A 50794-nucleotide genomic window follows, 5' to 3' on the forward strand; every position below is an offset into this window, starting at 1 on the left:
TGAATATTTAGACATAGAAAAACCCAATAACTTTCTGGACATTTTTTTATTTTGTCCAAGTTATTGGGTTCACTTCATGTGCCAAAGTTAGCAAAGCTTGTTAAGAAAATTGTCAGTACGGCACGAGCATGTTCATTAGCGAAAACGCCTTTCCCTGCCATGATTGACTTTGAAACTTCACCCATAACAACAAATTCATTCGTTACTAATTTAGTACCCATGAAGCGTGCCAAACGGAAAGCATCTTCAGCGCTGAAACCAAGCAACCATGCAAAAGGAAACATGATAACACCAAAAATATTTTCAAGTGTCACCCAGTGGAATCCAGTCAAACTAAACAATTGGTTGATTAAGGCTGCCAGAGAAACAAAGGCAATCACAGTAGCAGTAATAATCAAAATCAACTTACCAGCACCTAAAATTGAATCACCTAAGAATGAGAAGAAAGGTTCTTTCTTTTCACCTTTTTCAGTAATATTAACAATTACATCTTCTTCCGCAGTTACCTTAGTTGGATTTAGAATAGCAGCGACAATAATAGCACCAAGAATGTTCAATGGAATCGCAGTTAGTACATACTTTCCCGGCACCATTTGTGTGTAAGCACCAATGACAGCAGAAGTGACACAACTCATTGACATCATAGCCAACGTAAAATTACGACGGGCTGACATGCTATCTAGTTGTGACTTTGAAACGGCCAACACTTCAGTGTTACCCAAAAACATCATTTCAATTGAGAAAAATGCTTCAAATTTTGGCTGCCCAGTGATAAAAGCCAGACCTTTACCAATCCATTTGATGAGCCAAGGTAAAAATCCAATATAAGTCAAAATATCGAACAAAGGTACAACTAACAAAATTGGCAACAATGCCGAAGTCACAAAGTTTGGTCCGCCATTGTTAGCTGTCAACCAATCTGGCAATGCAAAAGCGATTCCCTGTGATGCAACTGAAACTAACCAATTAAAGCCATCAGCTGCACTTTGAACCGCAACTTGACCAGCTTTAAATTGTGTGAAAAATCCGGCAAGTGCAATTTCAAGAATTAACACAATGCCAACGGACCGCCACTGAATATTCTTTCTGTCATTAGACAGAAGCGCTGCAATGGCAATGAAAACAAAAATGCCAAGTAAATTAACAATTAAAAACATAACCTATTCCTCTCTTGCAAAACAATAATTTTTAAGTAAAACGTTTAACCGAAAACAGTGTAACATATTTATTTTGAAATTGGAAGCGTTTTCAAAAAAATTACTGGTACAATAGATACTAAGTATGAGAACAAGGAATGAAAAGATGCATAAGATATCCATTAAGGACGTGGCAAAAAAGGCCAATGTCTCAATTACAGCTGTTTCACAAATTTTGAATAATAAGGGAGAACGCTTTTCAGAAGAAACTATCAAAAAAGTGTTACAAGCTCGTGATGAGCTGGGATATGTGCCAAACAGTGCCGCTCGTAATTTAAAGGTACGGCATAGTCGTTTGATTGGCATTATCGTCCCCTCATTTAGAATGCCCTTTTTTGCTGATATCATTCAAAGTATGCAGGACAACGCACCTGAAGACGTTAACCTTGTGTTCATCGGATCTACTGCTGATAACTTGCAAAGTTCAATTTATTCATTAGTGGAACGTGGCGTTCAGGCTTTGATTTTTGGCCGTCCAATACCTAATCGCGATGTTGTGAATGCTTTTTTAAAAAAGCGCCATATTCCTTATCTTGTATTAGATCAGAATGCCGATATCAACGCACAAGACATGGTACAAACCAATGAATTTACCGGTGGTAGCTTAGCAGCAAGCCATCTACTTTCTTTGGGCCACCGAGATATTGCCCTCATATTACCCAATGAATTAACCGATAATATGCGCCAGCGTCGCGCCGGATTTTTAGATACACTGTCAGCTGCTAACGTGACGCCTGTGTCAGTTATTTCATCAGCGCTCTCTAAACACGGCGGGTTGGCTGTCGTCCACCAATTAATACAAAGTCAGGCAACAGCTGCTTTTGTATTAAATGATGAAATGGCAATTGGTGTCTTGCGTGGTTTAACATGGCAAAATGTTAAAGTACCTGAAAATATGTCAATTGTTGGTTATGATGATACTGACTACGCTGAATTTATGGTGCCATCATTAACCACTATCGCGCAACCAGTTGCCGAAATTGGGCAATCAGCACTGAATATGATTTTGCAACGTCTCGCCCATCCTAATCTTCCTTACCAAACCGCGTTTTTCGACGTTAAATTAGTCATCCGAGAATCCACGGCCAAACTATTATTGGACTAATCAAAACAAAAACATGTTATGTTTCCCCGAAATCTAAAGTAGTTTTCGGGGATTTTTATTTGCTTGACTTAAACATTTTTTTAATTTATAATAAAGTCCTAACTCAGGTAAAACGTTTAACCTCATTTTATCTTAAGGAGTAAACTATCATGACAAATAAAGTTCTGATCATTGGTAGTCTCAATATCGACACCATTCAAATGATTGAACGCATGCCACAACAAGGCGAAACAATTGCGGTTCAAAATCAAGCTAGTACCTTTGGTGGTAAAGGCGCAAATCAAGCTGTGGCAGCTGCACGTCAAGGGGCAGATGTTACTTTCATCGGCGCAGTCGGTGATGACGAACGTGGCCGTGCCTTTAAGCAATTATTAGATGACGAAGATATCAGCACAAAGTATATTTTTACTAAAAAGCAACCAACTGGTTCAGCAACTATTATGCTGGAAAATGATGGTCATAACACAATCATGGTATACGGCGGTGCCAACATGGCCCTTAGCGTAGCTGATATTCAGCAAGCCAAAGAAGCTATCGCCGAAGCTGATGTTGTTGTCGCGCAATTAGAAGTCCCCACTGCTGTTGTGGCTGAAGGGTTTGCCATTGCGAGAAAACATGGCGCACTGACTATTTTAAATCCAGCCCCAATTACGTCACATTTAGATGATACAATAATTCTAAACACTGATTTAATCATCCCTAATGAAACGGAGGCAGCAGCACTTGCGGGCACTGAACCAACAACCGCCCCTGAAAAATTACCTGCACTCGTTGACCAACTGAAAGCAAAGGGATTACACAACACCATCATCACGCTTGGGGGCGATGGCGTGTACTATAACGTCCATAATCAACACAATCAATTACCCATTTTCAAAGTCAAAGCTGTTGACACCACGGCAGCCGGAGATACTTTTATTGGTACGGTTGCCGCCAATATTTCTGCAAATATGACTGATTTAGATATGATTGTTACACGCAGTTGCTTCGCAAGTTCGTTGACAGTCAGTCGGTCAGGCGCAATTGTATCCATTCCCAACAAACAAGAAGTTGACGCAGGACTTGCTAACCAAGCAAAAGTGACGACTAGAGGCTAATAATGACTGATAAAAACTTACAAAAAAAGCAAGCTGCTGAAGCGGCCTTACAATATATTAAACCAAACATGATTGTCGGATTAGGCACAGGCTCGACTGTGTCATATTTCCTAGAAGCATTGGCAAAAGCAGATATCAATATTGTCGGCGTCACAACTTCACAAGTCACTAGCCAGCACTGTGCTGAGCTCAACATTCCCATTGTGGATATTGACGAAGTCGATCATATTGATGTGACTGTCGATGGCGCTGATGAAGTTGATACATATTTGAATGGTATCAAAGGTGGCGGTGCTGCCCTCTTAATGGAAAAAATTGTCGCTAAAAACTCTAACGAAAATATTTGGATAGTTGACGAAAGTAAAGTTCACGCAACTTTAGGTAGTTTTCCGCTACCTATTGAAGTGATTCCTTACGGTAATGGCCAATTATTCCGTCAATTTACCGACCTAGGATTCTTTCCTAAATTAAGACGCCAAGCAAATGGTGACCCTTTAGTTACTGATGCGGGTCACTACATTATTGATTGCCATTTAAATAACATTAACAATCCTTATGCATTAGCGGAATATTTAGAAGGTCAAGTAGGCGTTGTCGAGCATGGCCTGTTCCTTAATATTTGTGATCGTGTCATTATTGGTGGTGAAACTGTGACAATCAAAGAACGTCAAAAGACGAATACGGAGCAAGTTTAATGTTATTTTTAATCATTGCTCTGGGCGCCGGATTAATTTTAGCCGCACAAAACGCTATCAATGCGGAGTTAAGCGCCTGCCTTAAATCCCCAATAGCCGCCAGTTTTCTAGGCTACATCGTTGGTACACTATTTCTATTCGTATTAACAATTATAATTGGTGACTTTGCTAAAATTGCTGATCTCTTTTCAGCACCATTGTGGTTACTCAGCGGTGGCTTGTTTGGCTTAGTCTTTGTCACAAGTTGTATCATACTTTTTCCAAAAATTGGTGCGGTTGAAACCGTCATGTTACCCACACTAGGTCAAATTGTCGCTGGTATGTTATTTGAAACAGTTGGCTGGTTCAACGTTGATATTATTCCCATGACGTTACTGCGTATTGTTGGTCTGATCGTGTTATTATTGGGAACTTACATTGTCGTTGTATTAGCCACTCAAAGGAAAACACTCGCCAGCCGTACGCAAAACAATCAAACATCCTCACGCTTGGTCTTGCGTTTATGGGCGTTTGGTGCTGGTGTCTTATGTACTGTGCAATCAACTTTCAACGGACAACTCGGCAGCCTAATTGACAACCCAACAGTAAGTGCACTCTGGGCGTTTGTGATTGGTCTCATTGTACTCGTTTTCCTCAAACCCAACACATGGCAAGTCTTCATTCGTGGCGTTAAAATGCCACAATCTTGGTCAGCCGGTGTTGCTGGTAGTACATTTGTGACCCTAATGTCACTCCTAATTCCTAAATTAGGTCCCGGTTTAACCGTCAGCATTTCAACACTAGGTGTTATGGTTGGTGCAATGTTAGTGCAACAATTCGGCTTGTTCAAATCATCACGTCAAAATGTCTCAGTGACTCAGGTTATCGGCATTTTGATTATGTTGAGCGGCATTATTTTAATAAAAATGTTCTAAAAAACTGTTCAATTCTAACGTGACATTAACGTTAAAATTGAACAGTTTTTATTATTTAACACCACTTGCTACATCTGCATGATAAATATAAGAACGTGTCATTGGTAAATTAGTGCTTGAGGCACCTTTCGTCAACAAATACTGAACAACGTCAATATTGCCTGATTCAAATGACGCAGCACAAGCTTGCAAATATAGATCCCACATACGATAGAAACGCTCACCGTATCGAGATATCACACTTTCACTGACATCGTGAAAGTTGTCGGTCCAAATTTCAAGCGTTTTTTGATAATGTCGGCGCAGCGGCTCCAAATCATCAACCTGCAAATGGGCGTCCATAATATGGTCAATATTCTCTGCCAAATTAGGAATATAACCGCCCGGGAAAATGTACTTATTGATCCATGCATCGACACCAGCACCTTTATGTTGGCCAGTGATACCATGAATCAAAGCAGTACCATTTTCAACAAGTAATTGGTCAATTTTTGAAAAATAGGCCGCTAGGTTTTCTTTACCAACATGTTCAAACATGCCAACTGAGGTAACATGATCGTATTGCTCTTTTAGCTCGCGATAATCTTCTAGATACACATTTACTTGACCCGTCAAACCTTCTGCTTTAATTTTGTCTGAGACAAAGTCATACTGTTGCTGACTTAGTGTCACACCAGTAGCCTTTAGACCGTACTCTTTGGCAGCTGTGAATAACAAAGTTCCCCAACCGCAGCCAATGTCTAGTAGTGTTTCACCCTCTTGGGCGTGCAACTTGTTGAGAATGTGACGTACCTTATTCATCTGTGCAGCTTCCAAAGTGTCACTTTCACTGGCAAAATAAGCACAAGAATACGTCATGGTTTTATCCAACCACATCTCATAAAAATCATTACCAATGTCGTAGTGACTTTGCACATCATTTTTGCTGACTTTTTCAGAATGTGAGTGCTTAGGTATTAATTTAGAAAACTTGCTGTTATTGAAAAAGCTATCCTGTGAGCGGTAAGCCAACGTAACTAGTTCTTGCAAGTCACCTTGAATCTCGATTTTGCCATCCATGTAGGCTTCACCAAAAGTAAGTGAAGCATGGGCGACAATTTCCTTGATGGGAATGAGTTCATGCATAATGATTTTGGCAATTGATTCGCCTTCCCCAAAATGCACTGTTTCACCATCCCAAAATTCAACGTCGATTGGGGCGTCAAAACTGGACTTTAAAATTTGCTTGTAAATCGCTTTGTCAATCATAAATTCCCCTTTTCTAACATAAAGCTATTTTAGAAAAGCATGAATTAAAAGTCAAATCAAAACAATATCACAATACCAATTCTTAAAAATTAAGATATCAATAAATAATACAAAATTCGGAATTTTTCTGGCGCCCAGTCAGTCAAACACGGTTCATTACGATAAAAAATTCATTTTTTGTCAATAAATTAACAATGAGATTACGATGTTAACTGTCGTAAACTAAATTGAGATTCATGAAAGCAAATTTATGGCGTAATTCTGTCAGGATTTGTTGTTTCTGCTGTGCTAATTTTTTCAGGTTAATGCTGTCGTGAGATGAACCGTTAATCAATACTCGTACCCTAAAAGCCATTCCTGTTTTGTAAATAACACATGACTTAACTAAAATATCATCCGTAAGATTTGTTCGAACAACATGCTCAACTTTTTGCTGAACTTGTTTATTTTGAAGCACGCCGCCACTAATTTCAATAAAAGCTAGCTTAATCACTTGGAAAGGCATTTTGATAGTAAAAGCAATTAAGGTTACCGTGACAAAAAAATCGCCAGTATACAACAAAAAATGTAATGGTGAATTGACTGGAATAAAGAAAATCAGCAAGGCTGCTAAGCCAATACCGGAAGACATAATGCCATCAATTAGTGTTCCTTTTGTTTCAGTCAATAACATCGTACTACTATTGTTGATTTTCTTATTTTGTCGCGCATAAAACCATGATAAAGTGAAAGATAAACATACCATTACCATTTCGTATGGTAATACAGGTCCCACATTCATCATTTGCCCTTCCCCAAAGGCAAAATAACGATAGGCTTTAACGCTGACAGTAATCACTGATAAAGACAATAGAATGATTGTCAATAGCGACTGACATAAAGAAAATATCGGTTCTAAAACAAATAAACCATCCGGAAATCGTTGACTCTTTTTGCTACTAACTTTTGAAATAATAATGGATACTATTCCTGAAACCAGTGTAATAACAGTAAAGTAAGCATCTACAAATAGTGCTTCAATATCGGTAATTAAAAAAACCGTAATACCTGACACAGCCATAATGCTATTAATCAGAATGCCCAGCCACAAGCCACGTTGTTCAATTCGTTTTTGATTCATTTGAACTTCCTTTACAAATTACGATCAACTTTAAGCATTAGTTGTTGCAACTGCTGTTGCTCTGATTCGTCTAAAATTGATATCGCATCTAAGAATACCTGATCAAAGAGGCGATAATTCTGTTGACAATGTTGTGACATTTCTGGACTTAACGTCAGAAAAATCACTCTTTTATCATGTTTAGACGGCTTTTTAACCAAGTAACCAGCGGCGACAAATCTTTTGACAATACGTGTCGCCGCAGGTTTTGAAATACCCGCTTGATCTGCAAATTGAGTTGCTGTTGTTTCTAATTGACTATACAAAATATCTAAATAATATTCATCATTAGCCGACAACTCCGGAAAAAGCTGACTTCTTGTCGGACTATTTTGATAATTAATAGCCACTTTGTCATACAGTTTTGAAAACAGTTGACTAATTTGTTCCATTACACCACCCCTAAGTAGTTAACATAAGTAGTTACTTTTGTTAACTACTTATGTTAACTATACCACTGAAACTTCATTTGTCAACAAAAAAGATATTTCTATTCTTTTGTTGTATGAACCGTTAACACTTCTTGAATTAACTGATCATGAGCTTCGATGGGTATATTTTGTTTAATCTGTGGACTTAGCGCTAACGCAATTGTCTTTCCAGTATAATTTACCAAAAATCGGTCATAGTATCCTGCACCAAATCCAAGACGAGCGCCACTTCTTGTAAATGCTAAACCTGGAACGATTACCATATCAATTTTGTTGGCTGATACAGCTACTTCGGTCACAGGTTCTCGAATTGACAACTGACCTGTCTGCAAGCTAGAACCATCATCAAATGGCACAAATATCATTTGATGATTAACAATCTTAGGGACAACAGTTTTTTTGTTTGCTGACCAAGCAGCTTCAATAATCGGCGCTGTATCTAGTTCTATTGGCATACTCAATGTCACAGCAATCGTCCCTGTCTCCTGCCAAGCAGCTGTCTCAAAAAGCAGCTGATAGAGTCGATTTGATTCAGTCTGCTTTTGATGTATTGATAATGTTTTTAATGCTTCTTTTTGCAGTTGCCGTTGTTCGTTTTTATTGATCATAATTTCACCAAAAAAGCTGGCTAAGCCAGCTTCCATTTTATTCAAACAAATGTGACATTGCCAACACTTCTGCGTCACGCTTGACTTGCTTTAACACTTTCTCATCATCATGATGATGAATAGCTGTTACAATCAGTTCTGCAACTCGACGTGCGTCATCTTCACTAAAGCCACGCGTCGTAATTGCTGGAGTACCAATTCGAATACCAGAGGTCACGAAAGGACTGAGTTGTTCATTAGGTAATGCTTCTTTATTGGTCGTAATTGATACTGAATCAAGTAGCTCTTGCGTTTGCTTACCGTTTAAACCGGTTTGGGTCAAATCCAAGTTAAACAAGTGATTATCTGTGCCACCTGTAACAACACGAATATCGGTTGTATCATTGAATACTTCAGTCATTGCCTGCGCGTTGAGGATGACTTGTTTTGCATACGCTTTAAATTCTGGTCGTAATGCCTCACCAAATGCAATAGCCTTACCAGCAATAACATGTTCCAGTGGGCCGCCTTGTGATCCAGGAAAAATAGCTGAATTAATTTGCTTTGCATACTTTTCCTGTGACAAGATGACACCACCACGTGGTCCACGTAGCGTCTTGTGTGTCGTTGAAGTGACAACATCAGCAACGCCAACTGGGTTAGGATGCAATCCTGCCGCCACGAGCCCTGCGATATGTGCCATATCAACCATCAAATATGCACCGACTTCATCGGCAATATCACGGAACTTTTGAAAATCAATAATACGTGAATACGCAGAAGCACCAGCAACAATCATTTGTGGCTTCACCTCACGTGCTTGCTTGGCAATTGCCTCATAGTCTAGTCGCTCAGTTTCAGCATCAAGACCATAAGTATAAGACTGATACATTTTACCAGAAAAACTAACCTTGGCGCCGTGTGTTAAATGACCACCAGCATCCAAATCCATCCCAAGAATCTTATCGCCTGGCTTCAAGAATGCCATATAGGCAGCTGCGTTAGCTTGAGATCCTGAATGAGGTTGTACGTTTGCATATTCAGCACCAAATAGTTCCTTAAGGCGATCAATAGCGAGTTGTTCCACTACATCAACATACTCAGTACCACCGTAATAACGTTTGTAAGGATAACCTTCAGCATATTTGTTCGTTAACACAGAGCCTTGTGCTGCACGAACAGCTTTTGAAGCAAAATTTTCGGAAGCAATTAACTCAATTGTCCGGTTTTGACGGGCACCTTCTTGTTGAATGGCGCTCCACACTTCAGAATCTAATTCACGATATGACATTACGTTCTCCTTGCATTTAATATAATTATATTATACACGCAAACGTTCATTATTTTGTCCTAATATCGTACATTTTACCGAAATATTGTGTCTTATTTATCAAAGAGTTCGGTTTTTAAAGATTTTAAAATATCATTTGGTGTAATTACTTTTTGATGCAAGATTGGTTTATCAAATAAAGTTAGCACCTGACTTGGAATGTCTGTATTTGTCTTACTTGACAAATTTGTCAATGCTTCAGCGCCTTCAATTGGCTTATCACCAAGCGCTGATAACATAGTCTGTGGGAATTTATATGGGCTCGCAGTAGCCGCTAACAGAGTTGGCGTTGCTTGATTACTGATTGACTGATATACATAGCGCCCAACAGCAGTATGAGGATCAATCAAATAATTGGTTTGATTAAATACCGACAAGATAGTGTCGCTCACTTGTGCTTGTGTTGCAAAGCTCGATTTGAACTGTTTCAAATTGCGCCGTGTGCGTTCAGACAATTTGTATTGACCTTCATTAGCTAATGCTGTCATATATGATTGAACTTCTGAAGCATCACGATCACTGGCAAAGTATAACAGTCGCTCTAAATTGCTCGATACTAAAATGTCCATCGCTGGCGCATTTGTGACTTTAAAAGGTCGCTTGCTATCATAAACACCGGTAGTAAAAAAGTCTGTCAAAACATTGTTTTCATTTGAAGCAACCACAAACTCATTAACTGGCAGCCCAATCTGGCTAGCATAGTAAGCCGCCAAAACATTACCAAAATTACCGGTTGGCACAACAATATTAATTTTATCCCCAACCTTGATATTCTTTTGTTTAATTAGTTGAGCGTAACTATAAAAATAATAAACAATTTGTGGCACTAGTCGACCAATGTTAATTGAGTTTGCCGACGAAAAACGCATGTGATGATCAGCTAGTTCTTGAATGAGTTTTTGATTGCTCAATAATGTCTTAACTGCTTTTTGTGCATCATCAAAATTACCCGTGATTGCTGTGACATGAGCGTTTTTACCAGTTTCACTTACCATTTGTTGACGTTGAATATCACTGACACCAACTTCTGGATAAAACACCACAATTTCCGTGTTCGGTACATCAGCAAATCCGCTCATAGCCGCTGTCCCAGTATCACCAGAAGTCGCGGTCAAAATGACGACCTTATCACTAATGGCTTGCTTTTTGGCTGCAGTTGTTAGCAGATGAGGCAAAGCCTGCAGTGCAACATCTTTAAATGCTAATGTCGGGCCATGAAATAGCTCGATATAATGTAAGTTATTTTCTTGATGTAAAGTGATAATTTTCTCATTATCCCATTGACGACCATATGCCTTACAAATAATATGATCGATCTCAGATACGCTGAAATCGTCAAAAAAAGCATCAAAAATTTGTGTTGCAATTTCTGTATACGTTTGATGGCTAAGTGTGTCCCAATCTACTGATATTTCCGGCCACGCTTCTGGTACATAAAGGCCACCATCTGGTGCAATACCATTCAATATAGCCTGACTAGCAGAAACTGCTGGTGCTCCCCCGCGCGTTGATATATACTGCATTTAATTAAGTTCCTTTATTGTTATTTTAATTTATTATAACAAATCTATTTATTTGTTGCTTTAAAAATGATAAAATTATAAGACATTAAATATAAAAGGAAAAAAATATGGAACTTGGAATTGGTCTTTTTGGGCTTGGAACAGTCGGCACTGGTGTCGTTAAAATTTTACAACAAAATGCACCTCAAATTACAGAACGGACTGGCGCTAATTTGGTAGTCCGTCATGCTGTTGTACACAATTTAAATAAAAAGCGAACCGGATTTGTCCAAGATTTTCCAATTACTGACCAACCTGCTGACATTTTAAACAATCCTGATATTCAGATTGTTGTGGAAGTCATGGGTGGTGTTTCAGGGGCCTACGATATCATTAAACAAGCGATTACTGCCAAGAAGCACGTCGTGACTGCTAACAAAGATCTTATCGCTAGTCATGGTCAAGAACTTGCCAATTTAGCTAACGAAAATGGCGTTGACCTTTATTATGAGGCTGCCGTAGCCGGTGGTATCCCAATTTTGCGAACGCTTGCGACTAGCTTTACTGCAGATGAAATCACTCGTGTAGCAGGTATTATTAATGGTACAAGTAATTTTATTTTGACACAAATGGCATCAAATGGTTTGACATACGATAATGCTTTGGCTTTGGCACAAGAAAAAGGATTTGCTGAAGCTGATCCTACTAATGATGTAGCTGGTTTCGACGCCGCTTATAAACTCATTATTCTTTCAAATTTTGCTTTCGGTGTACAACCCGTTTTGGGAGATGTTAGTATCAGTGGCATCACGAACTTAACGGATTTAGATATCGAAGATGCCCAAAGTTTTGGCTATGGTATCAAATTACTTGGTGTTGCGCAACGTGTTGGGGATTCAAATAACGCCATTAGTATTGAAGTGGCCCCTCACCTAGTACCTTTTGATCATCCATTAGCGACAGTTCATAATGAAAACAATGCTGTCTTGGTTAATGGTGAGTCCGTTGGCGAAGTCATGCTTTATGGTCCCGGTGCGGGTGAAATGCCAACTGCCAACTCCGTTTTAAGTGATTTGACAAATGTTGCCACAAACTACACGCCAGGTAAACCATTCAACACATTTAATCAAAATCTTGATTTAGCCAAACCTTCTCAACGTGTGGCACGTCGATTTGTGGTCGTTGATGTCGCTGATACACCCGGTGCTATGTACTCAGTGACAGGTATGTTTACTTCGGCAAAAATTAGTTTCACCGATTTAAAACAAACACCGGCCAAAAATGGCTATGCACGCCTTGTTGCACTCACATATCCTGCCTCAGACGCACAATTAAACGTCATTAAAACAACTATTCGTAATGCAGACGGCATCAACTTAGTCTCGGAGTACAAAATTTTCTCATGATTACAATAAAAGTACCAGCCACAAGCGCTAACATTGGTCCGGGATTTGACTCTTTGGGCGTGGCTTTAAATCTATACTTAACACTTGAAATTCACGAACCCACGGACACTTGGGAAATCATTCATGATTACGGCGATAGCATGCCTTCTGATCAAAATAATTTTATTGTTGCAACGGCGTTGCGTATTTCTCCTCTGCTAAAACCACATCGACTAGTCGTGAAATCAGATATTCCACTTGCACGTGGCCTCGGGTCTTCTTCATCAGCTTTAATTGCTGCCTTGTCAATGGTTAATATTCTGGACAATAAGCACTATACTCAAGATGATTTACTTCAAATTGCAACAAAATTGGAAGGCCATCCAGACAATGTTGCGCCTGCCATATTTGGCGGTGCTGTCGCTGCATTTTATGATGGCACAACAGTCTTTCATGCCCCATTGCATTTTCCCGAGTCATTAAGTTTTGTTACTTTTATACCAGATTACCAACTCTTAACGGAAAAAGCACGTGCTGCTCTACCAGAAACCTTAGAATTCAAACAATCAGTTGCTGCAAGCGCAATTAGTAATACACTTGTAGCTGCTCTGGCTGCCAATAGTATCGAAACTGCACGGCAACTAATTGAACAAGATCAATTTCATGAAAAGGCGCGAGCACATCTGGCCCCAGAACTAGCCATCATTCGGCGTATCGCTCATCAGCAAAATATTATTGGTACTTATTTATCGGGTGCTGGCCCAACTATTATTTCTGTTGTTGATGAAACGGAAGCTCAGCAATTAATGACGGCGATTGATTTGGCCCAATTACCCGGAAAAACATATCATCTACATACTGATTTTACCGGTAGTATAGTTCAAACAAATGATTAGGAGGATGCGTGTCAATTAGCGCGCAATATCATTATGAAAGTTACAAAATTCGGCGGTTCATCTTTGGCTGACGGTCAACAACTTAAAAGAGTTTTTGATATTATCCGAGATGATTCAGAACGCAAAGTTGTTGTTGTTTCCGCACCGGGGAAACGTTTTAAAGATGACACTAAAGTAACTGACTTACTTCTCAGTTACGCTAAAGCAACAATCGAAGACACAGATGCAACAGATATCATTGAAGCCATCAAACATCGCTATCATGCAATTGGCGACTTTTTTAACCTGCCAGACTACGATCTAGCTGATTTAGATGAACAAATTGATCACCTATCAACGAAGCATTATCGCTCTTTTGATTACTTATACGCCGCATTCGCAGCTCATGGTGAATATCTGAATGCACAATTAGTAGCTAAAGTTTTTACTCACTTGGGTGTTTCAGCAAGATTTATTGATCCAAAAGAAATTGGTTTATTGGTTGATGATAACGCGCGCCAAGCAACTTTTGACACGAAATCATACGATACTATTGCTGAACTCGATTTATCAACATCAGAGCGTTTAATCGTGCCCGGATTCTTTGGTTATACTAAAAACGGTGATATGGCAACCTTTTCCCGAGGCGGATCAGATATTACCGGTGCCATTATGGCACGTGGCCTACGGGCTGACTTATATGAAAACTTCACTGATGTCAGTGCAATCTATGCTGTTAACCCCAATATTATTGACAAACCCGCTGCAATTGATCAAATGACTTACGATGAAATGCGTGAATTGTCGTATGCTGGCTTTGCCGTATTTCATGATGAAGCAATTATCCCAGCTATTCAAGGTGGCATACGTATTAACATCAAAAATACCAATGAACCAGATGCTCCAGGGACATTTATTGTCCCCCCAACTGAAGTTCAGCAATCGCGTCCCGTAACGGGTATTGCCAATTCTAACCGTTTTGCCGCACTATATCTCCATCGTTATTTATTAAACAAGGAAGTCGGCTTCACACTCAGAATTCTTGAAATCCTAAAACGTCATCAAATATCTTATGAACACATGCCATCAGGTATTGATGACTTAACAATCATTTTTGACAAGACGCTCTTAACACAAGAAAAAATAGATGGTATGCTAGCTGACATTGCATCGGAAATTAAACCTGATACGCTCAAATGGCTCCCCAGCTACGGTATTATAATGGTAGTTGGTGAAGGTATGCGAAATCGTATTGGTGCATTGACTGAAATTGTATCACCCTTAAAAGAACACCATATTAGTTTACAAATGGTCAACCAAGGAGCCAGTGAAATATCAATCATGCTTGGTATTCAGCCAGACCTGTCAGACCGTGCTGTCAAAGCAATCTATGAAAACATATTTAAATAGTTAAAAGGGCTCAAAATTTGAGCCCTTTTTATAATGTATTAATAATTTTCTATTAAACGCTTCGTAAATAATGACGCAAATCATCAGGGGATAATTGGTTATCAAGACCAATCAACAGCTTCAAACGTGCTTTAGGACCATTAATACTGCTGGCAAAAATGACACCTGCTCGTTCTAATTGGACGCCACCACCTAAATAATCATATACAGGCTCGGCTACACCGTTAAAACTTCGTGAAACTATCACAACAGGAATGCCCTTTTCTAGCACAACACTTACCCCCATTGCGGCTTCACGGGACAAATTACCGGCGCCCAATGCCTCAATAATCAGACCGTTAACATTAGCGTCAGCCAATAATTGGAATAATTGACCATCCATTCCAGCATAAGCCTTTAAAACTGGTATATTCTGGTTAACCTGCTGAATTGGTAAAACGTGACGTCGCGGCAAATCATAAAAATAGATTACTTGTCTTTTAGTGAGTAGGCCCATCGCGCCACTAATTGGTGAAGCAAAAGTTGCCACGTTAGTTGTATGGGTTTTAGTCACAAATCGAGCCGCGTGAATTTCGTCGTTCATGACAACCATCACACCACGCTTTCGTGAAGCTTCTGAAGTTGCAACACGCAAAGCTGATTGATAATTATATAAACCATCAGAACCTAACTCATTAGAAGACCGCATTGCACCAGTCATCACAATTGGAAAATCAACTTTAAGGGTACTATCCAAGAAAAAAGCAGTTTCTTCTAATGTATCCGTACCATGTGTAATAACCACACCATCAAATTGGTTGCCTGCCGCTAAGATTCGCTGCTGCAACTGCAACATATGCTTTGGTCCGATATGTTCACTTGGCAGGTTAAAAATACTTTCAACCTGTAACACAACATCTGCTATCTCTACCTGATCTTCAGTTAATGGATTGACAACACCGGTCTCAACATCACCATCTTCGTCTTCATGCATTGAAATTGTACCGCCAGTGTGCAAAACTAGTATTTTTATCATATATCTGTCTTCTTCCTAAAGTTTATGAGTTGATTTTGCCATGAGTGCATTTGTTCAATAAATACTTTTGCTCGTGGTTTCAGACCAACTTGATTTTCATAAATATAATCAATAACCTTTTGTAAGCCACGTTTCGTTTTAGTAGACATTTTGATTTCATGGACTTGCCGCATATCAATAATACTAAATTGTCTTAAGTAAAAAACCGTTTTCTGATCCAACATAAGTCGATGTTCGTCTAAATCAAAATGTTCTTCAGAAATGATGCCATTATACTTTTCCGAGTAATCAAATCGACCGTCAGTTTGACCACTAATGGGATCAGCCCGCCAATTGGGGGCAATACCGAGCGGTACTAGTAGTTGAATTTCAAAAATATTTGCGATTACTTGCGGATCTAATTGCTCATCTAATTTCTCTAAGGCAATTGCTAACTGATTATACCAGCGCGTGATAATTTGATTTTCTTCAAAAGTTGCATCAATCAAACTCACAATCAAGGCAGCATAGGCATTAACCTCAATATCATCAACTAATCGAGAAAACATTTTCGCCGATTGAACATCGTTAATATAACCTAGACCACTTTCTTTTTTTGGCCAAGCCCCTTCAAAGGTTACCAATGTGTAAGGCTGAACACCGCCAGCTAATTTTGATTTAGGCCGCTTGGCTCCCCGCGCCAAAAAAGTCCGCAAACCAGCCGTTTCAGTTAGTATGCGAACTAATAAATCATTATCCTTATACTGTTTTGTGTTTAACACAATGCCATTAATTATTGCCATAACACGAAGCCATCAAATTTTCCTTGATGAAATTTATTTTGCAAGATGATTTGTTAAAATTAATAATCGTCTTCACTGTAACCCAATGTTTGTAAGGCTTGTGGCCGATCACGCCATCTCGGCTCAACTTTCACCCATGTTTCTAAGTAAACTTTGTCACCCATCAAACGCTCAATATCTTTTCGGGCACGAGTGCCAATTTGCTTAATCATTGCACCTTGTTTACCAATGATTATGTGTTTTTGCGTTGGTCTCTCAACAATGATTGATGCTTGAATATGAATTTTTTCTTCATCTTCACGAGCAATTTTGTCAATGACAACCGCAACAGAATGCGGCACTTCTTGGCGAGTTAATTGTAGCACCTTTTCACGGATCAATTCTCCGATAACAAATCGTTCAGGGTGATCAGTCAATTGATCTGAATCAAAATATTGTGGTCCTTCATCCAAATTTGCCACAATATTATCTAATAATTCAGGAACATTGTCACCTTCAGTCGCAGAAATTGGAAACACTTCTGTCCATTCTGGTGCATTTTCTTGGTAACTAGCAATAACATTTAACAAATCATTTGGTGCTAATAGATCAATTTTATTAATTAAAAGGTAAATAGGTGTGTTTTTCACTTCTTTTAAGCGATCAATAATAAAATCATCCCCTCGCCCTCTCGGCATTGAGGCATCAGCCACAAACCAAATTGCATCAGCTTCATGCAAGGCTGAAAAAGCAGACTTAACCATAAAATCTCCCAAAGAGTTTTGCGGTTTATGCACACCTGGCGTATCAATAAAAACAACTTGCGCATTGTCGGTTGTGTAAATACCTTGAATTTTATTTCTAGTCGTTTGTGCCTTATCTGACATAATGGCAATCTTTTCACCCACAATACGGTTAAGTAATGTAGATTTTCCAACATTAGGTCGACCAATAATGGCCACAAATCCTGATTTAAATACATTCTCTGTCATAATATATTACGGCGCCTAGGCCTATTTTCTCCTAAAAATCTATCTACTAAAATTATGAATAAACTGCGAAAAGTTCGTCACAATACCAAACTGACGCCAAACATAGGGCTGAAAAACAATCAATAAAATAATAATTTCAAAAGCGACCGCAGCTAAAACACCACCAGCAGCAACATCTTTTGCTAAACCGGCCAAAGGATGGTAACGTTTCTCAACAACTAAATCAACTAATGCTTCAATAATGGTATTCAAAAATTCACTCGAAATGACTGTAAAGACGGCAACTGTCACCCACAACCAATCAGAACGAACCAAACCATAATGCAAACCAGCGATTAATATTAAAAAGCCTAAAAATATATGAATCCTTAAGTTACGTTCACGAACTAGAATCATCCAGATGCCATGCAATGAATTTTTTAAAGCACGAAAAAAGGAACTATTCCTTTGTACTTTCTTATTATAATCTTTTGGTGCACCCTCTAATTGTTTATCGTCTAAGGCCATAATCGTCTAAAATCTTTCGCTGTAAATCAAACATTTCTTTCTCTTCGGCATCCCCTAGCATATGATCATACCCATTCAAATGTAAGAAACCATGAACAACAAGGAAACCGAGTTCACGTTCATAACTGTGACCCAAATACTCAGCCTGTGACGCGATAATATCAACTGAAACTAAAATATCACCGATGTTCTTTGCTAATTCTTCATCCATTTCCTCATCGGGCAAGACAGGAAAATCATCACCATCTTCTTCAATGGCAAAACTAATGACATCAGTAGGTTTGTCAATGCCACGGTAAGTTTTGTTGTAGCGATGGATTTCGTCATTATTCATGAATGTTACTGACATTTCAGTGTTGTCAGGCAGTTTCAAATAGCGGCCCGCATAATCTAACACTGCACGGACTAAATCTTGATGATACTGACTAACACCATCTTTTGTTTGATCAATAATGGCTAAATCCATTAGTTTTTTTGCTCCTTTTTTAATGCTGCTAGCTTTGCATCAGCTGCTTCGTAGGCGTTGACAATCAACCCAACTACTGGGTGTCTGACAACATCAGCACTACTGAAATGAATAAACGAAATACGGTTCACATCTTTTAAAATGTGTTGCGCTGCAATCAATCCAGATTTTGCACCACGTGGTAAGTCAATTTGTGATACATCACCATTAATAATCATTTTGGACCCAAAACCTAATCGCGTCAAAAACATTTTCATTTGTTGATTTGTTGTATTTTGTGCTTCGTCTAAAATAATAAACGCATCATCAAGTGTTCTCCCACGCATGTAGGCCAATGGTGCAATTTCAATCACACCACGATCCATCAATCTTTGCGTTTGCTCAGCACCAACCAAGGTATTCATTGCATCATATATTGGTCGCATGTAAGGGTCGACCTTTTCTTTTAAGTCCCCCGGCAGAAAGCCAAGCGACTCGCCAGCTTCAACAGCTGGTCGCGTAATAATTATTTTCTCGACTTCCCCACGTTTTAGCGAAGCAATTGCCATAACCACAGCTAAAAAGGTTTTTCCAGTTCCAGCTGGACCAATACCAAAAGTGACGTCATTTTTCCGAATTGACTGAATATATTGGCGTTGTCCAAAGTTTTTAACGCGAACTGAGCGTCCTTTATTATCACGAATCAGTACTTCCGAGTATAAATCTCCAAAGTATTCAAGTGTGCCACGCTGCGCCATCGTTGTAGCGCTGACAACATCAGTCGCCGAAATACTAATTTGATGCTTAATTAAATCAGTCAGTTCTCGTAAAACTGCCTTGGCGAGCGCAACCTTGTCCTCGTCACCAGATATAGCAACTTGATCCCCACGGGCATGAAGCTGTACATTCAAGCTCTCTTCAATCAATCTCAGAAAACTATCATTAACACCGACCAATTTTGTTTGTTGTTCGGAATTTTCAAATGTAAAAAATTGCTGAATTTGCGTTGTCAAAAAGCAATTCCCCTTAAATGTATTTCCTTCATTTTACCATATTAGCAAGGTTGATGGTAGTTAATGTCCTAGTTTATGAATAAAAAAAGAGCCAATGGCTCTTATGATTCTACTGTTAAATCATGCATCAATGTATCGTAACCTTTTGATTCCTCTTCGGGTGTTAAGCGTAATGGTGCTGCAATAATCTCAGTTATTTTGGCTAGTAAAAATGTTCCGATTGCTGCAAAAGCAACTGTAAACAATACTGCAACAAGCTGTTTCCAGACTAGTGAGGCATCACCGTTAATCAAACCCGCAACAGCTCCGACTTGTTTGTCAGCGAATACACCAGTTAGAATAGCACCAACTGTGCCACCAATGCCGTGAATACCAAATGCATCCAAGGTGTCATCATAACCAAAACTGTTTTTTACAAAAGTAATGCCAAAGAATCCAACAAATCCTGCAAGGAGACCCATAATTACTGCTGCCCACGGATCCACAAACCCTGCAGCTGGTGTAATCGCCACCAATCCCGCAACACCACCACTCGTGATACCGGACAAAGTCGCGCGTTTGTGCCATTGATATTCAGCTAATCCCCAAGTTAATACCGCAACTGCAGACGCCAACCATGTGTTTACCAGTGCTAAAACAGCCGTTCCATTGGCCGCTAATGCTGATCCTGAGTTGAAGCCAAACCAACCAACCCAAAGTAAAGCGCCACCGATTAAAACATAAGAAGGTCGAACGGGTACATGTTGATCATTATGACGGTGCCCAATCATTAATGCCAATACCAGACCAGTAACACCACTGGAAATATGAACAACTGTACCACCAGCAAAATCAATTGCACCCAATTGTGCAAGTAATCCGCCGCCCCAAACCATATGAGCTAGTGGCGAATAAATAAAAATCAACCACAAAGTGATGAACACAAGCATTGCCTTGATACGAACACGACCAATAACAGAGCCGGTAATGATTGCAGCTGTAATTATTGGAAACATACCTTGAAATAGTGCAAAAGCACCATCAGGAATCGTTAAACTCTTAGTGGAGTGTGTGAAGGAAACATTTGTCATAAACAAGTGCTTAAAATTACCAATGACACTACCAGAACCACCAAAAGCAAGAGAATATCCAATGACAAACCACACCAATGTTGCAATACCAATAATCATAATTGGCACAAACATTGTATGTAACAAATTACGTCTTTCACCTAATCCACCATAAAACAACGCAAGTCCAGGCGTCATAACCCAAACAAGTGCTGCTGAAATTAATACCCACGCCAAATCTCCACTATTCATACACCTACTCCTAATTTCTAATTACTATCAATATTAACAGGTATACCAATTTCAGGAATTAATTATGGCAGGTTAGCTTACACGAACTTTCTGAAAATTTTTCAAAAAACTACTGCTAAGCACATTCGCTTAACAGTAGTTTAAAGTGGATTAAAAAGTAATATTAAACAGTTTGAACAGTTAACATATTAGTCGTACCAGATTGTGACATTGGTACACCAGCTGCAATAACAATTGTATCACCAGTGTTAGCTAATCCTTGTTCTTTAACAGCCTTCTTAGCCAAATCAACCATTTCATCAATGGTCTGTGGCGCATCATAAACAACAGGCACCACACCATAATTCAAAGTCAAACCACGTTGCACGCGTTCTGAATAAGTAACGGCCAAGATGTTAACATCTGGACGGTGCTTTGAAACCATACGAGCTGTGTAACCAGAGTTAGTTGAAACAACAACGGCTTTAGCACCAACGTTACGTGCAATACGGGCAACAGATGCAGCCACGGCCTCAGTTGAGTCTGTTTCATCAAAGATGATGTCTTCATGACGGCCGTTTTCACGTAATGATGTTTCAGCTTTTTCATCGATAGCAGCCATTGTAGCAACTGCTTCAACTGGATAGTCACCATTTGCTGACTCACCTGATAGCATTGTTGCATCAGTACCATCAAACACAGCATTGGCGACATCGGAAGCTTCGGCACGTGTTGGACGTGGATTTTCTTCCATTGAGTCAAGCATTTGTGTTGCAGTAATAACTGGCAAACCAGCTTTGTTCATCTTACGAATCATGTCTTTTTGAACCAAAGGCACGTTTTCGGCAGGAATTTCAACACCCATGTCACCACGTGGTACCATCAAAGCATCTGAAACTTCCAAGATAGCATCAAGATTGTCAATACCTTCTTGTGATTCAATCTTAGGAATGATTTGAACATGTTCCATGTTCTTTTCCTTTAACAATGCACGAATTTCAAGCACGTCTTCAGGCTTACGAACAAATGAAGCTGCAATATAATTAATTTCGTGATCTAAACCAAAACGAATGTCATCGGCATCTTTTTCAGTGATACCTGGCAAATTAATTGAAACACCTGGTGCGTTAACACCCTTACGTGATCCCAAAATACCATCGTTATCAACACGAACAACCAACTCACGGTTAGCAGAGTCTTTTTCAATGACAGTTGTACCAAGCAAACCGTCGTCAAACAAAACTTGACCACCCTCTTTAACATCATCAAACAAGCCCGCATATGTAACAGCAATCTTGTCTTTTGTGCCTTCAAGGTTTTCATCCATTGCAATGCGCAAAGTATCACCAGTATGGAATTCAATTTTTCCATCGGCTTGCTTTGTTGTACGGATTTCGGCACCCTTAGTATCCAACAATAGACCTACTGTCTTACCAGTAATCTTTTCGGCTTCGTGAACTGCATTCATGCGACCCAAATGTTCTTCGTGGTCACCGTGTGAAAAGTTGAAACGGAACACATTGGCTCCAGCTTGGATCAACTTGACAATTGTTTCGACATCAGATGATGACGGACCAAGTGTTGAGACGATTTTCGTCTTTTTCATGGTTAAATAGCTCCTTAATTATCTTGGTTGTTGCTTGTGCAACTTTACCCAAACTCTATTTTATACATTCTTAAGCATTTGTACAAGTCATAATATCAACGAGTTTTTCTGAATATAACGTTTTCTTCGCCTATGATTGGCGCTACTTCAAGTATGATAACGGTTTCATCAGTCATCCAAAAAGATTCATCTAATTGTTGATTCTTACCCTCTTGTTGCCAGTGAATGATGACTGGATTATTACCATGATGTTTCGCTAATACCTTGATCAACTTTTCTCGATTATCTGGTGTGTCGTGCGCAACATCAAACTGCAAGTACCACGTTCCTTTTGAGTGTGGCTTTGTTATTGTTTGAATTTGATTTGCAACAATTGCTAATTCACCACGAGAATCTAGCTCGGATTTGCCAATAATTTGAAGAACTGTACCAACACTTAAGATATTTTGAATGTTTTTAAACAAATTTGGAAAAATCGTGACACTAATAGCGCCTGTTAAGTCTGATATGGTAGCAAATGCCATATCATCACCTTTTTTTGTACGAATTTGTCGTATTTTATCCACAATTCCTAAAAAACGGACCGATTTATCTGGCACTGTTAAATCACCAATCAGATTGTAATTTTCATTGAGAATTAACTCTCGGTAGGCGTCAAGCGGATGACCAGATAAATTGACACCGATGGCTTGCTTTTCGCGTTCTAATCTTTCTTGTAATGGTAATTCAGGGAATTTTTTAATTTTTGTTTCTTGTAAGATGAGGTCACCAAATGCCGCACCTTCAATCAAACTATTACTATTTTCAATCAATTCATTACGATTGTAACCAAATCCATCTAACGCCCCTGAATAAGCGAGTTGCGCTAATGTTTCTGTTTTCCGCATCTTTTCAGGCATTCTTCGTACAAACGACTGAATGGTTTGGAAGTTTCCTTGTTGTCGCTCATCTAGAACAGCCTTGACAAAATCGCTGCGAATACCACGAATGTTGTTTAATCCCATTTGCAGTTGACCATCATTGGATGTCCAAAATCGCTGCGATAAATTAATGTTCGGGGCTAAAACAACTATCCCTCGTGATTTAGCCTCAGACACATACTGCTGTACCTTGCGTTGATCACCGATATTAGCATTTAAAAGTGCCGTATAAAATGCAACAGGATAATGCGCTTTCATGTAGGCAAGTTGAAATGCTAATTTACTATATGCAACAGCATGAGAGCGATTAAAGCCATAATTAGCAAACTCATCAACATAGGAAAAAATTTTCTCAGCTTGAGCTTCAGTATGACCGTTTTTCGTTGCACCATCAATAAATTGCTCATGCAAAGCCTGCATTTTGTCTAGTTTCTTTTTGGACATAGCGCTACGTAAAACATCAGCTTCACCTAGCGTAAAACCAGCATAGGCTTCAGCAACCAACATTACCTGTTCTTGATAAACAATAATACCAAATGTCGGTGCCAAAATTGTTTTTAGCGTTGGATCAGGAATAGTGACCGGTTCACGACCATGGCGACGCGCCACAAACTGGTGAATGTTCTGCGAAGGACCAGGACGATATAAAGCATTAACGGCAACAATATGCTCAAACATCACCGGCTTTAAATCACGTAGGACGTGCTTAATACCAGAAGATTCAAATTGAAAGACGCCGTTTGTATCACCTTTAGCAAACAACGCAATTGTTTGCTCGTCATCTAATGGAATTTGACTAATATCGAAGTTTTGTGGCAGGTGTTGCCGAGCGTGATATAACGCTTGACTCAAGATAGTTAAATTTTGCAATCCCAAAATATCAATTTTCAGTAGGCCGAGTTGCTCAACAGTATCTTTTTCAAACTGTGTTAATAATCGCCCCTCAGTTCCTGACTGAACTGGTAATGTATTTACTAGTGGCCGAGCACTCAACACAACGCCTGCGGCGTGGGTAGAATAATTTTTGGGCAGTCCTTCAATTTGACGGGCCGTTTTGAGTAGCAAGTCACCATGATCAATCGTTTGAATGGTTGCTAATAATTTGGGCTCTTTTAAGGCTGACGCAATTGAAACTTTGCGACCGTTTTTACCATCCGGTATGCTAGAGCTCAATTTGCTCAATGTCGGTACCGGCAAACCAAAGACACGCCCAACATCTCGCAACGCTTGCTTAGCTGCCAACGTACCAAATGTGATAATCTGACCAAAATTACGTTTGCCATACTTTTGATGAAGATACTCAAAAACTGCCTCACGTTGGCTAGGTGGCCAATCAATATCAATATCAGGCATTTGAACACGTTCAGCATTTAAAAATCGCTCAAACAATAAATTGAATTGGATTGGATCTACATCCGTAATTTTTAAACTATAAGCAACCAAAGAACCGGCAGCAGACCCTCGCCCCGGTCCAGTTTGAATATGATTATTTGAAGCAAAATTGACAATATCCCAAACAATCAAAAAGTAATCACTGAAACCAAGCTGATCAATAACATCTAATTCATGCGACAACCGTTTTTCATACTGTGCAACAGATACATCACGCTTTTGTAAACGCTTTTTGAGGCCGTCAAACGCAGTTTGTCTCAAAAATTGTGAACTACTTAACCCTTGTGGCGTTTGGAATGGTGGCAAAGCTGTCTCGGAAAACGAAATGGATACTTGGCTCTTTTGAACTAATTGTTCATTGGCTTGATAAGCTTTCTGCAAATCAGCGTTCGCTGCATAGGCCGACTGAATTGCTGAAATATCTTGTAAAATATGAGTACCACGTTGATGCGACATTGACACAATGTCCGTTAATTTGGAATTAGAGTCAATCGCCTTGAGTACTTGTGATGTAAAATCATCGTCAGGATTTAAATAATCAACGTCATCAGCCGCAATAATTTGCGTATTGTTTTGCTTACTGAATGCAATTAATTGTTCTTGCGTCTTTGGTGCCATTTGTGTATTAATGCCAAGGTATAAATGACTTGAATCAATTAACTGAATCAGTTGTTGCCAGTAATCACCAGTTGCTTCATACTCAGCACTAATCAATTGGCTAAGCTCACTTGTACTTGGCAAAATGACGTTGATGCCTGATAAATGATCGACTAAAGTTGAAAATAACATTTCAGAATCATTTGTCATGCGTGCTGAAGACAACCACATCAGATTCTGATACCCAGTTTGATTTTCGGCAATCAATACCAAAGGGAAAGTAGTGGCAGTATTGACTAAGCCATTCACCATTAATGTCAGTCCAAATAAAGGTTTAATCTGATATTTCTGAGCACTGCGATACCACGCAACTGCCCCATACATGACATTAACATCTGTCAACGCAACTGCCTCATAACCACGTGACTTAGCTGTCTGTAAAATTTGTTCAATTGTATTTGGATTTTTTAGTAAGCTATAACTGCTCAAAATCTGAAGCGGTGCGTACATTTTTCCTCCCTAATACGAACATCTGTTTTATTTACTTAATTATACAGGATTTTGTAGTAAATGGGTTGCACTTAATCAAATCTAAGTGTATTATAACTTTAAGTAAAGAGGTGAAAATTATGAAATATATCATGGTGGCCATTTGGTCGGCAATATTTGGCGAAATCCTAGGGTACATTGTTTCTCAACTAACTTTAGGAACTTATAACTACATTGGTGTCGCAGTTATTGCTATCGTTGTTGGAGAAGTTGCCCTCGTGGCAATTCCAGCTATTTCAGGTTCAGCAGCGCCTAAGGAAATATCATCTGAACAATAATTTCAATTCACATCATCACATCAAAAAAGAAGCCGATACGGCTTCTTTTTTATTACTTTTCTGCAGCGGCCAATGTCACAATTTCTAAAATAACATCTGTTGCCTGCTCCATAACAGTCGTGGAAACATATTCAAAGCGACCATGCATATTCTCGCCACCTGCAAAAATATTTGGCGTTGGTAGCCCCAAGAAAGTGATCTTTGAGCCATCTGTTCCACCACGAACCGGTTCAATGATAGGTTTAATGTTTAACTTTTTCATTGCCTCTTCAGCTAACTCAACCGATTTCATATCATTTTTGAGCACTTCACCCATATTGTAATATTGATCATTGAGTGTCACTGAAATCCGATCCTCACCAAATTTTTGATTAAAAGTTGCAGCGATATCCATTAACTTCTGCTTACGTGTTTCAAATATTGTACGATCATGATCTCTCACAATATAACGCATTGTTGCCGATTCTGGATTTCCTTCAATTGAGATGACGTGCCAAAAGCCTTCAACGCCTTCAGTATGTTCTGGGCGATCATGTACGGGCAATTCTGCATGAAAATCAAACGCCACTTGAATAGCGTTAATCATAGCATCTTTTGCTGTTCCTGGGTGCACGTTGCGTCCTTTAATATTGATTGTAGCGGCTGCCGCGTTGAAGGTTTCCCACTCTAATTCACCTAATGGGCCGCCGTCCATCGTGTATGCAAAGTCTGCACCAAAAGCAGCAACATCAAAGTTATCTGCGCCAATACCAATTTCTTCATCGGGACCAAATGCAAAACGTAAATCACCATGCTTGATTTCTGGGTGAGCAATTAAATATGCTGCTGCTGTGATAATTTCAGCATCTCCGGCTTTGTCATCGGCACCCAAAAGTGTCGTACCATCTGTTGTGATTAACGTGTGCCCAACGTACTTTTTTAAACTTGGAAATTCAGACGGATTTAGTTCGTAACCACTTGTCCCAAGCTGGATGACAGATTGACCATCATAATCAGCAACAATTTGAGGTTTGACATTGGCCCCGTTGAAGTCAGCAGTATCTACATGGGCAATGAAACCGATTGTAGGTATGTTTGCATTTTCAATGTTACTTGACAGTTCGGCAAACACATAACCATCAGCCATAGTACGCACATTTTCAAGGCCAATGCGCTTCAATTCTTCAGCCAATTCAGCTAAAAACGCCACTTCTTTGGGCGAAGAAGGCACCGTCGTTGAATTTTCGTCTGACTGCGTATCAATTTTGACGTATTTCAAAAATCGGTCTGTTAGTTCTGGATATTTTGTCATATTTTCACTCCTTTTTGGTCGACTGCTGCTGTCCGGACGGTCCCAAAATATACGTATAAGGATCTGTATTCAGCTTGGTGGCAAAAACATCAAGCTGGTCATCACACCATGCTTTTATTTGCTCAGCCATTTTTTGATTAGCAATGGCTTCCATGTGATGATCCGGATCAATGACTACAAAATCATCTGCTAAGATGTCATGTCCAACATGATAATATACATCAGCAGTAACAAAAGCATCAGCTCCTGATTGTTTAGCTGTTTGCCAAAATTTACCACCATCTCCACCTAGAACTGCCACCGTTGAAATGACACGATTAAGGTCATTGGCTATGACACGAACAGCTTCAACGTGAAAAATATCACGCATTTGTTTCGCAAAATCTGCTACTGTCAATGGTTTCTTTAACTTACCAATCCGACCTAATCCTGTTTTACCATCTGCATTAGGAATTAAAGGCACTGTGTGCTCAATATTAAGTGCAGCTGACAACCAATCATTCATCCCACCAAAAGCGCTATCCAAATTGGTATGTGATGCATAAACCACAATTTGATGGGTAATAAGATCTGCATACATTTGATTTTGTGGGACGGATAAATCTAAGTTTTTAGCTGGGAAAAACATTGCCTCATGATGTGCCCAAATGAAATCTACCTTAGCAGCAATGGCTTCCTTGACGACCTCAGGTCGCACATCTAATGTTGTCATAACGCGGCTAATTTGTTGATTCGGATTGCCAATTTGTAAACCAGTGGGGTCACCAGCTTCTGCCAAGGAAAGTGGCGCAAACTGTTCAATTTGATCAATTAATTCTTGTGCAATCACGATATCATCTCCTTGATACGATCATAAGTTGTTTGCCATTTTGTGTAGGTTGGCGTGTCTTGGTTGCCTGAATTTTTCAAATGCGCCAAAATAACTTTGATACGATCACATTCTTTTTGCCACTTGGCAACAAAAATTGGTGATTTTGATTGCAACAGATACGGACCAAAATCAATCTCACGCTCAGATAATTTGGATTCACCAGGCGTGGCAACGATCACTTCATAAAAATGCGAACCTTCCTGAACAATATCTTCCGCTATAATCAAATAGTGATTGTTGTTTAACCATGATCTGACAACATTCTCATCAGTATTTGGTTGTAAAATCAAAGTATTGTACTGATGTTTTTTTGACTGACCAGCTGACAAAATGTCTTGAATCAAAATCCCACCCATGCCAGCAATTACAATCGTGTCAACCTTATCAGCTATGTCAATGGCGGCTAGACCATTCGCTAATCGCGCCTCAAGTTTGCCATTCAGATGTCGTTTGTTAATTTCATGTTGAACATTTTCAAACGGCCCTTGAGCGACTTCACCAGCTATGGCATGCTGGACATGATTGTTCAAGATTAAATGTGCGGGTAAATAGGCATGATCTGAACCTATATCAGCAATTATTGCGCCTTGTGGCACATGTTTAGCCACCGCTTCAAGGCGTGGCGAAAGATGAATACTATCCATAATGTTCCCTAAAAAAATTTTTTTACTCCTATCAGTATAGCAAAAAAGCCAGCTACGCGCTGACTTTCCTTATCCAAATTTTATCAATAACACACCAATTGCCATCGCCATAATACCAAATATTTGAGCCCTTGTGACTTGTCTTTGCGGTGAACGCCACCAACCAAATTGTGTAACAGCCATTGATCCAACGATTGAACCAAATAAGCCCAAAGTAACTGTTACCCCCGTACCAAGTTGTGGGACTAAATAGGCAGCTGCAAAAACAAATGCAGCACCTAATACACCGCCAATGAACAACCAAAACGGCTGCCCATTCGCATGAAATTCTTTTGGCAAAAAGGACTTATCACGAATAATCACAACCAGAAGAATCAAGATTGTGCCTGTCAAAAATGAAAACACCGAGGCACCGACTGAGGAATGCATTAATTGGCCTAAGTGGCCATTAATGGCTTGTTGAATAGCTGAAATAGCACCTGCCACTATCCCCCACAAACGCCATACATTCAACGTAACGGGATTTTCATGATATTTGTCACTTTTTTCTTCAATCTTAGCAACCCCACGGCTGGCCAACACAACAGCAATGTAAATACCTAAGAATAAAATCAAAATTCCCATAGACTTAAGCCATGTCAAAGGGTGCTGCTGTGCCCCAAAAAGCCCAAAGATATCAATCACTTCTCCCATCAAAACTTGACCTAAAATGGGCAAAATAATCGTTTGAATTGCCCCTAATTTGGGAAACATTAAAATGTTAGATGTTAAAAAAAAGACGCCCAAAATTCCGCCCAACCAAATCCACCACGGATTATGCGAGAAAACAGTGCCAATAGGAACAATGTGTTGATTGGTCCCCAAAAAGACGGCAATCAGAAATATTGTCCCGACTGAAAATGAAATTAAACTCGACCTAAATGGTGAACGTACCGCTGCACCTAATTTTGCATTAATAGCACTTTGATTAGCTAATAAAAATCCAGCAGCCAATCCAATAAAATAAAGCATCTCAATACTACTCCTAAATATAACTTTTTTAATTTTAACTCATGCGTAATAAGTATACCCATAGGTGCCGTTTTTGCAAGCCAAACGACTTTCATCTATTGCAGGTAAAAATGGATTGTGGTACACTCTGTTTGTGAGATAATCACAAACAATTGAAAACACCAAAGTCTGGGGTGCCAAATGGCTGAGATAATACCCATATAACCTGATCTAGATCGTACTAGCGTAGGGAGATTTACTTGAATATTAATTGTATACAGACACAAACTACTAATCGTCAGTCTGTTTTAGCATTTGTAATTGATATTATGTCAAAGCCAATCTTCCTATGGAGATTGGCTTTTTGTATGTCTAACCTCATTGCGGTGTTTTCACAACAAATTCGGAGGTGTGCAACATGCATACAAAATGGTCACTACGTGACGTTATCTTTATCGCGCTCATCGCGGTGTTTTTCGGTTTTATTTTCTGGGCTTGGGCATTTGCTTATAACGTCATTGCAGCAATATTAACGCCTATGGGTTTAAGTCCATATGCTAATGATGCAACAATTGGTCCATGGTTAATGGCTGGTCCAATGGCGGGCTACATCATTCGTCGTGCCGGTGCTTCGATTATTGGCGAAACGCTTGCCGGCACAATTGAAATGGTTTTTGGTTCACAATGGGGCGTCATGAACATCGTTGCTGGCGCTATTCAAGGACTAGGAACCGAAATTGGCTTTGCTATTTTTGGTTACCGTCGCTGGGATAAAACTAGCTTAACTGCTTCAGTCATTACCGTCACAATTGTAACCTTTGGTTGGGACCTACTTCGTAATGGCTATGCACAATATTCGTTTGGTCTACTAGTTGGTTTGTTTATCACTCGCCTGATTTCATCAGCTATTTTTGCTGGTGTCATTGTTTACTTCACGCAAAAGCTAATTGCTAAATCAGGTATCTTAACAACACATCAATCAGAGGTGATCTCATGATTTCAAGTATTGCTGTTCAAGTTTTGCCAATGACTGCAAATGAAAACGATGTTATTAAAATCGTTGATCACGTCATCGCTTACATTGATGCTAGTGGTGTTAATTACCAAGTTGGTGCGTTTGAATCAACATTAGAAGGTGATTATGATCAACTGATGTCAATTTTAGCACAATTGCCAAAAGTGGCTGCTGAAATCACAGACATACCTGTAATGGTTTATAGCAAAATCAACATGGCAACCACAAGTGATGTGCTTACAATAGCAAAAAAAACAGATAAATATAAATAAAGCGGTGTTTTCCGCGTACATAGGATATTCTAAACGATGATTGTTACTCTAGAACATATTAATTTAAGCTACGGCAAAACAAAAATATTTAACGACTTGACACTATCCATTCCAGAAAATAGTTTCAATCTTTTAATTGGACCATCAGGTATTGGTAAATCAACATTGTTAAAAATCATTGCCGGTTTATTCCCTCAACTTAAAGGCACTGTTTTGGTTGACAATACCGCCATTAGCCAGCTACCAGCTAATCAGAGAGCACAGCATGTTGGTTTTTTATTTCAAGATCCCGACACACAGTTTGCGATGCCTACCCCTTTTGAGGAATTGACGTTTACACTAGAAAACTTACAAATTCCGGCTGATGAAATAGCTAAACGTGCGACGGCGGCACTTGAATTTGTCGGCATCAAACAACTAGCCGACCAACAGATTGACACGCTTTCAGGTGGTGAAAAGCAAAAAGTTGCTTTAGCAATAATTGTCGCAATGAAAAGTAAATTGTTGCTATTAGATGAACCTTTCGCCAATGTCGATATAATAGCACGGCAGGAAATTTTAAAAAAAATAAAAACATTGCAGGCTGACGGCGTTACCATTCTTGTGGCAGATCATGATTTTTCAGGTTATCAAGACATTGTAAACAATGTATGGGAAATTCAACATCAAACAATCTCAGCGCTTGACCATGATCAATTTATGCAACGCATTTCCAAACCACAACATCATATTTTTAAAACAACCAATGAGGGTATTTTTGAACTGACTCATTTTAAATTATCGGCCGAAAAAAGGACATTAATCAATGTTCCCCAACTCTTGATTGGTGCACCTGGCATTACCCTTCTAACTGGCGCAAATGGTAGTGGCAAATCAACTTTATTTAATGCGTTAACTAAATTGAAATCTTTTGATGGGCAGATAACTTATCAATCAAAAAATATTCAAAAATTAAAAGTTGCACAATATGTTCAAAAAGTGGCGCTATTATTTCAAAGTCCCGAGCGCCAGTTTCTTAGAATGACCGTCGATGAAGAATTAGCGTTGAGCTACCAACATAGCCAACATCAATCATTTTGGTCTTCCGAAGTAATTGATCATTATCTCACGCGTCTCAATCTTAATCATTTACGTCAACACATTGTCTATCAACTTTCTGGTGGCCAAAAGAAAAAACTGCAACTGTTACTGATGTTAATTGTTGGCACACCCGTTTTGTTGCTTGACGAACCAATTGCTGGACTTGATGTTGCCTCAGTACGTGTAGTCGCTGAAATATTACAAGAAATTTCAGATCAAGGTAAGCAGCGTTTCATCATTATTAGTCATCAACTGGATGCCTTACTACCAGTCATTAACTACCATCTACACCTTGATCACCAAACATTATGCTATCAGGAGCAACTTTAATGAATTCCGGTGTTAAATTCGTCTTTATTTTAATCGTCAGTATTGAATTAACCTTTATATTAAACGCCTGTATTAATTTTATAGTAGCGATCGTTGCTGCAATTTATTTAATGCTATCAAGATTAACATGGCAACGCTATTTATTGCTCGTTCTAATGCCTATTTTGCCCGTTTTGGGTGCATGGACATCATTTAGTACGTATGGCACTCACAACATGGCAATCGTCATGGCGACCCGTATTGTGGCTTACATTTATCTTGGTGCTGCTTTCTCATTTACAACGAACATGGTTGATTTATTAAATACGCTAGAGCAAAAGTGGCATTTACCAACGACCTTTGTCTACGGATTACGAGGTGCACTGACATTCGTCCCCCGCGTCAAACAAGAAATCAAAACAATCCATATCGCTGCTCTCATGAGAGGTGAACACTTATCATTTTATTCACCTCAATTATTTTTCAAGGCGATTTTGGTTTCTCTGCAATGGTCAACACGGTTATCAACGGCAATGGTTTCACATGGTTTTACAGAAAACGCACCACGCACTCATTTTCAGTCGATTATCATACAAAAAAGAGACTGGCTAATAGCTATCAGTCTCTTGGTGATTTTGCAATTGATGATTGCATATCTTTAATTGGTGCAAACGTTTTGCGATGAATTGGCGTGATGCCTTTCGTTTCAATGGCTTGGAGATGTTCTTTTGTCCCGTAACCGGCGTTTCTCTCGAAGCCATAACCAGGATATTTTAGACCATAGTCAGTCATTAAACGGTCCCTGGTGACTTTTGCCACGATACTAGCAGCGCCAATACTATTACTACGTGCATCACCTTTAATGAGAAATTCTTGCGGGATATCAAGGTCCAACCGCATAGCATCAATCAATAGCACCTCGGCTTTAAGCTGTAATTTAGAAACAGCAATCGTCATCGCCATGCGAGCTGCTTCATAAATATTAATGGCGTCGATGGTAGCAGCTTCGACCTCTCCAATGCCAACAGCCAGAGCCTGTGTCATAATTTTTTCGTACAAATCTAATCGCTTCTTAGCCGATAATTGTTTTGAATCAATGACGTCTATAACGTTGAAATTATGAGGTAAAATCACGGCTGCTGCAATTACTGGTCCTGCTAATGGTCCACGACCAACTTCATCAATCCCTGCAATATTGTCGTAGCCTTGTTCCCAATATTGTCGTTCAATATCAAATCTATGCACAAATGCAGTCTGTTTTTTAGCCGCCCGGTCTTGGCTTTTCCGCCAATTCTGGATGGCTTTTTGCACGCCTACGCGTGAATCTTGCTGCCAAACTAATAACCGTTCATCATCAGGTGATATCGTCTCAAGTTGTGTCCGAATTGCCTTTATTGTCTCACTCATATATCAATCAAATCCAGTGTAAATGCACCTAACTTATTTTTTCGCAAGTCGTTTAATAATCGTTCACTTGCCTTATCATAATCATCTTTGAAACCAAGTTTTGCCGTAATTGCTAACAAAACATCGACATTCTCTTGCTCAAAAATATCGGCTGACAAATGATAACGTTCAATCACGGCTTCAGGACGATAATGCCTGAAGAAAGCAATTAGAAAAAGCGCGGCGTCATCTTTGGCAAAAATTGTATACTTGACAGCACCAGTTAAGGACAATTTCATACCGATTGTCTGATCTTCAAATTTTGGCCACAAAACACCAGGCGAGTCTAGTAATTCTAACTTAGTTTGGGTTTTCAGCCAAGCCACTTTTTTGGTGACACCTGGTCGATCGGCAGTCGGTGCAACATTTTTCATCACTAAATGATTTAGCAACGTTGATTTACCAACATTGGGGACACCAGTAATCATTGCACGAATTGGTTGATCTTGGATACCACGTGCCAACTGGGCTTCTTTTTTTGCTTCAACAGCCCTTCTAGCGGCTTTAGTAACTAATTGTGGGGTTCGTGGATCACGCGTATCCAGCACCAGAACTGTATAACCCTGTTCTTCGAATTTTTTTTTCCAAGCACGCGTTTGTTCTGGATCAGCTAAGTCAGCCTTCGTCATAATCAATAATCGTGGTTTTTGACCAATTAGTTTATCAATCTCGGGATTACGTGAGCTTTCCGGAATTCGTGAATCAACTAATTCAAAGACAACATCTACTAATTTTAAGTTTTCTCGCATTAAACGGAAGGCTTTGGCCATATGACCAGGAAACCACTGAATAATTTGTGCCATTTTGAGCGTACTCCTCTTTATCGATCTGCGATATACATTGACCACGCTTCATCAAACGTCGTCATGCTCATCAAGTAAGTCGTGTTTTCTTCTAAATACTTAGAAATATCATCAAAGTCCGTACTTTGTTTGGGAAATGTCGAATCCAAAAAGGCATTGTTAGCAAATTGCTGAACATCATCCGCAGCTATTGGATTACGATTTGTCATTAACCAATTATAAAAAGAGCGATCACTTTTTTTCATCTACTAACCCTCCTTCAAATACAAATTGATCTGCTTTCATATCAATAATTTTGGCCCGAAATGTTAAGCCCTGCGTCGTTGGTAATTGGCGCATATTAATAAAGATTTCTTTTTTCTTAGGCATAATAGTTACATATTTTGGTGCATCATAACTAGACCTAACGAAGCTCATAACAGTGGACACAGGTAGCGACAAATTACCAATTGCTAGTGATTTTGCCTTTAAAATAATGTTGCCATTAGCCGTTACTTGTGGATCAAGCGCCATGCCAAAGTTAAATTTTTGTCCTAAAAATTTAGTGCTACCGTACATCATGATTTTGTCAGAAACATCAAACGTAAAACCACTGTTATCAGAATCGTTAAGATAGTGGGCTACTAAGGCATTAATTTGTTTTTTGTTTAGTGTAATATCAAATGTTGCGTCAGATTTTGCTATTTTTGACTGACTATCACTATATTTGATTGGGCCTGACGCCTGATGAAAGAACCAAAAGCTGGTCAGAACGAGCCCAGTTACTAATACCCAAAAGAGCCAAAACCAGATTGAACGGTGTTTTTTTGGTGTTATAGCTGGTCTTTTTAGTGTTTGATTAACCAATGTTTTTCCTCTCGCTTCATGACATGTAACAATTGTGATGTCATATATTGATAACCTTTGTCATTAGGATGATAATTATCATCTTTTGAAATCCAATTATTGTCAACACTTGTTTTTCCCATCAAAACAGCCGTCATGGCTTTCGTCGCATTTTTTTCTGAACTATCACTTTCAATTTGCTTAACAAGTTTTTGACGTTGTGATTTTGTCTTGAATTGACCATATGTCAAATCAAACGAACTGACATAATAAGCATTACCATCTTTTGTTGCCATTTTAGCATTGATAGCATTGAAATTTTTAACATCAGCATTGAAATCTTCACGATTAGCAAAGTGAACATAGAGCAGATTATAGTTACCAAAAATAAAGATTGGCGCTTGTTTGTTATAACCACGAACCGTTTTTAGCAATTTTGCTAACCTGATTTGATAGTTCACTTTTCCTTTAACAACTGCTTCAGACAATGCTTTTGGAGAAGAAGCCGTCATATTTTTGAGTAACAATTGCTGTAAATCATTACCGCCAACTGTCATGACTAATACATCAGCGTTTTTAACACTGTGTTGAAAACTTGATTGTGCCACTAATCTTTTTTTAATTTGGTCTGAGCGGTCACCTGCTTTGCCAAAATTTTTCATGGTTACAGAAATATCATATTTTTCACGAATCTCTTTAGCAATTCTACCAGAATAGCCTTGCAATTTTTGTGTATCACCAACGCCCTCGGTTAGCGAGTCACCTAATGCTACCAAATTGACATGTGACACTTTTTCAGTTTTTGACAATGATTGATTGAGTGAATGATGTTGCCAGTTTTTAATACCAAAAAGTACGCCAGCACCAACAATCACGATGGCAATGAAGCTGATTAGTACCTTTCGCATTCGTAATTCTCCTGAAACTTTACTGGTAATTATTATAGCCTAAAAAAGCGTTAGTTACAAAAAAAGCGAGCTAGACTCGCTTTTAAGATAATTATTCATCAACGGGCACGATACAAAATTGCCAGTGCTCCCGCACCTGTATGGGTGGATATAATCGGCGTCGTGTTCAAAACTGGAATTTCCAAGTCTGGCCAGATTGCTTTTAACCTTTCGGCTAATTGCGTGGCTTCCTCCGGAATACCAGCATGTGAAATACCAATCGCAACCATTTCTTTGTATTCTTGCATTTTTGCAATCACGTTGTTATTGAATTTAGCAATAGTTTTCATACCTCGCCCCTTCAATAAAACATCGACAGTGCCATCGGTATGTGTCACACCCGCACCCACCTTAATATTTAACAGATTACCAATAATGCCCTGTGTTTTGCTCAAGCGACCACCGGCAACCATATTTGTTAAGGAAGTGAAGCTCAAATAGATATTGGATTCATCACGAGCCTGTTCAATCGCTGGCATAATTTCTGCCATTGTTGCCCCCTGTTTCGCCATCTCAGCAGCTTGCAAGACAACAAATGCTTGTGCACGATCAGCTGCCAGTGTATCAAATGTTGTAATTTTTGCACTTGTTAAAGCCGCTGCCTGTTCAGCGGCACGAACTGTCCCCGATAATCCTGAAGACATGTGTATACTCAAAATTTCTGAATCAGGATGTTTTTGGTGAATCTCATCATAGGCAAGCTGAAACGCCCCAATTGATGGCTGTGATGTCTGAGGTAAACTCTTACTAACGGCCATTTTTTCTAAAAATTCATCACGTTGTATCGTCACGCCATCCTCATAAACGGTGCCGTCAATTTGGACAGAAAGCGGTACAATTTTGATATCATAAAATGCTATTTCTTCAGGTGTCAATGCAACAGCTGAATCGGTTACTATTTTAATATTTGACATGTTTTTTCCTTACTTACGCTTGTATCGTTCAACCACATACGCGTAATCATGATTGTTATCTTTGGGATGTGCCTCACTAGAGGTCAGCTTAAATTGTGACAAATCAATTGGCGCAACAAATGTGTCACCATCAATTATACCGTCAATCTTAGTGACAACGAGATCAGTTGCGTATGGCATAAACGCTTTGTAAATAACCGAGCCACCAGCAATTGATATGTCACGCGATTCGTTTTTAATAAGCGCCAATGCATCATCAAGTGAATGCACAACTTTTACTTCAGGATAGTTTGTCTGCCAATTTAAGTCCGTAGTCATCACAACACTTGTTCTGTTAGGCAGTGGTCGTCCAATACTCAACCAAGTTGGGCGGCCCATGATCATTAGTGTATTCATGGTCTCGTCACGAAAGAGTTTTAAATCATCGGGCATGTGCCATGGAATGCTACCATTTTTACCAATGGCGTTCTTTTTATCCTGCGCCCATACCATTTTAATTGTCGTCATTTACCTGCTCCTTCGCATACTGTATAAGGGATTCACGGGTGTTTTCCAGCTCACCATTGACCACTGCGTACTCAATTTTTTTCAGACATTGACCTAATTTAGGCCCGGGCATCATAACACCTTCACGAATTAAATCGCCGCCTTGAATAGCTAATTCTGACGAATTTGTAATCGGTAACATATCTATTATATGCCTTATCTGCTCAATTGTCGCGTTTGAAATATCCAGCAATGTTAAAAGCTCGAATAACGTTTTTTGATAAGGTAGTGCCTGGTACAAATCAAAAGTAGAAACTTTATCAATTTGGCGAACCAATGGCACGACAGTCATCACCGTCGTTATTGTCTCTCGACTTAATTTCCAATTCCTTAAAAAACGATTGATTTGAGATGAAGTCAAATCTGTTTCGGCCAATACCAGCGACCAAACTGCGAAAGTATCAGCAGGTTGATGTGTTGCCAAATGTTGAATGATGTTATCCCAAATTTTCAATGGCTCACCTGGCAGGTAGTTGATAACACCATCATCTAAAGCCAATTTTAAGCTCTCAGCGGCATTGCCGCCCATTAACATTTTTTCAAATTCTACCCGTATACGCTCTACGGCTATTCTAGTTAAATTAGGTGCCAAATCGCGTAACGCTTGACGTGTATCATCTGCTATACGAAAACCTAGCTGGGCGCTAAATCTTAGCGCCCTCATCATTCTTAACGCATCTTCAGTAAAACGTGTTTCTGCATCACCAACAGCACGAATAATACCGTTTGTCATATCAGATAACCCATCAAATAGATCGACAACTTCACCATCATGACGCATTGCCAGAGCATTAATCGTAAAATCACGACGCTTCAAATCTTCTGATAAACTACGCACGAACGTCACACTATCGGGTCGCCTGAAATCAGTATAAGTTGATTCCGTTCGAAATGTCGTAATCTCATAGCCTTCACCGTGGTCAAGCACCATCACAGTGCCGTGCTGAATACCTGTATCAACTGTCCGGTTGAACAATGCTTTAACTTCTTCGGGAAAAGCACTACTGGCAATATCAACATCATGTATTGGCGCACCCAAAAGTGTATCTCTAACAGAACCACCAACAAAATAAGCCTCATAGCCAGCTTGCTCCAAGGTAGCTAAAATAGGTTGCGCTTGTACAAATTCTTGTGGTAATTTTTCAATTTTCATATCATCTTATTTTATCAAATAAAAGACAACTGTGGGTTTAATATTCGATACTTTCAAGGCGCATTTGCATATCATCATCGTCAGGTGCAATCTTTAAATATTGTTTCATTGTGGCTAATTCTTGTTCACGCATCCCCTGTTCATGATACCAGTCAACCAAATCGTGTAAAAACGCTACGTTATCATTATAAAGCGGTGACGCTTGTTGCCAGTATTTGTTAGCCTTGTCATCTTGACCTAAAGCTTGATAAGCTCGTGCCAAATCCCAATAAAACTGTGGGTAAACAACATCCTCAGCAATATATTTTTCAATTAATTTCACATCATCTTCATACAAATGTTGCGACAAGAGTAACTCAGAATACGCAATAATAGTCATCACATCATTTTCATCTAATGCTAGTGCTTTTTGATAATAGGATTGTGCGGCCGCTAGATCACCTTGCTTGTCGGCCGCCAATCCAGCCAAACGGTACAAAAGTGTATTCGTTTCATCTTGGGCTATACCAGCTTGATACGTACGATATGCATTATCGAAATCTTGCTGATGTTCATACGCTTGTCCCAATAATGGGTATATAGAGGTATATTTAGGATCAGCTTCCAAGATATTGTTAAACAGCTTAATTGCCTCGTTTTCACGACCATTTTCTTGATACAATACGCCTAATTGAAACTGTGTATCTAATGTCATTTGTTCCGGTTTAATTTGTTCCAAATAACCAACTGCGTTTTCATAATTTCCGATTTGTGCATACGCGACCCCAATCCGAGCAACCAGATCAACGCGACTAATTTCACGTTCACCTTTCAGTAACAACGATCGATAGCGTGGAATGGCTTGATGATAACTCTGATTAGCAAAATAAAATTCGGCTAATGCAAATTGGATAATTATTTCATCTGGTGCGATTTTTTCTGCCTGTAACAGGCTTAACTCAGCCGATTCATTCAATCCCTCAGTTTGGTAAATATCAGCTTTCACAAGAAGCGCTTGTAAATAAGACGATGATGAGGGTCTGATTTGTGCTAAGTAGTCTTGGGCTTCATCAATTTGACCATCTTCAATGGCGATGTCAGCCAAAGCAGTGCGAATGTCATCCTCATCAGGAAATTTATCTAATAATTTTTTGTATGCTCTGCGCGACTGATTCAAAAATCCTAACGCGTATAATTCTTCGGCCAAACTATAAATCATTTCATCACTATCATGCCGCAGTGATTGTGCAAATAACTTTTGCGCCGTGTCTAGCTGCCCACTGGATAAGGCATCCAACATTTTTTCTGCATAATTTTCTGTCATAGGAGTTCCTTCTAATATTGTATGTTAATTGTGTTGGCAGACTGCATATCAGCAATGGCATCAAAATCCATTGTCACACCAATGCCAAATCCTGTTGGCACTGTGATATAACCACGATCAACAACTAACTTTTCTTTAATGATGTCCCGTTCAAAATAGCGACTACTGTCGGATATATCGCTTGGAAAAGCAATATTTGGCAAACTTGCTAGCGCCAAATCAACACTTCGTCCTAACCCACTCGTTAACATACCGCCAATCCAAGGCTTATCAACCATTTTGATCGCCATAATAGCATTTGAAATGCCCCCTATTTTGCCCTGCTTGACAGTTAGCGCGTCAGCGGCGTGTAAGTCAAGCATTGTGGCGATATCATCTATATTATTGACGGATTCATCTAGACTCAAGTGTTGTTGAATACGGGCTTGTAGTTGCGCATGTTTAACAAAATCGTTAGCGCTATAAGGCTGCTCAATAAAATCAACATTATCAGGCAACGCGGCTAAAAAGGAAAAGTCTTCATCACGAAAGCTACAATTGGCATCAATAGAAAAATGTTGATTGGGATAATCAAGCAATAAATCAATCAACTTTTGCCAATCATTCGTAGCGCCATCAATTTTCAACTTATGACGTTGATACTGCGCTTTCATCATAGCCTTAAAATCATCTGCCAATCCAATTGCGACACTAACTGGTACTTTTCTTTCTGTGCCACCAATGAGCCTTTGCAAAGATTTCTTTTTCAAATGACCAACAGCATCCCAGATTGCCATTTCAAGTCCTGATTTAGCAAATGACCCGTACGCTGTTAGCTTATTTAAACGACCAGCAAACTCCTCGGGCGATTTAAACTGATAGTCCTGCAGCTGGGGCAATAAAATATTTTGGACAATTGACAAGCTCATGATTTGATTTTCTGGCGCATAAGTGAAATCATCAAACGATTGTATTTCGCCGTATCCCATAACCTCTTGTTGCGTCAGATGATCAAATAATGTCACTTGTACAATCGTTAATGGTCGCCGTTTTGTTTCTGTATGGGCCGTTTTAAATGACTGTTTTAAGATCAAAATAACCGGCGTGAGTGTCACACTTTTAATTTGATACATTTAATGCCTCAACAAATAACTTTGGTTGCTCAACATGCGTGTTATGTCCGGAATTAGGAATGACTGTTTTTTGAACGTGGGGAATTAATTGGACCATTTGATTGGCGATAGCATTAAATTTATTATCTAATTCGCCAACAATCACTTGCGTTGGTATTTCTAAATCCGACAGCTTCGACCAAAAATCAGGCTGTGCCCCTGTTCCCATTTTTCGTAATGAATTAGCGACATTTGTTGGGTTTTGTGACAAGCGTTGTTGCCGAATATGGTCTTTTTTTGATGATGATAACAATTGTTGCGTTTCAAATAATGGGAGTTGAGCCCAATTATCCACAAACTTTGGAAAATTCTCTAAAATAGCTTGCGCCTTAATCTCGTCAGCAGTTATTCTTGCTTGCCTTTCTGATACAGTTTTGAGTCCCGCTGTGGTGCTTTCTAAATAAAGATTTTTTACCAAATCGGGATACATTAAAGCAAATCCCAACGCCAAACGACCACCCATTGAATAGCCTAGCAAATTAACATTTTGCCAATGAAGTGAAACCAAAATTGATCTTAAATCATCAATTTGATTAGCCATCTTAAAACGACTCACATCGACGACATCTGGTACCCGACTACCAAAACCAAGTAAATCAACTGTCAAAACTTCACCGGGCAAATCCGATTTGATATCATCAAAGTCATGATGTGATCCCATAAAGCCGTGCAACAGTAACCATTGACATGGACGTGCATCATTTTTAGTTAGAAAAATCTGATAGGGATAGTTGTTGATCATCATAGGCTTTCTCCAATATACTTTTGATGATCACGCACATTTTGAGTGCGATTACTAGGATAAACAATTATTCTCGTGCCGTCTGTTGGTTGGTTAAGCACCTTTTGCAGATCTTCCGGTTGCTTTAGTAATACGTATGACAGCTGATACAAGGATGCAATTTTACTGATGTCCAATTCTAACGGTGTCCCAAAAAGTGTTTCAAAGTATTCTGTTGCTTCGGCTTGTGGCAAAAATGAAAAAATACCGCCACCATTATTATCAATGACGATAATATCCAGCGGTAGCTGATAATTGCGGGCCATCATTAAACCGTTCATATCATGAAAAAGTGTCAAATCTCCCGTCAATAATAGACTACGTTTTTTTGTCGTGACGCTCATCCCCAAAGCTGTTGAAATAACACCATCAATACCATTTGCCCCACGATTAGCATAGATTGTTTGTGTATTAAAACCCGTAAAAAAATTATCCATATCGCGAATGGGCATACTATTAGCAACAAAAATCGGTGTTTTTGGCGATACAGCACGATTTAATACTGACACAATCGCCATTTCATGTACTAATTGTTTATCCTTTTGGTTGATTAATTGCCAGTTTGTTTCGAACGCTTGTTGTTCTTCACTAAGCACCACTTTTGCTTGCCTCAAAAAATCACGTGGTGGCATTAAAATTGCACGAGAAACATGTCGTGAATGATCAGTTCCAGCATTTAAATCAACATGCCAAGTCTCAATATTGGCATGCTTTAGCCATTGCAAAACTTTCGCAGAAACTGGCGTTTTACCAAATCTAATGACTAAATCTGGTTTTAACTCGTCGGTCACTTGAGCAAATTTCAACAAATAATCAATACCATGAATCGTTTCTGGGGTACGGACACGACTTAAAATATCCGCAATCACTGGCACATGGTAGCGTTGCGAAAATGCCAATAAATCATCGCTATATGATTCTGCAACATTTGGGCCGGCCAGAATTAACACACGCTTTGCTGTGATTGGTGGTATGTCAATTCTAATCTGAGATGGTTTTGAAAAGGATAATTGCTTAACTAACACGTTATCCTGATTTCCTAATGTTGGCATCAAAGGTTTGCGTAACGGTAAATTAAATTGCACTGGCCCACAAGGTGCCGTATTCGCCAAATGAACAAACTTTTGTGTTGCAAAATCAATATATTCAGTTATGTCTTGGTGTGTCTCCTGCAAATTAAAAGCGAGATCTGCTTTCGTTAATTTTCCAAATATATTTTGCTGTGGTAATGTTTGTGGCGCACCATTATATTGTAATTCCTGTGGCCGGTCAGTTGACAAAATAATCAGTGGTACTTCTGACACTGATGCCTCTGCTACTGCCGGTGTATATTCTGTAATAGCAGTCCCTGAAGTACCTAGTAGAACCACGGGTGATAATGTCGTTTTAGCAATTCCTAGCGCAAAAAAGCCTGCTGATCGTTCATCAACATCAACATAGAGTTTCACATTTGGATGATACTTGACATACTCAGCAATTAATAATGCAACTGGCGTACTACGTGACCCCGGAGAAAGGACAAAATATTTAACACCTCCAGCTACTAAAGCGCCAATTAAGTGTTTGGTATTGTACGTTAAAGCATCAATCATGCGTTAATTCTCCTAACAATTGTAGCATTGGCTCAAATTTCAACGCCGTTTCGTCATATTCTTGTTGTGCTTCTGAACCGGCAACAATACCGGCGCCAGCAAATAAACGTGCACGGGTCTGTTCACAATACATCGAACGAATACCCACTACTAACTCACCCGTATTATCGGCTGTGACATAACCAATTGGTCCTGCAAATAAGCCACGAGGTTGTTGCTCATGCTGCGCAATGTATTGTAAAGCTTCTTTTTGTGGTACACCACCTAAAGCTGGCGTTGGATGTAAATTATCGACTAGGTCTTTGACAGACATATTTGCAGACAATGTGCCACTAATCGGCGTGTAAAGATGCTGAACCTGTTTATTTTGTAACAGTATTGGATTAGATGGTACATTTAACTGCGTTGTTATCGCTTCTAATTTCATTTTGATACTATCAACAACAAACTGATGTTCACGCTGATTTTTTAAACTATGTAATAGGCTATTGCCTAATTCGCGATCATGATGTGGATCACGATCTCGTGGTGTGGTGCCGGCAACAGCTGCTGTTTGAATTTCGCCCTGAGAGACAAATACGAGACGCTCAGGTGTCGCAGAAACAAAAATTTCATTTTCTCGTTTCAAAATGACATGATAAACATTGTGTTGCATTCTTAATGCTTGTAACAAACATGAAGCACGATTTTGTTCGGACAATTCAATCATCTCCTGCCGACCAAACACGACTTTGTCTATCGGCGATTTAACATCATTGAGATTTTTTATTAAATCATCTACGCGTTGAATCCAGTCTGTTTCAGAGATAATTTTTTTTATTTGCACCCTTTTAATATCGTGGGTTTGTTGGTGATTTGCTAGAATGCTATCTAACTCTAATGTGTTAGATTGTAACCGCCCATTGGCAATCGAGACAACAATCTCAGGTTCAAACCAAAAGCCGTTCATTAGTTCTTCCTTTGAATGCTGACCATCAAAAGCGTTGGCGCCAAACACCATCGTGTTAACCTTCTGAGGCAACGTTTGCCATGAATTTTTTAATCCAAAAGCGTAAAAGATTTGTGTTGCTGTATTATTTTCAAAAAAAGCGCTAACCCGAAAATAATCAAGCATTTGGTTTAATACTTGATAATCCTGCGAAGTCACCTCACGCTCAAATTTAAAAAACTGATTGTCACTCTTTTTCATGTTACTTCCTTAACAACTAGATTAAAAAGCAACAGACACTCGCCTGTCGCTTAGTTCTACTTTATCCCAAACGCCGCGCTGCTTGCCAAACATTGCCAACATTGAACTTATCGTTCAGCACAACACCGTTTTTGATAGCCGCCAACACAAATTCTTTGGCATCTTGTACCGTATCTCGCATATCATTTTCTACCAAATTAGCAGCAATACTAGCCGAAAAAGTACATCCGGCACCATTGTTATAGGGCACTGGTGTTTTAATTTTCTCGTTCTGGAAAATTGTAAATTTCTCACCGTCAAATAAAACGTCAACCGCCAAATCACCAGACAATCTCGCACCACCCTTTATAACAACATTTTTAGCGCCTTCATTAGCTAAAAGTCGTGCGGCCTGCTTCATATCATCTACATTGTGAATGACACTATTGGTAAGTAACTGTGCTTCATTTAAATTAGGCGTCACAACTGTTGCTAATGGTAATAATCGATTATGAATTGCCTGAGCTAATTCACTTTTACCGGATTTTAAAGCGCTTTCTTTAAAAATCATCACTGGATCAATGATGATAGGAATACTAATTGTCTCTAAACAATCGGCGACCACATTGATAATGTCTACTGTTGGTAAAAGACCAACCTTAATCGCAACAATTTGATTCAATGACATAACAGAAGCCAACTGAGCTTTTATCACATTAATGTCAATTGGAAAAATTTGAAAACTATCAGCTTGTACAGTAACAATGCTTGTAATGACACTCAATCCTACCACGCCATACTCTTCAAAAGTCGCTAAATCAGCTTGAATGCCTCCGCCAGATAGAGAATCAGAACCAGCAATCGTCAAAACCTTGTTAACCATCATTAATTGCTCGACGCTACAAAGCTAATATTATGACCGTCATCAGTCACTTTAGTAACAATATCACTATCACTGCCAACCCATGAATAATAACGATTATGGGCAATCGCCCATTTTTTTGCTTCGGCTAGCGTTTTTCCTTTCAATTTAGCCGATTCTTTAATTTCTGCAGCAGTATCTTGACTGCTCGACGAAGCACTTGAAGATGATGATGACGATTCGCTTGATGTCTCACTGCTACTACTTGAATCATCTGAAGAACTACTATTAGAGTCAATTTTTTCGTCAACTGTGCTACTCTTTGACACTTTTTGTTGAATAGGTGTAGTTGTTTTTTGAGAATCAGAATAACCGATATAAACAAAAACGCCTAACGCAACAACAATTAGTAAAGCCAACACAATAAAAAAATTGCGAATCGGATGCTTTTTTTTATAAAATCTTGGTCTTTGATAATAATTATAATCTGCCATATTTACCTCTTATTAGTCCTATTATACCAAACATAACAATGTTTTTACTAGCCAATATGTTATCATGGAAATTGAACACATTAGCGAGGTTTTACGATGAATGTAACAAATTTAGAACGCATTTCTGTGCGTGATATTGGTATGATTGCATTGGGAACAGCCCTTTATGGTTGGGGTTTAATCAACATTAATATTCCAAATCAACTGGCAGAAGGTGGCGTTTCTGGTATCACGTTGATTTTACGCGCGCTTTTTGGTTGGAACCCAGCTTATACCACACTATTATTGAATATTCCGCTTGTTTTTATTGGCTATCGCGTACTCGGTAGACGATCTTTAATTTATACAATTTGGGGTATTTCATCGCTTTCATTTTGGTTGTGGTTATGGCAAGTTGTCCCGACACCACCCGCACTTGATCACGACATGCTAATCGCAGGTTTGCTGGCAGGATTTATTTCTGGTTTAGGTTTAGGCATTGTCTTTCGATTTGGTGGTACATCAGGTGGTACAGACATCGTTGCAAAAATTACAGAACAAAAACTAGGCATCCAAATTGGTCGAACAATGTTTGCGCTTGATGCAGTTGTTCTGATTATTTCTTTAATTTATATCGACATTGTACACATGATGTATACTTTGATAGCGTCATTTGTATTTGCACAAGTTGTTAATTTTACACAGCAAGGTGCTGCATACTCAGCAAGATCATTTATGATTTTTACACAGTATCCTGAAGAAATATCCCATGCGATTATGTCAGAACTCGATCGCGGCACCAGTCTGTTAAAAGCAGAAGGTGGCTACTCACACATTGATCAGCGCGTCGTTTATGCTGTCGTCGATCCTTCGGAAGTCAACATGGTCAGGCACATCATTAATCAAATTGATCCAAAAGCATTTGTTTCCGTATTTGACACACAAGAACAATTAGGCGAAGGCTTTTCCTACTTGCGCCCCAAAAAATCAATATTTAAATTCAAATAAAAAGCGACCAATTTTTGAAATAATCCACGTATTCCAAAAAATTATTCGGTCGCTTTTTGCTTTGCCGTTGATTTATTTGCTTTATCGGTCGATTCTTTAGGAGTCGTACCATCAGCTAATGTTTTTTCTGTTGGTTTATCCCATGTTACAAAATCACAATCAGGGTAACGAGAGCAACCATAGAATGTCCGGCCTCGCTTTGTCTTACGAGAAACGACTTGCCCCTTATGACACTTTGGGCATGTCAAGCCGATTTCCTGCACAATTGTTTTGGTATTTCGGCAATCGGGAAAACGAGAACATGCGTAAAATTTACCATACCTTCCCATTTTAATAACCATCGGTGCACCACAAATTTCACAATCCATACCTGCTAATTCATCGTGCATAATAACTTTTTCAAGAGATTTTTCAGCTGTCTCAACCTCTTTTTGGAAAGGCTTAAAGAACGAATCAATCACCGGAACCCATTGTTTATCACCTGTTTCTACCTCATCTAGCTCATGTTCAACAGCAGCCGTGAATTTGGTATTAGTGACGTCTGGGAAACTTTCCTCAACGATAGTCTGCACAATTTCTCCTAGTTCAGTCGGTACAAATTTCCGGGCATCAATACGCACGTAGTTTCTTCGCTGTATTGTATCTAATGTTGGTGCATAAGTTGAAGGGCGTCCAACACCATTTTCTTCCAATGCTTTAATTAAGGCGGCTTCTGTATACCTTGCTGGTGGCAATGTGAAATGCTGTTGCGGATCAGTTTTCGCTAATTTAACTTTATCTCCTGCATTTAAGTCAGGCAAAGCATTGTCTTTAACTTTGGCAGCTGGATAAGCTTTCGTAAAGCCCTGAAACTTTGTCTTAGAACCATTAGCTCTAAATATCACACCATTTTGTTCAATCGTGACCGCCATTGTATCTAAAATTTCAGGCGTCATTTGACTGGCTACAAAGCGTGACCAAATCAATGAATATAACTTAAATTGATCAGGTGTGAGTTTGTCCTTAATCGATTCTGGCGTTCGCGTAACATCAGAAGGTCTAATGGCTTCATGGGCATCTTGTGCACCTTCAGGTAATTTACCTTGAATTGGTTTATGTTGAGAGTATTCCTCGCCCCATGTGTCATGAATAAATTGCGCCGTGGCATTTTTAGCAACAGAAGAAATTCGGGTTGAATCGGTACGCATATAGGTAATTAAACCGACTTGGCCCAATCCGCGCCCTAAATTAATACCTTCATACAACTGTTGAGCAGCCATCATTGTCTTGCGTGTTCTAAAATTAAGCTGTGTGTTGGCCGTTTGTTGCATTGTTGATGTTGTAAATGGCGGTTGTGGTTGACGTTTCCGTTCCTTTGCGTCAACTTTAACAATATCAAAATCACCATTTTTATCAATTCGTTTCAAAACTGACTGAACACTGTCGTTATCTGGTAATGGTTGCTTTTTACCATCGAATCCATAGAAAACTGACTTAAACTTACTCCGCGCTTTTTTAAACTCGGAATCCAAAGTCCAATATTCTTCTGGCTCAAAGGCTTGAATCTCACGTTCACGTGCAATAATCAAACCCAAAGCAACTGATTGCACACGTCCAGCCGACAGTCCGCGTTTCACAGTTTTCCAGAGAATTGGTGAAATTGAATAGCCAACTAATCGATCTAAGATGCGGCGTGCTTGTTGCGCATCCACCAAATCTTGGTTAATTGTACGTGGTGTCTTAAAAGCGTTCTTAATGGTATCTTTCGTAATTTCGTTAAAGACAACTCTGTTAGGCTTTTCTGGATCAAGGTCTAAAATATGTTGCAAATGCCACGCAATAGCTTCACCTTCACGATCCGGATCGGAAGCCAGATAAACAGCTTTCGCAGCCTTGGCCTCTTTGCGCAAACCTTTAATAATATCACCCTTACCACGAATGTTAATATATTTAGGATCATAGTCATGTTCAACATCAACACCTAAAGTTGATTTTGGCAAATCCCGAATATGCCCTAAACTGGCAACAACTTTGTAGGTGCTGCCCAAATACTTTTCAATTGTCTTAGCCTTTGATGGGCTTTCCACAATAACTAAATTTTTTTTAACTTTTGATGTTTTTCGTTTTGTTGTTTTTTTCTTTGGTGTTGTCTTTGTTTTTGTATCTGCCAATGAGATATGCCTCACAATTTGTTTTCTATAGTATATAGTGTATCAAATTGTGTCAAATAATTGTATGCTTTCCATGATATCAGTTGATTTTGTTACCATTTTTGCACCAAATCTTAATAGTTCATTTGCACCTAAAGAATTTTCAGAAAAAATTGAGCCTGGCACAACCATCACTTCTCGATTATTTTGGAGGGCCAGGTTTGCAGTAATCAAACTACCTGATTTTTGTTGCGCCTCAATGACAAGTGTTGCTGATGATAACCCTGCAATAATACGATTTCTCGCTGGAAAATGTGATCGCTGTGGACCAGTCTCAGGTGGGTATTCACTCAATACCAGTCCTTGTTGCCCTATTTGCTGTTGCAGTGCCTGATTTTGTGCCGGATATGTCATATCAATGCCTGTACCAATAACTGCAATTGGTAAACCTGAATTGGCAAAAGTGATTTGATGTGCCATCACGTCAATGCCTTTTGCCAAACCAGAAACCACTGCAATACCTGATTTGACTACTTCGGGTAATAGATGTCTCATTACCGCTAAACCGTATGGTGTCGCCGTTCTCGTACCCACGACAGCAACATTAGGTAACCTTAACGCTGCTAAATTCCCGACGTAAAACAGTATTAATGGCGGCTCATAGATTTCTTTTAATTGTGGTGGATAATCGTCATCAAAATATGTCAGATAGTCAGATGCTATCGTCTCTGCTCGATTACAAGCCAGATGGTAGTTAGATTTGATATTATCAGCTTGCTGATAATTTTCAATAACTGAAAAGACCTCATCAACAGACCAAGGATAATGAGTGGGTGCTAAATCATTCACAATTGCATATGGTAGATTGCAAGAATTAACCGAACACTGCAAACTGCTGAAAAACCTTTCGTGGTGATTGCCAGTTGAGTGTT

General features: G+C 39.2%; 50 protein-coding genes and 1 riboswitch. Of the genes, 13 read left to right on the forward strand and 37 right to left on the reverse strand.

Annotation, left to right across the window (positions count from 1 at the left end):
• Positions 1-74 precede the first annotated feature (74 nt).
• Complete coding sequence (locus IEU71_RS03455; RefSeq protein ID WP_004913185.1) at positions 75-1157, reverse strand: NupC/NupG family nucleoside CNT transporter; 1083 nt, start codon at positions 1155-1157, stop codon at positions 75-77.
• Positions 1158-1302: 145 nt separating this feature from the next.
• On the opposite strand from IEU71_RS03455, the gene rbsR reads away from it, so the two are divergent.
• The 4 genes from rbsR to IEU71_RS03475 all read left to right on the forward strand — a co-directional run bounded on the left by rbsR (position 1303) and on the right by IEU71_RS03475 (position 5007).
• A complete protein-coding gene (gene rbsR, locus IEU71_RS03460; protein ID WP_004913180.1) occupies positions 1303-2301 on the forward strand; it encodes a ribose utilization transcriptional repressor RbsR in 999 nt (332 codons plus the stop codon).
• A 149-nt stretch (positions 2302-2450) separates the two neighbouring features.
• Positions 2451-3398 carry a ribokinase gene (rbsK, locus tag IEU71_RS03465; RefSeq protein WP_004913178.1) on the forward strand — a complete coding sequence of 316 codons (948 nt, stop codon included), beginning with the start codon at positions 2451-2453 and terminating at the stop codon, positions 3396-3398.
• 2 nt (positions 3399-3400) lie between these two features.
• Positions 3401-4093, forward strand: a complete 693-nt coding sequence (gene rpiA, locus IEU71_RS03470; RefSeq protein WP_004913174.1) for a ribose-5-phosphate isomerase RpiA — start codon at positions 3401-3403, stop codon at positions 4091-4093.
• Complete coding sequence (locus IEU71_RS03475; protein ID WP_188349629.1) at positions 4093-5007, forward strand: DMT family transporter; 915 nt, start codon at positions 4093-4095, stop codon at positions 5005-5007. Before rpiA ends, IEU71_RS03475 begins: the two co-directional genes overlap by 1 nt.
• A 51-nt stretch (positions 5008-5058) precedes the next feature.
• Here the strand turns inward: IEU71_RS03475 and IEU71_RS03480 are convergent, their stop codons facing one another.
• The 6 genes from IEU71_RS03480 to thrC form a co-directional block, all read right to left on the reverse strand.
• Complete coding sequence (locus IEU71_RS03480) at positions 5059-6255, reverse strand: SAM-dependent methyltransferase (RefSeq protein WP_004913167.1); 1197 nt, start codon at positions 6253-6255, stop codon at positions 5059-5061.
• 208 nt (positions 6256-6463) lie between these two features.
• The gene (locus IEU71_RS03485) at positions 6464-7375 is read right to left on the reverse strand and encodes a cation transporter (protein WP_004913163.1); all 912 of its coding nucleotides are present in this window, start codon (positions 7373-7375) and stop codon (positions 6464-6466) included.
• Positions 7376-7386: 11 nt separating this feature from the next.
• Complete coding sequence (locus IEU71_RS03490) at positions 7387-7806, reverse strand: MarR family winged helix-turn-helix transcriptional regulator (protein ID WP_004913161.1); 420 nt, start codon at positions 7804-7806, stop codon at positions 7387-7389.
• 98 nt (positions 7807-7904) lie between these two features.
• Complete coding sequence (locus IEU71_RS03495) at positions 7905-8453, reverse strand: 5-formyltetrahydrofolate cyclo-ligase (protein ID WP_036066837.1); 549 nt, start codon at positions 8451-8453, stop codon at positions 7905-7907.
• Positions 8454-8490: 37 nt separating this feature from the next.
• Positions 8491-9723, reverse strand: coding sequence for a serine hydroxymethyltransferase (gene glyA, locus IEU71_RS03500; protein ID WP_004913157.1), 1233 nt, complete (start codon positions 9721-9723; stop codon positions 8491-8493).
• Between the two features lie 92 nt (positions 9724-9815).
• Positions 9816-11285 (reverse strand): threonine synthase, encoded by a 1470-nt coding sequence (thrC, locus tag IEU71_RS03505; RefSeq protein ID WP_004913154.1) that lies wholly within the window; start codon positions 11283-11285, stop codon positions 9816-9818.
• A 107-nt stretch (positions 11286-11392) separates the two neighbouring features.
• On the opposite strand from thrC, the gene IEU71_RS03510 reads away from it, so the two are divergent.
• Genes IEU71_RS03510 through IEU71_RS03520 form a run of 3 tightly spaced genes read left to right on the forward strand, consistent with a single transcriptional unit; the run spans position 11393 to position 14934 of the window.
• On the forward strand, positions 11393-12670 hold the full coding sequence (locus IEU71_RS03510; RefSeq protein WP_004913151.1) for a homoserine dehydrogenase: 1278 nt from the start codon (positions 11393-11395) through the stop codon (positions 12668-12670).
• The gene (gene thrB / locus IEU71_RS03515; RefSeq protein WP_004913148.1) at positions 12667-13545 is read left to right on the forward strand and encodes a homoserine kinase; all 879 of its coding nucleotides are present in this window, start codon (positions 12667-12669) and stop codon (positions 13543-13545) included. Before IEU71_RS03510 ends, thrB begins: the two co-directional genes overlap by 4 nt.
• A gap of 33 nt (positions 13546-13578) precedes the next feature.
• Positions 13579-14934, forward strand: coding sequence for an aspartate kinase (locus IEU71_RS03520; protein ID WP_004913143.1), 1356 nt, complete (start codon positions 13579-13581; stop codon positions 14932-14934).
• A gap of 52 nt (positions 14935-14986) precedes the next feature.
• Here IEU71_RS03520 and IEU71_RS03525 read toward each other — a convergent pair whose 3' ends face one another.
• The 9 genes from IEU71_RS03525 to IEU71_RS03565 form a co-directional block, all read right to left on the reverse strand.
• On the reverse strand, positions 14987-15949 hold the full coding sequence (locus tag IEU71_RS03525; protein WP_004913139.1) for an asparaginase: 963 nt from the start codon (positions 15947-15949) through the stop codon (positions 14987-14989).
• A complete protein-coding gene (recO, locus tag IEU71_RS03530; protein WP_004913137.1) occupies positions 15946-16731 on the reverse strand; it encodes a DNA repair protein RecO in 786 nt (261 codons plus the stop codon). Before recO ends, IEU71_RS03525 begins: the two co-directional genes overlap by 4 nt.
• A 59-nt stretch (positions 16732-16790) precedes the next feature.
• Complete coding sequence (gene era, locus IEU71_RS03535) at positions 16791-17702, reverse strand: GTPase Era (RefSeq protein WP_004913135.1); 912 nt, start codon at positions 17700-17702, stop codon at positions 16791-16793.
• A gap of 39 nt (positions 17703-17741) precedes the next feature.
• The gene (locus tag IEU71_RS03540; protein ID WP_004913133.1) at positions 17742-18209 is read right to left on the reverse strand and encodes a diacylglycerol kinase family protein; all 468 of its coding nucleotides are present in this window, start codon (positions 18207-18209) and stop codon (positions 17742-17744) included.
• Complete coding sequence (ybeY, locus tag IEU71_RS03545; RefSeq protein WP_004913131.1) at positions 18193-18675, reverse strand: rRNA maturation RNase YbeY; 483 nt, start codon at positions 18673-18675, stop codon at positions 18193-18195. Before ybeY ends, IEU71_RS03540 begins: the two co-directional genes overlap by 17 nt.
• A complete protein-coding gene (locus IEU71_RS03550; protein WP_004913129.1) occupies positions 18675-19667 on the reverse strand; it encodes a PhoH family protein in 993 nt (330 codons plus the stop codon). The genes ybeY and IEU71_RS03550 overlap by 1 nt, the downstream gene beginning before the upstream one ends.
• Before the next feature lie 101 nt (positions 19668-19768).
• Positions 19769-20968 (reverse strand): ammonium transporter, encoded by a 1200-nt coding sequence (locus tag IEU71_RS03555; RefSeq protein ID WP_004913126.1) that lies wholly within the window; start codon positions 20966-20968, stop codon positions 19769-19771.
• A 163-nt stretch (positions 20969-21131) separates the two neighbouring features.
• Positions 21132-22553 (reverse strand): pyruvate kinase, encoded by a 1422-nt coding sequence (gene pyk, locus IEU71_RS03560; RefSeq protein WP_004913124.1) that lies wholly within the window; start codon positions 22551-22553, stop codon positions 21132-21134.
• A gap of 95 nt (positions 22554-22648) precedes the next feature.
• Entirely contained in the window at positions 22649-25972 is a 3324-nt protein-coding gene (locus IEU71_RS03565; protein ID WP_004913122.1) for a DNA polymerase III subunit alpha, read from the reverse strand.
• Between the two features lie 119 nt (positions 25973-26091).
• Between IEU71_RS03565 and IEU71_RS03570 the strand changes: the two genes are divergently transcribed.
• Positions 26092-26289 (forward strand): YjzD family protein, encoded by a 198-nt coding sequence (locus tag IEU71_RS03570; RefSeq protein ID WP_004913117.1) that lies wholly within the window; start codon positions 26092-26094, stop codon positions 26287-26289.
• A gap of 52 nt (positions 26290-26341) precedes the next feature.
• On the opposite strand, the gene pepT is transcribed toward IEU71_RS03570, so the two are convergent.
• From pepT to IEU71_RS03590, 4 genes are all read right to left on the reverse strand, one after another.
• Positions 26342-27580: a peptidase T gene (pepT, locus tag IEU71_RS03575; RefSeq protein ID WP_004913114.1), complete on the reverse strand. Its 1239-nt coding sequence runs from the start codon at positions 27578-27580 to the stop codon at positions 26342-26344.
• A gap of 4 nt (positions 27581-27584) precedes the next feature.
• Positions 27585-28412 (reverse strand): Nif3-like dinuclear metal center hexameric protein, encoded by an 828-nt coding sequence (locus IEU71_RS03580; protein WP_051000473.1) that lies wholly within the window; start codon positions 28410-28412, stop codon positions 27585-27587.
• Positions 28406-29095: a tRNA (adenine(22)-N(1))-methyltransferase gene (locus IEU71_RS03585; RefSeq protein WP_004913110.1), complete on the reverse strand. Its 690-nt coding sequence runs from the start codon at positions 29093-29095 to the stop codon at positions 28406-28408. The genes IEU71_RS03580 and IEU71_RS03585 overlap by 7 nt, the downstream gene beginning before the upstream one ends.
• A 69-nt stretch (positions 29096-29164) precedes the next feature.
• On the reverse strand, positions 29165-30106 hold the full coding sequence (locus IEU71_RS03590) for a DMT family transporter (protein WP_004913107.1): 942 nt from the start codon (positions 30104-30106) through the stop codon (positions 29165-29167).
• A 159-nt stretch (positions 30107-30265) separates the two neighbouring features.
• Positions 30266-30355: riboswitch (TPP riboswitch) on the forward strand.
• Between the two features lie 148 nt (positions 30356-30503).
• On the opposite strand from IEU71_RS03590, the gene IEU71_RS03595 reads away from it, so the two are divergent.
• Genes IEU71_RS03595 through IEU71_RS03610 form a run of 4 tightly spaced genes read left to right on the forward strand, consistent with a single transcriptional unit; the run spans position 30504 to position 33423 of the window.
• On the forward strand, positions 30504-31082 hold the full coding sequence (locus IEU71_RS03595; RefSeq protein ID WP_004913103.1) for an ECF transporter S component: 579 nt from the start codon (positions 30504-30506) through the stop codon (positions 31080-31082).
• Positions 31079-31372 carry a thiamine-binding protein gene (locus IEU71_RS03600; protein WP_004913101.1) on the forward strand — a complete coding sequence of 98 codons (294 nt, stop codon included), beginning with the start codon at positions 31079-31081 and terminating at the stop codon, positions 31370-31372. Before IEU71_RS03595 ends, IEU71_RS03600 begins: the two co-directional genes overlap by 4 nt.
• A 36-nt stretch (positions 31373-31408) precedes the next feature.
• Complete coding sequence (locus tag IEU71_RS03605; RefSeq protein WP_004913099.1) at positions 31409-32782, forward strand: ABC transporter ATP-binding protein; 1374 nt, start codon at positions 31409-31411, stop codon at positions 32780-32782.
• Entirely contained in the window at positions 32782-33423 is a 642-nt protein-coding gene (locus tag IEU71_RS03610) for an energy-coupling factor transporter transmembrane component T family protein (protein ID WP_004913094.1), read from the forward strand. Before IEU71_RS03605 ends, IEU71_RS03610 begins: the two co-directional genes overlap by 1 nt.
• Here IEU71_RS03610 and rnhB read toward each other — a convergent pair.
• The 15 genes from rnhB to IEU71_RS03685 form a co-directional block, all read right to left on the reverse strand.
• Entirely contained in the window at positions 33380-34168 is a 789-nt protein-coding gene (gene rnhB / locus IEU71_RS03615) for a ribonuclease HII (RefSeq protein WP_004913092.1), read from the reverse strand. The genes IEU71_RS03610 and rnhB overlap by 44 nt on opposite strands.
• Positions 34165-35010, reverse strand: coding sequence for a ribosome biogenesis GTPase YlqF (ylqF, locus tag IEU71_RS03620; protein ID WP_004913089.1), 846 nt, complete (start codon positions 35008-35010; stop codon positions 34165-34167). Before ylqF ends, rnhB begins: the two co-directional genes overlap by 4 nt.
• A gap of 17 nt (positions 35011-35027) precedes the next feature.
• A complete protein-coding gene (locus tag IEU71_RS03625; protein WP_004913088.1) occupies positions 35028-35255 on the reverse strand; it encodes a YozE family protein in 228 nt (75 codons plus the stop codon).
• Positions 35242-35856, reverse strand: coding sequence for a YpmS family protein (locus tag IEU71_RS03630; RefSeq protein WP_004913085.1), 615 nt, complete (start codon positions 35854-35856; stop codon positions 35242-35244). Before IEU71_RS03630 ends, IEU71_RS03625 begins: the two co-directional genes overlap by 14 nt.
• Positions 35838-36743, reverse strand: a complete 906-nt coding sequence (locus tag IEU71_RS03635) for an SGNH/GDSL hydrolase family protein (RefSeq protein ID WP_004913080.1) — start codon at positions 36741-36743, stop codon at positions 35838-35840. The genes IEU71_RS03630 and IEU71_RS03635 overlap by 19 nt, the downstream gene beginning before the upstream one ends.
• 98 nt (positions 36744-36841) lie before the next feature.
• Complete coding sequence (locus tag IEU71_RS03640; RefSeq protein WP_004913079.1) at positions 36842-37696, reverse strand: DegV family protein; 855 nt, start codon at positions 37694-37696, stop codon at positions 36842-36844.
• A gap of 9 nt (positions 37697-37705) precedes the next feature.
• Entirely contained in the window at positions 37706-38203 is a 498-nt protein-coding gene (locus IEU71_RS03645; RefSeq protein ID WP_004913075.1) for a dihydrofolate reductase, read from the reverse strand.
• Positions 38190-39395, reverse strand: a complete 1206-nt coding sequence (locus IEU71_RS03650) for a CCA tRNA nucleotidyltransferase (RefSeq protein ID WP_004913071.1) — start codon at positions 39393-39395, stop codon at positions 38190-38192. The genes IEU71_RS03645 and IEU71_RS03650 overlap by 14 nt, the downstream gene beginning before the upstream one ends.
• A gap of 37 nt (positions 39396-39432) precedes the next feature.
• Positions 39433-40698 (reverse strand): tetratricopeptide repeat protein, encoded by a 1266-nt coding sequence (locus tag IEU71_RS03655; protein ID WP_004913068.1) that lies wholly within the window; start codon positions 40696-40698, stop codon positions 39433-39435.
• Positions 40699-40709: 11 nt separating this feature from the next.
• Positions 40710-41810, reverse strand: a complete 1101-nt coding sequence (locus IEU71_RS03660) for an enolase C-terminal domain-like protein (RefSeq protein ID WP_004913065.1) — start codon at positions 41808-41810, stop codon at positions 40710-40712.
• The gene (gene menH / locus IEU71_RS03665; RefSeq protein WP_036066831.1) at positions 41797-42594 is read right to left on the reverse strand and encodes a 2-succinyl-6-hydroxy-2,4-cyclohexadiene-1-carboxylate synthase; all 798 of its coding nucleotides are present in this window, start codon (positions 42592-42594) and stop codon (positions 41797-41799) included. The genes IEU71_RS03660 and menH overlap by 14 nt, the downstream gene beginning before the upstream one ends.
• Positions 42591-44222, reverse strand: a complete 1632-nt coding sequence (menD, locus tag IEU71_RS03670; protein ID WP_080519398.1) for a 2-succinyl-5-enolpyruvyl-6-hydroxy-3-cyclohexene-1-carboxylic-acid synthase — start codon at positions 44220-44222, stop codon at positions 42591-42593. Before menD ends, menH begins: the two co-directional genes overlap by 4 nt.
• Positions 44215-45411: an isochorismate synthase gene (locus tag IEU71_RS03675; protein WP_004913048.1), complete on the reverse strand. Its 1197-nt coding sequence runs from the start codon at positions 45409-45411 to the stop codon at positions 44215-44217. Before IEU71_RS03675 ends, menD begins: the two co-directional genes overlap by 8 nt.
• Positions 45412-45472: 61 nt before the next feature.
• Complete coding sequence (locus IEU71_RS03680; RefSeq protein WP_036066833.1) at positions 45473-46273, reverse strand: bifunctional hydroxymethylpyrimidine kinase/phosphomethylpyrimidine kinase; 801 nt, start codon at positions 46271-46273, stop codon at positions 45473-45475.
• Between the two features lie 2 nt (positions 46274-46275).
• The gene (locus IEU71_RS03685) at positions 46276-46746 is read right to left on the reverse strand and encodes a hypothetical protein (protein WP_036068323.1); all 471 of its coding nucleotides are present in this window, start codon (positions 46744-46746) and stop codon (positions 46276-46278) included.
• Between the two features lie 96 nt (positions 46747-46842).
• Between IEU71_RS03685 and IEU71_RS03690 the strand changes: the two genes are divergently transcribed.
• Entirely contained in the window at positions 46843-47733 is an 891-nt protein-coding gene (locus IEU71_RS03690) for a YitT family protein (protein WP_004913038.1), read from the forward strand.
• Positions 47734-47774: 41 nt separating this feature from the next.
• Here the strand turns inward: IEU71_RS03690 and topA are convergent, their stop codons facing one another.
• Together topA and dprA are read right to left on the reverse strand one after the other, a co-directional pair.
• Positions 47775-49883, reverse strand: a complete 2109-nt coding sequence (gene topA, locus IEU71_RS03695; protein ID WP_004913035.1) for a type I DNA topoisomerase — start codon at positions 49881-49883, stop codon at positions 47775-47777.
• Positions 49884-49925: 42 nt separating this feature from the next.
• A complete protein-coding gene (gene dprA, locus IEU71_RS03700; RefSeq protein ID WP_036066829.1) occupies positions 49926-50753 on the reverse strand; it encodes a DNA-processing protein DprA in 828 nt (275 codons plus the stop codon).
• Positions 50754-50794 lie beyond the last annotated feature (41 nt).

The sequence above is a fragment of the Leuconostoc falkenbergense genome (assembly GCF_014634805.1).
GTDB classification, from domain to species: Bacteria; Bacillota; Bacilli; order Lactobacillales; family Lactobacillaceae; genus Leuconostoc; species Leuconostoc falkenbergense.

Bases quoted from the DNA above. Each gene is read 5' to 3' on its own strand.
- IEU71_RS03455 (WP_004913185.1), bottom strand. From the start codon at position 1,157: ATGTTTTTAATTGTTAATTTACTTGGCATTTTTGTTTTCATTGCCATT.
- rbsR (WP_004913180.1), top strand. From the start codon at position 1,303: ATGCATAAGATATCCATTAAGGACGTGGCAAAAAAGGCCAATGTCTCA.
- rbsK (WP_004913178.1), top strand. From the start codon at position 2,451: ATGACAAATAAAGTTCTGATCATTGGTAGTCTCAATATCGACACCATT.
- rpiA (WP_004913174.1), top strand. From the start codon at position 3,401: ATGACTGATAAAAACTTACAAAAAAAGCAAGCTGCTGAAGCGGCCTTA.
- IEU71_RS03475 (WP_188349629.1), top strand. From the start codon at position 4,093: ATGTTATTTTTAATCATTGCTCTGGGCGCCGGATTAATTTTAGCCGCA.
- IEU71_RS03480 (WP_004913167.1), bottom strand. From the start codon at position 6,255: ATGATTGACAAAGCGATTTACAAGCAAATTTTAAAGTCCAGTTTTGAC.
- IEU71_RS03485 (WP_004913163.1), bottom strand. From the start codon at position 7,375: ATGAATCAAAAACGAATTGAACAACGTGGCTTGTGGCTGGGCATTCTG.
- IEU71_RS03490 (WP_004913161.1), bottom strand. From the start codon at position 7,806: ATGGAACAAATTAGTCAACTGTTTTCAAAACTGTATGACAAAGTGGCT.
- IEU71_RS03495 (WP_036066837.1), bottom strand. From the start codon at position 8,453: ATGATCAATAAAAACGAACAACGGCAACTGCAAAAAGAAGCATTAAAA.
- glyA (WP_004913157.1), bottom strand. From the start codon at position 9,723: ATGTCATATCGTGAATTAGATTCTGAAGTGTGGAGCGCCATTCAACAA.
- thrC (WP_004913154.1), bottom strand. From the start codon at position 11,285: ATGCAGTATATATCAACGCGCGGGGGAGCACCAGCAGTTTCTGCTAGT.
- IEU71_RS03510 (WP_004913151.1), top strand. From the start codon at position 11,393: ATGGAACTTGGAATTGGTCTTTTTGGGCTTGGAACAGTCGGCACTGGT.
- thrB (WP_004913148.1), top strand. From the start codon at position 12,667: ATGATTACAATAAAAGTACCAGCCACAAGCGCTAACATTGGTCCGGGA.
- IEU71_RS03520 (WP_004913143.1), top strand. From the start codon at position 13,579: ATGAAAGTTACAAAATTCGGCGGTTCATCTTTGGCTGACGGTCAACAA.
- IEU71_RS03525 (WP_004913139.1), bottom strand. From the start codon at position 15,949: ATGATAAAAATACTAGTTTTGCACACTGGCGGTACAATTTCAATGCAT.
- recO (WP_004913137.1), bottom strand. From the start codon at position 16,731: ATGGCAATAATTAATGGCATTGTGTTAAACACAAAACAGTATAAGGAT.
- era (WP_004913135.1), bottom strand. From the start codon at position 17,702: ATGACAGAGAATGTATTTAAATCAGGATTTGTGGCCATTATTGGTCGA.
- IEU71_RS03540 (WP_004913133.1), bottom strand. From the start codon at position 18,209: ATGGCCTTAGACGATAAACAATTAGAGGGTGCACCAAAAGATTATAAT.
- ybeY (WP_004913131.1), bottom strand. From the start codon at position 18,675: ATGGATTTAGCCATTATTGATCAAACAAAAGATGGTGTTAGTCAGTAT.
- IEU71_RS03555 (WP_004913126.1), bottom strand. From the start codon at position 20,968: ATGAATAGTGGAGATTTGGCGTGGGTATTAATTTCAGCAGCACTTGTT.
- pyk (WP_004913124.1), bottom strand. From the start codon at position 22,553: ATGAAAAAGACGAAAATCGTCTCAACACTTGGTCCGTCATCATCTGAT.
- IEU71_RS03565 (WP_004913122.1), bottom strand. From the start codon at position 25,972: ATGTACGCACCGCTTCAGATTTTGAGCAGTTATAGCTTACTAAAAAAT.
- IEU71_RS03570 (WP_004913117.1), top strand. From the start codon at position 26,092: ATGAAATATATCATGGTGGCCATTTGGTCGGCAATATTTGGCGAAATC.
- pepT (WP_004913114.1), bottom strand. From the start codon at position 27,580: ATGACAAAATATCCAGAACTAACAGACCGATTTTTGAAATACGTCAAA.
- IEU71_RS03585 (WP_004913110.1), bottom strand. From the start codon at position 29,095: ATGGATAGTATTCATCTTTCGCCACGCCTTGAAGCGGTGGCTAAACAT.
- IEU71_RS03590 (WP_004913107.1), bottom strand. From the start codon at position 30,106: ATGCTTTATTTTATTGGATTGGCTGCTGGATTTTTATTAGCTAATCAA.
- IEU71_RS03595 (WP_004913103.1), top strand. From the start codon at position 30,504: ATGCATACAAAATGGTCACTACGTGACGTTATCTTTATCGCGCTCATC.
- IEU71_RS03600 (WP_004913101.1), top strand. From the start codon at position 31,079: ATGATTTCAAGTATTGCTGTTCAAGTTTTGCCAATGACTGCAAATGAA.
- IEU71_RS03605 (WP_004913099.1), top strand. From the start codon at position 31,409: ATGATTGTTACTCTAGAACATATTAATTTAAGCTACGGCAAAACAAAA.
- IEU71_RS03610 (WP_004913094.1), top strand. From the start codon at position 32,782: ATGAATTCCGGTGTTAAATTCGTCTTTATTTTAATCGTCAGTATTGAA.
- rnhB (WP_004913092.1), bottom strand. From the start codon at position 34,168: ATGAGTGAGACAATAAAGGCAATTCGGACACAACTTGAGACGATATCA.
- ylqF (WP_004913089.1), bottom strand. From the start codon at position 35,010: ATGGCACAAATTATTCAGTGGTTTCCTGGTCATATGGCCAAAGCCTTC.
- IEU71_RS03625 (WP_004913088.1), bottom strand. From the start codon at position 35,255: ATGAAAAAAAGTGATCGCTCTTTTTATAATTGGTTAATGACAAATCGT.
- IEU71_RS03635 (WP_004913080.1), bottom strand. From the start codon at position 36,743: ATGCGAAAGGTACTAATCAGCTTCATTGCCATCGTGATTGTTGGTGCT.
- IEU71_RS03640 (WP_004913079.1), bottom strand. From the start codon at position 37,696: ATGTCAAATATTAAAATAGTAACCGATTCAGCTGTTGCATTGACACCT.
- IEU71_RS03645 (WP_004913075.1), bottom strand. From the start codon at position 38,203: ATGACGACAATTAAAATGGTATGGGCGCAGGATAAAAAGAACGCCATT.
- IEU71_RS03650 (WP_004913071.1), bottom strand. From the start codon at position 39,395: ATGAAAATTGAAAAATTACCACAAGAATTTGTACAAGCGCAACCTATT.
- IEU71_RS03655 (WP_004913068.1), bottom strand. From the start codon at position 40,698: ATGACAGAAAATTATGCAGAAAAAATGTTGGATGCCTTATCCAGTGGG.
- IEU71_RS03660 (WP_004913065.1), bottom strand. From the start codon at position 41,810: ATGTATCAAATTAAAAGTGTGACACTCACGCCGGTTATTTTGATCTTA.
- menH (WP_036066831.1), bottom strand. From the start codon at position 42,594: ATGATGATCAACAACTATCCCTATCAGATTTTTCTAACTAAAAATGAT.
- menD (WP_080519398.1), bottom strand. From the start codon at position 44,222: ATGATTGATGCTTTAACGTACAATACCAAACACTTAATTGGCGCTTTA.
- IEU71_RS03675 (WP_004913048.1), bottom strand. From the start codon at position 45,411: ATGAAAAAGAGTGACAATCAGTTTTTTAAATTTGAGCGTGAGGTGACT.
- IEU71_RS03680 (WP_036066833.1), bottom strand. From the start codon at position 46,273: ATGGTTAACAAGGTTTTGACGATTGCTGGTTCTGATTCTCTATCTGGC.
- IEU71_RS03685 (WP_036068323.1), bottom strand. From the start codon at position 46,746: ATGGCAGATTATAATTATTATCAAAGACCAAGATTTTATAAAAAAAAG.
- IEU71_RS03690 (WP_004913038.1), top strand. From the start codon at position 46,843: ATGAATGTAACAAATTTAGAACGCATTTCTGTGCGTGATATTGGTATG.